The sequence below is a fragment of the Duganella sp. GW821-FHT07G03 genome, from assembly GCF_059418605.1.
On the sequence record NZ_JBWKQE010000030.1, the window covers coordinates 1 to 57671 of the forward strand.

At 61.8% G+C, this 57671-nt stretch carries 48 protein-coding genes, 1 tRNA gene and 1 pseudogene (1 of these 50 running past the window's edge); 35 read left to right on the plus strand and 15 right to left on the minus strand.

The annotated features are described in order from the left end of the window. Nucleotides 1-83: 83 nt before the first annotated feature. Nucleotides 84-752 (minus strand): DUF4136 domain-containing protein, encoded by a 669-nt coding sequence (locus AC07OK_RS27360; RefSeq protein ID WP_494693220.1) that lies wholly within the window; start codon nucleotides 750-752, stop codon nucleotides 84-86. Between the two features lie 209 nt (nucleotides 753-961). On the opposite strand from AC07OK_RS27360, the gene pepN reads away from it, so the two are divergent. The 5 genes from pepN to AC07OK_RS27385 all read left to right on the plus strand — a co-directional run bounded on the left by pepN (nucleotide 962) and on the right by AC07OK_RS27385 (nucleotide 6600). Further along, nucleotides 962-3661, plus strand: a complete 2700-nt coding sequence (gene pepN, locus AC07OK_RS27365; RefSeq protein ID WP_494693221.1) for an aminopeptidase N — start codon at nucleotides 962-964, stop codon at nucleotides 3659-3661. Between the two features lie 42 nt (nucleotides 3662-3703). Beyond that, nucleotides 3704-4705, plus strand: a complete 1002-nt coding sequence (locus AC07OK_RS27370; RefSeq protein ID WP_494693222.1) for a class 1 fructose-bisphosphatase — start codon at nucleotides 3704-3706, stop codon at nucleotides 4703-4705. A 106-nt stretch (nucleotides 4706-4811) separates the two neighbouring features. Further along, a tRNA-Thr gene (locus AC07OK_RS27375) sits at nucleotides 4812-4887 on the plus strand. A 179-nt stretch (nucleotides 4888-5066) separates the two neighbouring features. Continuing rightward, nucleotides 5067-5834 carry a tyrosine-type recombinase/integrase gene (locus AC07OK_RS27380; protein WP_494693223.1) on the plus strand — a complete coding sequence of 256 codons (768 nt, stop codon included), beginning with the start codon at nucleotides 5067-5069 and terminating at the stop codon, nucleotides 5832-5834. A gap of 418 nt (nucleotides 5835-6252) precedes the next feature. Then, a complete protein-coding gene (locus AC07OK_RS27385) occupies nucleotides 6253-6600 on the plus strand; it encodes a hypothetical protein (RefSeq protein WP_494693224.1) in 348 nt (115 codons plus the stop codon). Between the two features lie 2 nt (nucleotides 6601-6602). Here the strand turns inward: AC07OK_RS27385 and AC07OK_RS27390 are convergent, their stop codons facing one another. The 3 genes from AC07OK_RS27390 to AC07OK_RS27400 form a co-directional block, all read right to left on the minus strand. Next, complete coding sequence (locus AC07OK_RS27390) at nucleotides 6603-6824, minus strand: YegP family protein (protein ID WP_494693225.1); 222 nt, start codon at nucleotides 6822-6824, stop codon at nucleotides 6603-6605. 722 nt (nucleotides 6825-7546) lie between these two features. Further along, the gene (locus AC07OK_RS27395) at nucleotides 7547-7921 is read right to left on the minus strand and encodes a helix-turn-helix domain-containing protein (protein WP_494693226.1); all 375 of its coding nucleotides are present in this window, start codon (nucleotides 7919-7921) and stop codon (nucleotides 7547-7549) included. A gap of 579 nt (nucleotides 7922-8500) precedes the next feature. Then, nucleotides 8501-8878 carry a DUF5329 family protein gene (locus tag AC07OK_RS27400; protein ID WP_494693227.1) on the minus strand — a complete coding sequence of 126 codons (378 nt, stop codon included), beginning with the start codon at nucleotides 8876-8878 and terminating at the stop codon, nucleotides 8501-8503. Between the two features lie 76 nt (nucleotides 8879-8954). Here AC07OK_RS27400 and AC07OK_RS27405 point away from each other — a divergent pair, with 76 nt between their 5' ends. The 4 genes from AC07OK_RS27405 to AC07OK_RS27420 all read left to right on the plus strand — a co-directional run bounded on the left by AC07OK_RS27405 (nucleotide 8955) and on the right by AC07OK_RS27420 (nucleotide 11700). Continuing rightward, nucleotides 8955-9254, plus strand: a complete 300-nt coding sequence (locus tag AC07OK_RS27405) for a hypothetical protein (RefSeq protein ID WP_494693228.1) — start codon at nucleotides 8955-8957, stop codon at nucleotides 9252-9254. 146 nt (nucleotides 9255-9400) lie between these two features. Beyond that, the gene (locus AC07OK_RS27410) at nucleotides 9401-10105 is read left to right on the plus strand and encodes a glutathione S-transferase family protein (protein ID WP_494693229.1); all 705 of its coding nucleotides are present in this window, start codon (nucleotides 9401-9403) and stop codon (nucleotides 10103-10105) included. 12 nt (nucleotides 10106-10117) lie between these two features. Continuing rightward, on the plus strand, nucleotides 10118-10771 hold the full coding sequence (locus AC07OK_RS27415; RefSeq protein WP_494693230.1) for an energy transducer TonB: 654 nt from the start codon (nucleotides 10118-10120) through the stop codon (nucleotides 10769-10771). A gap of 116 nt (nucleotides 10772-10887) precedes the next feature. After that, nucleotides 10888-11700, plus strand: coding sequence for a substrate-binding periplasmic protein (locus AC07OK_RS27420; RefSeq protein ID WP_494693231.1), 813 nt, complete (start codon nucleotides 10888-10890; stop codon nucleotides 11698-11700). Between the two features lies 1 nt (nucleotide 11701). On the opposite strand, the gene AC07OK_RS27425 is transcribed toward AC07OK_RS27420, so the two are convergent. Beyond that, on the minus strand, nucleotides 11702-11890 hold the full coding sequence (locus AC07OK_RS27425) for a hypothetical protein (RefSeq protein WP_494693232.1): 189 nt from the start codon (nucleotides 11888-11890) through the stop codon (nucleotides 11702-11704). 133 nt (nucleotides 11891-12023) lie between these two features. Between AC07OK_RS27425 and msrA the strand changes: the two genes are divergently transcribed. From msrA to AC07OK_RS27460, 7 genes are all read left to right on the plus strand, one after another. Then, nucleotides 12024-12524 (plus strand): peptide-methionine (S)-S-oxide reductase MsrA, encoded by a 501-nt coding sequence (msrA, locus tag AC07OK_RS27430; RefSeq protein ID WP_494693233.1) that lies wholly within the window; start codon nucleotides 12024-12026, stop codon nucleotides 12522-12524. A gap of 120 nt (nucleotides 12525-12644) precedes the next feature. Next, nucleotides 12645-13052, plus strand: coding sequence for a DUF1842 domain-containing protein (locus AC07OK_RS27435; RefSeq protein ID WP_494693234.1), 408 nt, complete (start codon nucleotides 12645-12647; stop codon nucleotides 13050-13052). A 330-nt stretch (nucleotides 13053-13382) separates the two neighbouring features. Then, the gene (locus tag AC07OK_RS27440; RefSeq protein WP_494693235.1) at nucleotides 13383-15080 is read left to right on the plus strand and encodes a glycosyl hydrolase family 18 protein; all 1698 of its coding nucleotides are present in this window, start codon (nucleotides 13383-13385) and stop codon (nucleotides 15078-15080) included. Between the two features lie 3 nt (nucleotides 15081-15083). Continuing rightward, the gene (locus tag AC07OK_RS27445; protein WP_494693236.1) at nucleotides 15084-16100 is read left to right on the plus strand and encodes a cupin-like domain-containing protein; all 1017 of its coding nucleotides are present in this window, start codon (nucleotides 15084-15086) and stop codon (nucleotides 16098-16100) included. A 15-nt stretch (nucleotides 16101-16115) separates the two neighbouring features. Further along, nucleotides 16116-18428, plus strand: coding sequence for a chitinase C-terminal domain-containing protein (locus AC07OK_RS27450; protein WP_494693237.1), 2313 nt, complete (start codon nucleotides 16116-16118; stop codon nucleotides 18426-18428). A gap of 9 nt (nucleotides 18429-18437) precedes the next feature. Further along, on the plus strand, nucleotides 18438-19859 hold the full coding sequence (locus AC07OK_RS27455) for a glycoside hydrolase family 19 protein (RefSeq protein WP_494693238.1): 1422 nt from the start codon (nucleotides 18438-18440) through the stop codon (nucleotides 19857-19859). A 47-nt stretch (nucleotides 19860-19906) separates the two neighbouring features. Beyond that, nucleotides 19907-20650 (plus strand): YoaK family protein, encoded by a 744-nt coding sequence (locus AC07OK_RS27460; protein WP_494693239.1) that lies wholly within the window; start codon nucleotides 19907-19909, stop codon nucleotides 20648-20650. On the opposite strand, the gene AC07OK_RS27465 is transcribed toward AC07OK_RS27460, so the two are convergent. After that, nucleotides 20601-21056: a GNAT family N-acetyltransferase gene (locus AC07OK_RS27465; protein WP_494693240.1), complete on the minus strand. Its 456-nt coding sequence runs from the start codon at nucleotides 21054-21056 to the stop codon at nucleotides 20601-20603. The two genes, AC07OK_RS27460 and AC07OK_RS27465, sit on opposite strands and share 50 nt — an antisense overlap. 51 nt (nucleotides 21057-21107) lie before the next feature. Then, nucleotides 21108-22142: a porin gene (locus AC07OK_RS27470; RefSeq protein ID WP_494693241.1), complete on the minus strand. Its 1035-nt coding sequence runs from the start codon at nucleotides 22140-22142 to the stop codon at nucleotides 21108-21110. A gap of 229 nt (nucleotides 22143-22371) precedes the next feature. On the opposite strand from AC07OK_RS27470, the gene AC07OK_RS27475 reads away from it, so the two are divergent. The 8 genes from AC07OK_RS27475 to AC07OK_RS27510 all read left to right on the plus strand — a co-directional run bounded on the left by AC07OK_RS27475 (nucleotide 22372) and on the right by AC07OK_RS27510 (nucleotide 29916). After that, complete coding sequence (locus tag AC07OK_RS27475) at nucleotides 22372-23391, plus strand: putative 2-aminoethylphosphonate ABC transporter substrate-binding protein (protein ID WP_494693242.1); 1020 nt, start codon at nucleotides 22372-22374, stop codon at nucleotides 23389-23391. A 10-nt stretch (nucleotides 23392-23401) separates the two neighbouring features. Further along, nucleotides 23402-24511 carry a putative 2-aminoethylphosphonate ABC transporter ATP-binding protein gene (locus AC07OK_RS27480; RefSeq protein ID WP_494693243.1) on the plus strand — a complete coding sequence of 370 codons (1110 nt, stop codon included), beginning with the start codon at nucleotides 23402-23404 and terminating at the stop codon, nucleotides 24509-24511. Continuing rightward, nucleotides 24508-26211, plus strand: coding sequence for a putative 2-aminoethylphosphonate ABC transporter permease subunit (locus tag AC07OK_RS27485; protein WP_494693244.1), 1704 nt, complete (start codon nucleotides 24508-24510; stop codon nucleotides 26209-26211). The genes AC07OK_RS27480 and AC07OK_RS27485 overlap by 4 nt, the downstream gene beginning before the upstream one ends. Before the next feature lie 30 nt (nucleotides 26212-26241). Then, complete coding sequence (locus AC07OK_RS27490; RefSeq protein WP_494693245.1) at nucleotides 26242-27354, plus strand: 2-aminoethylphosphonate--pyruvate transaminase; 1113 nt, start codon at nucleotides 26242-26244, stop codon at nucleotides 27352-27354. Nucleotides 27355-27370: 16 nt separating this feature from the next. Then, the gene (gene phnX, locus AC07OK_RS27495) at nucleotides 27371-28216 is read left to right on the plus strand and encodes a phosphonoacetaldehyde hydrolase (RefSeq protein ID WP_494693246.1); all 846 of its coding nucleotides are present in this window, start codon (nucleotides 27371-27373) and stop codon (nucleotides 28214-28216) included. Nucleotides 28217-28294: 78 nt separating this feature from the next. Further along, on the plus strand, nucleotides 28295-29023 hold the full coding sequence (phnF, locus tag AC07OK_RS27500; protein ID WP_494693247.1) for a phosphonate metabolism transcriptional regulator PhnF: 729 nt from the start codon (nucleotides 28295-28297) through the stop codon (nucleotides 29021-29023). A gap of 3 nt (nucleotides 29024-29026) precedes the next feature. Beyond that, a complete protein-coding gene (locus tag AC07OK_RS27505) occupies nucleotides 29027-29425 on the plus strand; it encodes a GFA family protein (protein ID WP_494693248.1) in 399 nt (132 codons plus the stop codon). Nucleotides 29426-29430: 5 nt separating this feature from the next. Further along, nucleotides 29431-29916, plus strand: coding sequence for an arsinothricin resistance N-acetyltransferase ArsN1 family B (locus tag AC07OK_RS27510; protein WP_494693249.1), 486 nt, complete (start codon nucleotides 29431-29433; stop codon nucleotides 29914-29916). Here AC07OK_RS27510 and AC07OK_RS27515 read toward each other — a convergent pair. Beyond that, the gene (locus tag AC07OK_RS27515; protein WP_494693250.1) at nucleotides 29913-33005 is read right to left on the minus strand and encodes a two-component regulator propeller domain-containing protein; all 3093 of its coding nucleotides are present in this window, start codon (nucleotides 33003-33005) and stop codon (nucleotides 29913-29915) included. The genes AC07OK_RS27510 and AC07OK_RS27515 overlap by 4 nt on opposite strands. Before the next feature lie 127 nt (nucleotides 33006-33132). Between AC07OK_RS27515 and AC07OK_RS27520 the strand changes: the two genes are divergently transcribed. Further along, nucleotides 33133-36921, plus strand: a complete 3789-nt coding sequence (locus AC07OK_RS27520) for a response regulator (RefSeq protein WP_494693251.1) — start codon at nucleotides 33133-33135, stop codon at nucleotides 36919-36921. Here the strand turns inward: AC07OK_RS27520 and AC07OK_RS27525 are convergent. Further along, nucleotides 36915-38042: a branched-chain amino acid ABC transporter substrate-binding protein gene (locus AC07OK_RS27525; RefSeq protein ID WP_494693252.1), complete on the minus strand. Its 1128-nt coding sequence runs from the start codon at nucleotides 38040-38042 to the stop codon at nucleotides 36915-36917. The two genes, AC07OK_RS27520 and AC07OK_RS27525, sit on opposite strands and share 7 nt — an antisense overlap. A gap of 193 nt (nucleotides 38043-38235) precedes the next feature. Between AC07OK_RS27525 and AC07OK_RS27530 the strand changes: the two are divergent. From AC07OK_RS27530 to AC07OK_RS27555, 6 genes and pseudogenes are all read left to right on the plus strand, one after another. Then, nucleotides 38236-38387: pseudogene (locus tag AC07OK_RS27530) on the plus strand (IS481 family transposase); the annotation flags it as partial. Nucleotides 38388-38582: 195 nt separating this feature from the next. Next, entirely contained in the window at nucleotides 38583-40724 is a 2142-nt protein-coding gene (locus AC07OK_RS27535; RefSeq protein ID WP_494693286.1) for a peptidase domain-containing ABC transporter, read from the plus strand. Next, nucleotides 40721-42166: an HlyD family type I secretion periplasmic adaptor subunit gene (locus AC07OK_RS27540; RefSeq protein WP_494693253.1), complete on the plus strand. Its 1446-nt coding sequence runs from the start codon at nucleotides 40721-40723 to the stop codon at nucleotides 42164-42166. Before AC07OK_RS27535 ends, AC07OK_RS27540 begins: the two co-directional genes overlap by 4 nt. 105 nt (nucleotides 42167-42271) lie before the next feature. Then, on the plus strand, nucleotides 42272-42898 hold the full coding sequence (locus AC07OK_RS27545) for a hypothetical protein (protein ID WP_494693254.1): 627 nt from the start codon (nucleotides 42272-42274) through the stop codon (nucleotides 42896-42898). 111 nt (nucleotides 42899-43009) lie between these two features. Further along, complete coding sequence (locus AC07OK_RS27550) at nucleotides 43010-44845, plus strand: transglutaminase domain-containing protein (RefSeq protein ID WP_494693255.1); 1836 nt, start codon at nucleotides 43010-43012, stop codon at nucleotides 44843-44845. A gap of 133 nt (nucleotides 44846-44978) precedes the next feature. Beyond that, nucleotides 44979-45260, plus strand: coding sequence for a hypothetical protein (locus AC07OK_RS27555; RefSeq protein WP_494693256.1), 282 nt, complete (start codon nucleotides 44979-44981; stop codon nucleotides 45258-45260). Nucleotides 45261-45847: 587 nt separating this feature from the next. Here the strand turns inward: AC07OK_RS27555 and AC07OK_RS27560 are convergent. Both AC07OK_RS27560 and AC07OK_RS27565 read right to left on the minus strand, forming a co-directional pair. Then, nucleotides 45848-46642, minus strand: a complete 795-nt coding sequence (locus AC07OK_RS27560) for a substrate-binding periplasmic protein (RefSeq protein WP_494693257.1) — start codon at nucleotides 46640-46642, stop codon at nucleotides 45848-45850. A 60-nt stretch (nucleotides 46643-46702) separates the two neighbouring features. Continuing rightward, nucleotides 46703-47467, minus strand: coding sequence for a hypothetical protein (locus tag AC07OK_RS27565; protein ID WP_494693258.1), 765 nt, complete (start codon nucleotides 47465-47467; stop codon nucleotides 46703-46705). Between the two features lie 177 nt (nucleotides 47468-47644). Here AC07OK_RS27565 and AC07OK_RS27570 point away from each other — a divergent pair, with 177 nt between their 5' ends. The 4 genes from AC07OK_RS27570 to AC07OK_RS27585 all read left to right on the plus strand — a co-directional run bounded on the left by AC07OK_RS27570 (nucleotide 47645) and on the right by AC07OK_RS27585 (nucleotide 52419). Beyond that, entirely contained in the window at nucleotides 47645-48019 is a 375-nt protein-coding gene (locus tag AC07OK_RS27570; RefSeq protein WP_494693259.1) for a hypothetical protein, read from the plus strand. A gap of 145 nt (nucleotides 48020-48164) precedes the next feature. Beyond that, nucleotides 48165-49838 carry an MFS transporter gene (locus tag AC07OK_RS27575; protein ID WP_494693260.1) on the plus strand — a complete coding sequence of 558 codons (1674 nt, stop codon included), beginning with the start codon at nucleotides 48165-48167 and terminating at the stop codon, nucleotides 49836-49838. A 5-nt stretch (nucleotides 49839-49843) separates the two neighbouring features. Further along, the gene (locus AC07OK_RS27580) at nucleotides 49844-51043 is read left to right on the plus strand and encodes an HlyD family secretion protein (protein WP_494693261.1); all 1200 of its coding nucleotides are present in this window, start codon (nucleotides 49844-49846) and stop codon (nucleotides 51041-51043) included. Next, nucleotides 51040-52419 carry an efflux transporter outer membrane subunit gene (locus tag AC07OK_RS27585; protein ID WP_494693262.1) on the plus strand — a complete coding sequence of 460 codons (1380 nt, stop codon included), beginning with the start codon at nucleotides 51040-51042 and terminating at the stop codon, nucleotides 52417-52419. The genes AC07OK_RS27580 and AC07OK_RS27585 overlap by 4 nt, the downstream gene beginning before the upstream one ends. 184 nt (nucleotides 52420-52603) lie before the next feature. On the opposite strand, the gene AC07OK_RS27590 is transcribed toward AC07OK_RS27585, so the two are convergent. The 4 genes in view from AC07OK_RS27590 to AC07OK_RS27605 are tightly spaced (at most 15 nt apart) and all read right to left on the minus strand, a layout consistent with a single transcriptional unit that may run on beyond the window. Next, entirely contained in the window at nucleotides 52604-53062 is a 459-nt protein-coding gene (locus tag AC07OK_RS27590) for an AraC family transcriptional regulator (RefSeq protein ID WP_494693263.1), read from the minus strand. 15 nt (nucleotides 53063-53077) lie between these two features. Continuing rightward, nucleotides 53078-56212 carry an efflux RND transporter permease subunit gene (locus AC07OK_RS27595; RefSeq protein WP_494693264.1) on the minus strand — a complete coding sequence of 1045 codons (3135 nt, stop codon included), beginning with the start codon at nucleotides 56210-56212 and terminating at the stop codon, nucleotides 53078-53080. Nucleotides 56213-56221: 9 nt separating this feature from the next. Next, a complete protein-coding gene (locus AC07OK_RS27600; RefSeq protein WP_494693265.1) occupies nucleotides 56222-57379 on the minus strand; it encodes an efflux RND transporter periplasmic adaptor subunit in 1158 nt (385 codons plus the stop codon). 14 nt (nucleotides 57380-57393) lie between these two features. Further along, nucleotides 57394-57671: the end of an efflux transporter outer membrane subunit gene (locus AC07OK_RS27605; protein WP_494693287.1), read on the minus strand. Its footprint extends 1162 nt past the window's final position; 278 of the gene's 1440 nt are visible here — the last part of the coding sequence; its start codon lies off the right edge, out of view; its stop codon occupies nucleotides 57394-57396.

Consider the following 57671-nt stretch of genomic DNA (forward strand, 5'->3'; position numbering starts at 1 on the left):
AAGATAGAAAGTTAACAGCTTCCTCAAATGTTTACAAGAAATTTGAGGGGAAGGTTCAGGGTCAAGTCTGACATTCGACTGTTTTAGCCGGCCTTGGCCGGCGTGGCTTGCACGGTTTCCGTCTTCGGCTCGATCGTCAGGTCGACCCGGCGCGGCACGCCGCTCACGCCGGGGAAGCCGGTGAAAGCGCTCTGCACCAGCGCCGGCATCACATGCGGCGTGGCCTGCACCCGGCTGGTGTTCTGCACGGTGACGTCGTACAGCTTGCGGCCGTCGATGCTGTTGATGGTCACGCGCAGCTGGCGCTGGTATTCATGCTTGACGCGCTCTTCCACATACATCGGCCCGTAGCGGTAAGGGTCGTAGAAGAACGGACGGTAGCCCCAGCGCGAATAACCCCAGCCGTAACGGCCGTAGCCCGGACCCCAATACGGCCCCATGAACGGATCTTCCGCCTCCAGCACCCGCACCGGATGGTCGATGGTGTTGAATTTCATGCCAATGAGCAACTTTGGCTGCTGCTTGTCGACGACCTGGTGGAAGCCCAGCTTACCCAGTTCGTTGCTTACCAGCACTTGATAGCTGCGGTATTCCAGCGTGTCGTCCGCGCCCTGCGGGGCTTCGAACGCATAGGATTTGTCCTGGATGTCGGCCGGCCAGGCGTTGAAGGCCGTGACATCGCTGCGGATGGTGGTGGCGCAGCCGCTCAGCAGCATGACTGCGGCGGTCGCCAGCATGGCGAGATATTTCATGATAGTGCCCCTCTCTGTTCAGACGGTATTTTCCAGTACTAAGTCTACGACGGTCGCCCGCACCCTGCACGATTATTACAGAATGTTACGGCAAGGTGGAAACCAGCAACTTATATGCGCTCATCTGCGGCGCCCGCAGGCAATTCGCCCGTCCTCCTGCTGCTGGTATTGGTAAAATAGGCTTTTGCTTCCGTCACCAGAGTCCTCCAATGCGCACAGACAGCAGTCCTAAGACGATATTCCGCAAAGATTACACCGCCCCCGCCTACCTGGTTGATACCGTGGAACTGGGCTTCGACCTCGATCCCGACCGCACGGTGGTCGCCAACCGCATCACCATGCGGCAGAACCCGGCCGGCCGGGGACGTGCGAGCAACGATATCGTGCTGCACGGCGAGGAGATCGAACTGGTGGCGCTGCGCATGAACGGCAAGCCGCTGGCGCCGACGGAATACCATCAGGACGGCGGCATGCTGATCATCCGCAAGGCCCCGGCCAAGGTGGTGCTGGAAATCGAAACGCTGTGCGCGCCGGTGCAAAACACCAGCCTGTCCGGCCTGTACGTCTCGAACGGCAATTTCTTCACGCAGTGCGAGGCCGAAGGCTTCCGCCGCATCACCTACTTCCCGGACCGTCCGGACGTGATGGCCAAGTACACCGTGATGCTGCGCGCCGACAAGGCTGCCTATCCGGTGCTGCTGTCGAACGGCAACCTGATCGAGGAGGGCGACCTCGGCGACGGCCGCCACTACGCCAAGTGGGAAGACCCGTTCAAGAAGCCGTCCTACCTGTTCGCGCTGGTGGCGGCGCGCCTGGTCTGCCAGGAAGAACGCTACACGCTGCAGTCCGGCCGTGAGGTGCTGCTGCAAGTGTGGGTGGAAGAGGGCAACCTCGACAAGACCGACTATGCCATGCAGTCGCTGAAGAACTCGATCCGCTGGGACGAGCAACGCTTCGGCCTGGAGCTGGACCTGGACCGCTTCATGATCGTCGCCGTGGGCGACTTCAACATGGGCGCGATGGAGAACAAGGGCCTGAACATCTTCAACACCAAGTTCGTGCTGGCCAACCCGCGCGTGGCGACCGACGTCGACTATGCCGGCATCGAGGCGGTGGTCGGCCACGAATACTTCCACAACTGGACCGGCAACCGCGTGACCTGCCGCGACTGGTTCCAGCTGTCGCTGAAGGAAGGCCTGACCGTGTTCCGCGACCAGGAGTTTTCCGCCGACATGATCGGCACCGACAGCGGCCGCGCCGTCACCCGCATCGACCAGGTGCGCACCTTGCGCCAGTCCCAGTTCCCGGAGGACGCCGGCCCGATGTCGCACCCGGTGCGGCCCGACTCCTTCGTCGAGATCAACAACTTCTACACCGTCACCGTGTATGAAAAAGGCGCCGAAGTGGTGCGCATGTACCAGACCCTGGTGGGCCGCGACGGCTTCCGCAAGGGCATGGACCTGTACTTCAAGCGCCACGATGGCCAGGCCGTCGAATGCGACGACTTCCGCGCCGCCATGGCCGACGCCAACGGCCGCGACCTGCACCAGTTCGAACGCTGGTACTCGCAGGCCGGCACGCCCATCGTCACGGCGCGCACCCGCTACGACGCCGTCAAGCGCAACTTCGACATCATCCTCAGCCAGCGTGCTCCTGCGTCCTCGTCGGCCTCCGCCGGCCAGGCCGACAAGCTGCCCTTCCACATTCCGGTGGCGGTCGGCCTGCTGAGCGCCAGCGGCAAGGACCTGCCGTTGACGCTGGAAGGCGGCAAACACGCCAAGGGCGCCAAGGGTGACGTACATACGGTGGTGCTGGAATTGACCGAGCAGGAGCAGATCTTCCGCTTCCGCCACGTCGACGAACGGCCGACGCCATCGATCCTGCGTGACTTCTCGGCGCCGGTGATACTCGAATACGACTACACCGACGACGAGCTGCTACACCTGTTCAGCCATGACAGCGACCCGGTCAACCGCTGGGAAGCGGGCCAGCGTCTGGCGATGGAGCGCCTGCTGAAACTGACCGCGCAAGTGGCGCTGGCCGGCGGCAGCGACGCCGGCCTGAAACTGGACGCCACCTTCATCAACGCCCAGCGCGCCGTGCTGACCGACGAGACGCTCGACCCGGCCTTCCGCGAGCTGGCCTTGATACTGCCGTCGGAAATCATCATCGCCGAGCAGATGGACGTGGTCGATCCGCAGGCGATCCACGTGGCGCGCCAGTTCATGCGCCGCACCATCGGCGCGGCGCTGAAGCCCGAGCTGTTGGCGCAATACCACGCCAACCAGACGCCCGGCGCCTACAGCCCGGACGCACTGTCGGCCGGCAAGCGCGCGCTGAGGAATCTGTGCCTGTCCTACCTGATGGTGGCGCCGGACATGGCGGAACTGAAGCTCGCGCAGCAGCAGTTCGAAAAGGCCGGTAACATGACCGACCGTTCCGCCGCGCTGGTGTCGATGATCCACAGCGGCGCCGAAGCGGGCCCGTACCTGAAGGCGTTCTACCAGGACTTCGAAAACGAGGCGCTGGTGATCGACAAATGGTTCGCCATGCAGGCGGCCGCGCCGACCACCAACGTGGCCGCCGTGCGCAAGCTGATGCAGCATCCTGCCTTCACGCTGAAGAACCCGAACCGCGCGCGTAGTTTGATCTTCAGTTTCATCAGCGCCAACCCGTCGCAGTTCCATGCGGCGGACGGCAGCGCGTATGAATTCTGGGCGGAGTTCGTGATCAAGCTGGACGCGATCAACCCGCAGGTAGCGGCACGCCTGGCGCGCGGCATGGACCGCTGGCGCCGTTACGCGCCGGCGTTGCAGGCAAAGATGAAGCGCGCGCTGGAGAAAGTCGCCGGCCGCGCCAAGCTGTCGAACGACGTGCTGGAAGTGGTCACCAAAGCGCTCGCCGATTAAGCATAATAATTTATATCGTTTATTTTCACCTCAAGGGAAACCATGAAACGCATCAGCCTCACACAATATCTGGTGGAAGAACAGCGCCAGAACAACACGATCCCGGCCGAACTGCGCCTGCTGATCGAAGTGGTAGCACGCGCCTGCAAAACCATCAGCCACTCGGTGGGCAAAGGCGCGCTGGGTGAAGTGCTCGGCACCGCCGACACCGAAAACATCCAGGGCGAAGTGCAGAAGAAGCTGGACATCATCTCCAACGAAATCCTGCTGGAAGCGAACGAATGGGGCGGCCATCTGGCCGCTATGGCGTCGGAAGAGATGGAATCGATCCACCCGATCCCGAACCGCTATCCAAAAGGCGAATACATGCTGCTGTTCGACCCATTGGACGGCTCGTCGAACATCGACGTCAACGTCTCGATCGGCACCATCTTCTCGGTGCTGAAGGCGCCTGAAGGCATGGGCCAGCCGACCGAAGCGGACTTCATGCAGGCAGGTACCAAGCAAGTGGCAGCAGGCTACGCCGTGTACGGCCCACAGACCATGCTGGTGCTCACCACCGGCAATGGCGTCAACTGCTTCACCCTGGACCGTGAGATGGGTTCGTGGGTGCTCACGCAGCGCGACATGCAGATCCCGGCCAAGACCAAGGAATTCGCGATCAATATGTCGAACCAGCGCCACTGGCATGCTCCGGTGCAGCGCTACGTCAGCGAGCTGCTGGCTGGCGACACCGGCCCGCGCGGCACCAACTTCAACATGCGCTGGATCGCCTCGATGGTGGCCGACGTGCACCGCATCCTGAACCGCGGCGGCATCTTCATGTACCCGGCGGACACGCGCGACACGTCGATGCCAGGCAAGCTGCGTTTGATGTACGAGGCGAATCCGATGGCCTTCATCGTTGAACAGGCGGGCGGCGCGGCCACCGATGGACAGAACCGTATCATGGACATCCAGCCGCACAAACTGCACCAGCGCGTGCCGGTGTTCCTGGGTTCGCGCGACGAAGTGGCGGTGGTGACGGGTTACCACGCAGGCTGACAAGCTTTAAAATCGCACAAAGCAATGACATTTTTGCAGCATGGCCAAAATTTATCGTGTTGGGGCTAGCGTGTAGCAGGAAATATTTGTTAGAATGTGCGACTTCGCCGCTTTAGCTCAGTTGGTAGAGCAGTTCATTCGTAATGAAAAGGTCGCCAGTTCGATTCCGGCAAGCGGCACCAGAACTCAGCAGTAAGAAATACCAAGAAGTCTAAAAACCCGCTCTCCTCATGGGAGAAGCGGGTTTTTTGTTGTCCTTGAAAATCCGAGGGGTTAACATAAAACCAAGGACATATACCGACACTTTTGACGGTATCTCGTTGCTGAGTTCGATTTTGTATACCGACAGAGGGAGGCTCCCATGGCACTCACCGGCACCTTTGTTCGTTTCGCCAAGGCAAGCAAGCCGAGCGGCGATAAGCATTACGACGGCGGCGGACTCTACATTCACGTCAAACCGCAGGGCAAGTACTGGCGGCTCGACTACCGATACCTCAACAAGCGCAAGACGATGGCGCTGGGCACCTATCCCGAGGTCGCCCTCGTCAAGGACGATGTGTTTCCTCTTATCGGCAAGCGGCCGATTTCCATGATCAAGCCACGGGACGTATTGGCCGTGGCGCAGAAAGTGGAGGCTCGCGAAGCTTATGACTCTGCCCATCGCATCAAGCAGGAATGGGTGGAAATCGATCTGGATGGGGCAGGGTGGCGCATCCCGGCCGCGAGAATGAAAATGCATGTCGAGCACATCGTCCCGTTGGCGCGGCAGGCCGTGGCCATCTTGCGCAAGTTATATTCAGTAACGGGAGACGGTCGCTACGTCTTCCCAAGCCTGCGCACGCCGCGTGAGTGCATGAGCGAGAACACCGTCAATGCGGCGCTGCGCGGCCTTGGGTACAGCAAAGAGGAAATGACCGGCCACGGCTTCCGCGCGATGGCCCGCACGATGCTGGATGAAGTGCTAGGGGAGCGTGTCGATCTGATCGAGCACCAGCTGGCGCATGCCGTCAAAGACCCGAACGGGCGCGCCTACAACCGCACCAAGCATTTGCCGGCTCGGCGCGAAATGATGCAGCGCTGGGCGGACTACCTGGACAGGCTGCGTGATGATGGTGTTCGCTTGCAGTAGCTCACCCTAGATCGGACGAGGGAGAGTCGTAGCCGCCGGTTTCGGCCATGAATGCGCTTACGGCAAGTCAACAGGTTTTCATTTTCAAGGACGTACGGATGCGACCACGCGAAGAGCAAACAGAAGTACCAGTAACCCAAAATTCTGAAAACGAAGGCCGATATCGTCAGTGTGGCGACCTGGTGTTGCAGGTTCATGTATCGGAAGTAGTCAGCGAGCCTGTCGTGACCGTCTACATGGTCTTCGTGCGCTGATACAGAGCGATGAAGCAAGAGGAGGAGTGCAAGGCGCAGCGGAGACGTGGAAACCCATTTGATAAAAGTCAAATGAGCGCAACTTTTTCATCATCAATAGTTTCCCATTACAAATAACCACACTACTATTCTGGGCAGGAGACAACAAGACATAGAAAGAGACCATGATGATAAAACCAGACTGGCTTGCCTTTGGCTTCTTCTTTTCCGGCGCCTGCGCGCAAACCTCGTCTGCGCTCTATCTGGCGTGCTTTCAACGTGGAGCGTCGACACTCCATGCCGATCAAGTCGTTATTTCCGATGTCTCGAATCAGCATGAGCCCTTGCGTAAGGTGGCGTATGTCGTGGATCCTGAGTGGATTTCGGCATTGGAAGTAGTAGATCTTGAGAAATTATGCAGAATCGCAGTCGCCCAGTTCTTGAGCGAGAGCGCGATCCATAATTTCTCGACAGGCTTGCTGCCACTGGAATATTCGTCGATTCCTTGGGACGGCGGGGTGCAACTTGTTTAAGTTTAGGGCGCAAACTTCTTCTTGCCGATTGCTCCGACCGTTTTCCTGGTTTCCATCGGGGTTTTTTGCGAAATCTGCCGCAGGTCTTGGATCGCGCTGCGGCACTCTCCTTCATCGACATAACCTATTGTGCTCGCGGCGACGACCCGGTCCTGCTCTCTGAGTCGCCACCGCCACGGCTCCTTTGTGGTTTTACAGCTGTCCTTGTAGATTTCAAACCACATGGTCTGCTCCCCAATTGTAAATATTCAATATCTTACAATTTCGAAGCGCAGAACAACATTGAGACAAATCAATAAGCAATCACTGGATTCATGCCAATTTGCGGCAAGGCTTTCAGGCCAGACTTCGACGATGACCTCTATTGCAAAATGATAGTGGAGTAGCGTTGTAATAATGCAGCCCGCTATTCCGATCAATACACTGCCCGCGGCTGGGTAAACTTGCGTCCGTCCTATTTAGCCTGCCAGCATTCGGCCCCACTACGGCGATTACGGGATTGCCCCATAACGCGTTCGGCTACGCATGGATGGGCATACAAATGATGCATCGACATATGTTTTTTGTTATTTGCTTGGTTGTGCTTGATGCTCGAGCTGCCGAGCCATCCAAGGCAGTGATTCTTAGCTGCCTATCCGCGAGAGCCATTTCTTCGTCTGTTACATGGTGGGCTCTGCCGACACAAGAAATTAATTCGCAAGACGACTACTGGAATGGGTTCAACGCGACCTACTATCTTGTGGTGCAGGGAAAGGAGATCGGCTACGCGGAGAAGGGGGCGGTGAAGGGGATTATTTTTGATCACAAAGTCTATCCGGTGGATTCGGCTCTGGCGCTCCCCGGCTATGCAGAGCGACCCACTGAACTGAACCCATATGTGGCGGAGTGGGGAACGGTGGCGGATGTAAGCGGAAAATTCGTTTGTGTCAGTTTTCCTTTTGGGGCACTAGGGCAGAGTGGAAGCTTTCAAAAAAATAGAAGCGCCTATTTGATGTCGCTTACCGGGCCCAAAAATGCTCGACGCCTTTTTTCCGCGACAGGCAATATTGATTTGATCAGGACACGCAAGTAGCACTGCATCCACTTGGCATTCGTCGGCACTCTTGTCTGGGGCAATATCGGAGAGTTTGGTTTTCGGCATGCCGAGTAGTTCGGCAGCACGTTGCTGGGTCAAGCCCTGACTATCGAGACCCTGTGTGATCTCATGCGCGAGTCCCGCCTTCACCAGCATTTCGCCGGCATCCGGGTGGCCGAGATCGGCATAGGGATTGTCGCTGCCTGCTTCGATGGTAATGTTGTCGATGATTTCAGTCGTCTTCATGGTTAGCGATCACTTTTCAATCAGCCACGGCCTTCACAGGTCCTTTTTAGTAGATCCCACCCAGAGCAACGGCCGTATCGACAGCATGATTAGTTTATACCCAAATGTAGATATTCGCAGAGGGGCTGGAGCTTGCTGCTCTTGCTGTTGGGTGAATGAAATCGAGCACGCGGCATAAGAAAATCGTTCGCCGGAGAATCGAATTTAGCAAGTTGCGAAGTTGGAGCCGTTGATCTTTCGCAAGATTGACGCCATTGTTGTTCGCGAATGCGGTCACTCATACTTGATTTATAAAACGACATAAATAATATATATCGTTTAAGGCGAGCGTGGATTGCATGGTTGGGGCCGGAGGGTAATGTGAACATGCACGCTCATTTCCCTGTGCGGCTATCGCCATCACATTTGGAGTGCATATCATAGAGATACAGATTGGGAGTGATCCGCTTGGATTCCATGGACACTACGGGCCTGGGAATTCGGCCGGTCTATGGTCTATTTCAAGCGCTGCAGAAACCGTGTGCGCTAAATGCGTGGTTTTGTGCATGAGGTGAAAAAACAGCTGCGTCAGTGATGGGCCTATTTCGCTGACGCCTGTTTCGTGCGGATGGATTGCAGTTCGCTCTTGAACCACGTGCTGCTGGGTACGGGCTGCGCCGTACCACATTTCACCAGGTAAGCCTTGCCGGACATGCTGCTGGTGCTGGCCGCAAGGGCGATGAACTGTTCCGTTCCCTCAACCTTCTTCTTGTCGATCAGGTAGTCCAGCTTGCTTGCCAGATGCGCCTTGGCGTCGGTCGAGCTATACCAGCCGCCGTTGCGCTCGAACTGGCAGCCTGAACTTCCTAGCCGGTTTAGTAGCGCGTCGATTTCCGTGCGCGATGCGGCCGGCAACTCGGCGGCCATGCTCGACGACATCGCAAACACCAACAGTGGCACGGCGAAACGTAATTTCATGTCTACTCCTGAGCTTTACAAGATCCTCGATGGTACGCTGATAAAATACGGAATCAACTCCACTCCGCGAGCGACCATGAACGACTACATCATCCTCATGCTTGACGATACCGCGAACCCAGATGCCGCAAGCAGCGCGCTTTGGGAATTCTACATCACCAGCCTGCGCCAGAGCGGCCAGTTCGACGGCGGCAGTTCCATTGGCAAGGGCGCGCTGTATCGCAAAGGCGCGCCGGCCGATTCCGCCAGCCTGGACGTCACTGGCTACCTGCGTGTGCGCGCCGCCGACCTTGACGATGCCGCGCGCTTCCTGATCGGCAATCCGCATTACGAGGCCGGCGGCGGTGTGGAAATCCGCGAGCTGCCGCCGGATTAATTCGGCGGTTACATCGCGCTGGCGCTGGAAAAATGGTTCTCCGGACAGGGGGGGCGCGCAAACGCCTCCGATGTCGTTTTCGTTCAATATTCCAAGACAAGCTATCGCTACAGTCAAGGTTTCTGCTTACCTTGGGATGCAAGACGATGATGACGATTTATGGCTTTGGGCCGGCGTTCGGTCTTTCTGACGCAAGTCCGTTTGTGAGAAAGACCGAGATCCTGTTGAAACTGGCAAACCTGCCGTATCAAAAACAAACCGGCAAACTATGGCGGGCGCCCAAAGGCAAGCTGCCCTATATCGACGACCAGGGCGTGATCTTGTCGGACTCCACCTTCATCCGCTGGCACCTGGAAAAGAAATACGATATCGACCTCGACGCGGGGCTGTCGCACCGGCAGCGCGGCGTGGCATGGGCGGTGGAAAAACTGGTCGAAGACCATCTGTACTGGGCCTTGGTGCAACGGGTATGGCGCGATCCGGTGAATTACCCGAGAGTCTCCGCGGTTTTTTTTAAGAAATTGCCCTGGCCGCTGCGTCCGCTGGTGAGTTATCTTGCCAGTCGCAAGGCGGGCAGGAATCTTTGGGCGCAGGGGATGGGGCGGCACACGCCGGACGAACAACTGGCACTCGCGCGCAGTACGGTGGCCTCCATCGCGGCCATCCTCGGCGATCAACCGTTCATGCTGGGGGCGCAACCGAGCGCGGTGGACGCGGCGGTCTTTCCCTTCATGGAATCGATGACGTCCGATTATTTTGATGACGCCTATACCGCGATCATGCAGTCGCACCCGAATCTGCTCCGTTACGTCGCGGCCATGCGCGCGCGGTATTTCGCCGCCGCCGTCTGATATCATCGCCCGATGAACAAGAAACTGATCTTCGTCGGCGCCGTTGCTGGCCTGCTGGGTTTGCTCAACCTGATGAGCCACGCCGAGCAGCGCGGCCAGGTGCCGTTCAACGCGCTGCTTACCCCGGCCACCTGCGCTCAGCCGCAGTGGCCGAACGAGGCGCGGCGCTACGAAATCGAAGGCGTGACGACGATCCGTTTCCAGATCGGCGCCGACGGCAAGGTCGTGCATCCGGAAGTATCCCAGGGCAGCGGCTGGCAGATACTCGACGATGCCGCCATCCGCGGCATCTCCCGCTGCGTGTTCCAGCCCAACCTGGATGAGGCCAAAAACGGCGCCTCCTTCCCGATGCAATTTGTCTGGCAGTTCAGCGACGGTCCCGCCGCCCGTCCCTTGCTGGTGGCCGGCAGCTGCCCGCCGTCCGCGCGCTTCCAGACGTTCAAGGAATTCGACCGCAGCCCGAGCGGTAGCGACGGCATCCTGTTGCGCTTCCTGGTCAGCAGCGATGGCGCGCCGATCCGCGTGGTCGCCGAAGCCAACGGCCAGGCGCCGGAGCTGGTGCAACAGGCGGCCGACTACGTGCAGACTTGCCGCTTCGCGATCGATCCTCAACTGGCCGGCCAGCGCACCGACACCGCTTTCGGCCGCGTACTCCTCAAGCCCTGATTCGCACGTTTCCTTGGTTGCATGACAATACTCTGTGCTATTCTTGGCATATGAGGCAACTTAGCAATAAATGCAATTTTTCGGCGTGGGTGGTCGCCTGCGCGCTGGCGATGCTCATGGCGCTTGGCATACACGCCGAGCCCATGCGCGTTGCCTATCCGCAGCCGCAGATCGAGCTCGACCGGGGCTACTTCGTCAAGATGCTGGAACTGGTGATGCGCAAGTCCGGCGCCAAATACCAATTGCAGTCCTGGGACGTGAAGGCGATCAAAGGCCGCGCGGTGCAGGAGCTGGCGCACGGCAGCAACATCGACGTGATCTGGGCGATGACCACCCGCGAGCGTGAACAACTGCTGCTGCCGGTGCGCATTCCGCTCGACATGGGGCTGGCCGGCTGGCGCATCGGCGTGATCAACGCCCAGGACAGCGCCAAATTCGAGGCGGTGCGCACCCTCGATCAACTGCGGCAGCATAAGATTGGCCAAGGCTACGACTGGGCCGACACCGCCGTGCTCAAGGCGAGCGGCTTCGACGTGGTCACCGGCGCCACCGCCGACAATCTGCATGCGATGCTGGCCGTGAAGCGCTTCGATTTCTTCCCGCGTTCGATACGCCAGGTATGGGGCGAGGCGGAACAGCATGCGGCGCAAGGGGAGGTGGTGGAAATGACGCTGGCCTTGCACTATCCGGCCGCGGTGTACTTCTTCGTCAACAAGAACAACCCGGCGCTGGCCGAGGTGCTGGGAACGGGTTTGAAACGGGCGCGCAGGGACGGCTCGTTCGACCAGCTATTCCGCTCGTATAATGCAGATCTCATCCGGCGTACCAGGCTGAGCCAGCGCCTGGTGCTGGAGCTGCCCAATCCCGACCTGCCGGACGAAACGCCGTTGCAGAACAAAGAACTCTGGTACTCGCCGACGCGGTATTAGATCAGCGGATGTCTTCGGCGCGGCGCCGGTCCGGTTCCGACAGCACGCGGGCGATCACCGGCAAGGGCACGCCGGCATCTTCCAGGAACGTGGCGGCGGCTTCACGGCCGGCGGTTTCAAGCAGGGCCAGGCCGGCGTTGACGGCGATGGCTTTGGCCCGGTCCGGGCGTGAACGTCGTTCTACATGCATGGAGGACTCCCGTTTTTATAGGTGTACATCAACGCTCAAGCTTAGCACAACAGCAATTGTTGTGGAGCAGACCCACCTTGAAGAAATGGCGAACGTCACTAAATTAAACAGATACAGTCACCAAGGATAGAACATGACAACAACTGAAACCGCCATCCTGGCCGGCGGATGCTTCTGGGGCGTGCAGGACCTGGTGCGCAAACAGGCCGGCGTGCTGGCGACGCGGGTCGGCTACAGTGGCGGCGACGTGCCGAACGCCACCTACCGCAACCACGGCACCCATGCCGAGGCGCTGGAAATCGTCTTCGATCCGGCCGTCATCAGCTATCGAAAAATCCTGGAATTCTTCTTCCAGATCCACGACCCGAGCACCCGCAACCGTCAGGGCAACGACATCGGCACGAGTTATCGCTCCGCAATTTACTATACCAACGAGCAACAGAAGGCGACGGCCGAGGATACCATCGCCGACGTCAACGCATCGGGCTTGTGGCCGGGGAAAGTCGTCACCGAGGTGGCGCCGGCCGGCCCGTTTTGGGAGGCTGAACCGGAGCACCAGGACTATCTGGAGCGCATACCCAACGGCTACACCTGCCATTTCATCCGTCCGGACTGGCGGTTGCCCAAGCGTTGAGCTGAAATAAATATCCATTGTAATCAATGGCTTGTATTCCGGAAGGTATTCGGAAGGCAAGGTTTTCGCGTCGTCGCTACAGTTTGACTCATGTTTTACTTCTCTTCGTTAGGAAGCACCATGAGTCAATTATTTACAGCAGTGTATGAAGTCACCAGCGGCGCCGCAGGCTCGCCCACTTTGTGGTTGAACCTGGTCGTGAATGCGCAAAACGACAGCGTGATCGGTCACGCGCGGGTGGCGTTTGAGGGCGGCGAAAGCGCCGGCATTTCGGTGCGCGGACATCACACCCGGATCGAAGGCGAGCATCCGTTGGAGGCCGTGGTGCTGGCCGGCCTGCCGGCGATTTTCCCCACGGTGGAGGAAGCGCCGAGCGCGTTCCAGCTGCTGATGGTGTTGCCGACCGCTTCCAGGAATGGCCAGGTTTGCTACAAGATGAGTTTTGGCCATCCACAACAACCGCGCATCGTCGAGGTGCGTGACGGCAGTGCGCACGCGGTGCGGCCGGAACTGGCAACGAGCGCCTGATTTGGGATTTCAGCGGTTTCATGCCGCTGTCGTCGTCAGTACCACTTCCAAAGTGCACAAAATTGGTACTCACCGATTAACACGATGTTCAATTTGAGACATTCGAAAGTTGGGGCGCAATTGCGCCCCTTTTGCTTGCTGAAGTTGGTTGGTGGGTACTCACACTCCGTTTCAAGTTCCATATCGGTTCTTGCCGCAATAACTCTTCCTTGGTTGTAACTGGTATTTGATTGGATGCCATAAAATAAAACCACTTGACTACCACTTCTTTGCGTTCCATCCTGAAAAAATAATAAGAGCATAGATTTACCCACCCAAGGAGGAGAAAGCATGGAACGTGCAGTCAAGGGAAACGCGGCCGTACTCGGCCTGGTCGCCAGTATGTTGGCGGCTTGCGGCGGGGGCAGCGACAGCCCCGCCACCACCACACCACAAATGAAATTGCTGGGCGGCGTGCAAACCGCCGACACTGCCGCCGATTGTCCGGCATGGTCGTCCAGTGCGATCTACACGGTCGGCATGTGCGTGACCTATAACGGCTCCACCTACAAGGCCAAATGGTGGACGCAGAATAACGTGCCAGGCACAGAGGAGTGGGGGCCTTGGGCGCTGCAAGCCGTGACGCCTACCCCAACACCTACCCCGACGCCGACGCCAACGCCAACGCCTACGCCGACTCCAACACCTACCCCAACGCCAACGCCAACGCCAACTCCGACACCTACGCCGGTCGGCGGCCGTGAAATCGGCTCCTACTTCGCGCAGTGGGGCGTGTACGGCCGCGGCTACGAAGTGGCCGATATCCACACCACCAAGACCCCGGTCAATGGCGTGCAGACCAGCGTGGCCGACCAGCTCACGTTCATCAACTACGCCTTCGGTAACACCTACGCCAAGAACGGTGGCTACGAATGCGACATGGTGACCAGCGCCGAAGTGGGCAACGATACGCCGACCTCGCCGCAAGCCGGCACCGGCGGCGACGCCTACGCCGACTACCAACGCCAGCCCGCGCGCACCGTCGACGGCAAGACCGTCGCCTGGGACGCTCCGCTGACCGGCAACTTCCTGCAACTGAAGCTGCTCAAAGCCGCGCACCCGAACCTCAAAGTATTCATCTCGTTAGGTGGCTGGAGCTGGTCGAAAAACTTCTCGGCCGCCGCCAAGACCGACGCTCTGCGCAAGCAGCTGGCCAAGTCCTGCGTGAAGATGTTCATCGCCGGCGACCTGCCGGTGCAGGATGGACGCGGCGGCCCCGGCTCCGCCAAGGGCGTGTTTGACGGCATCGACATCGACTGGGAATATCCGGGCGGCGGCGGCCAGCCGTACAACACCTACGACGCGGTCAACGACAAGCATAACTTCACGCTGCTGATGGCCGAGTTCCGCGCGCAGCTGGACGCGCAAGGCGCCATCGACGGCAAGCGTTATGCGCTGACGGCCGCCATCGGCGCCGGCACCGAGAAGATCGCCCAGACCGAACCAACCCTGTATTCGCAGTACATGGACTGGGTCAACCTGATGAGCTACGACTTCCACGGCGCATGGGAAAGCACCACCAACTTCCACGCGCCGCTGTACCACGACCCTGCCGATCCAGCGACCGGCATCCTCGCCAAGTACAACACCAACGACGCCGTGACGGCGCTGGTGGCGGCCGGTATGCCGCGCAATAAGATCCTGCTCGGCGTGCCGTTCTACGGACGCGGATGGAAAGGCGTCGCCGCCGGCCCGAATGCCAACGGCCTGTATCAAACCACCACCGGCGGCGCGGCGGGCACCTACGAAACCGGCATCGACGACTACAAGGTCCTGGTCAACAAGGCCGGCACGCGCTGGTACCATCCGCAGACCAAGCAGCTGTTCCTGTACACCGGCACCGGCGAATGGTGGAGCTACGACGACCCGACTGTGATCGCGACCAAGATGCAGTACATGCGCGACCAGAGCCTGCGCGGCGCCTTCTCGTGGGAGCTGGACGGCGACGCCAGCGGCGCCCTGACCAGCGCCGTCTGGAAAGGACGCTAAGCCATGAAGCGCCATGCCGTCGTCCAAACCATCGGCGTCACCGACGCATGGCGCAGCTGGATCGCCGAGAACCTGATCCTCGGCATCCGGCCGGATACGCTGGTCGGCATCCTGACCCAGTCCGGTATCGGCGCCCGCGAAGCCAACACGGAGGTCGCCGCGGCGCTGCGCAGCCCTTACCTGCAGGGCGTATCGCGTTTGCACAACCGGCTGGCCAAGCGCGATTGGGTGCTCCGCATCCAGTCGCAATTGAACCGGCTGGCGCCGACCGAGGTGCCGCGCCGGGAGCGCCTTTCCGGTGCGGCCTTCCTCGAACAGCACTACCGCCGCAACCTGCCGGTGATCATCACCGGCATGCTGGACGACTGCGCCGCTCGCAGCAAGTGGACGCTGGAGTATCTCAGCGAGCAGCTGGGCGAACGCATGGTGGAAGTGCAGTTCGGCCGCAGCGCCGATCCCGACTACGAGATGAACAGCCAGTCGCACAAGCGGCGCATGCGCTTCGGCGAGTACGTGGAACTGGTGCGCGACAGCGGGCATACCAACGACTTCTACATGACGGCCAATAACGACGGCCAGAATCGCGAGTCGCTGCAGGAACTGATGGCCGACGCGCCGCCGCTGCCGGAATATCTGGACCCGGCAGGGCGCGGCTTTTTCTGGTTTGGTCCGGCCGGCACCATCACGCCATTCCATCACGACCTGACCAACAACTTCATGATCCAGATCGCGGGGCGCAAGCGCGTGCGGCTGATCGCTCCCTGCGATACGCCCAAGCTGTACAACCAGCGCCACTGCTTTACCCCGGTCGATGGACGCAACATCGACCTGCAGCGTTTTCCGATGATGGCAGACGTGCCGGTCATCGACTGCGTGCTGGAACCAGGCGAGATCCTGTTCCTGCCCGTCGGTTGGTGGCACTTCGTCGAAGCGCTCGATATCACCATCACCATCTCTGCCACCCACTTCAAGTGGGACAACGACTTCTACAGTCATTACCCGAACAATCACGATTTTTAAAATACGGGAGACAAAATGCGACATAACCTATTGATGCTGGCGCTGATCGGCAGCGCCGTCGCCGCCTGTGGCGGCGGCTCCGATCCTCAAAGCGCGACGCCTGGACCAAAACTGATGGGCGGAATACAAACCGCCGCGGCGGCGGCCGATTGCCCGGCATGGTCGTCCAGCGCGATCTACACCGTCGGCATGTGCGTGACCTACAACGGCGCGACCTACAAGGCCAAGTGGTGGACGCAAAATAATGTGCCGGGTACCGAAGAGTGGGGACCTTGGACGCTGGATTCCACGACGCCGACTCCAACGCCAACGCCGACACCGACACCGACACCTACGCCCACTCCGACACCAACGCCGGTCGCGTGCCGTCCCGACGGCCTGGCCTCGCCGGTGCCGAACGTGAACTACTGCGGCGTGTATGACGCCAACGGCCGCGAGAAGCTGGCCAATGGCCTGAACCGCCGCATCGTCGGCTACTTCACCAGCTGGCGCACGGGCGCGAACAACACGCCGTCCTACCTGGTCAACAACATCCCGTGGGACAAAATCACCCATGTGAACTACGCCTTCGCCTCGGTGGACGCCAACGCCAAAGTCCAACTGGGCAGCGGCGACAACAACCCGGACACCGGCATGACCTGGCCGACCATCCCCGCCGCCGCGATGGACCCATCGCTGCCGTACAAAGGCCACTTCAACCTGCTGGCCCAATACAAGAAGCGCTACCCCGGCGTGAAAGTCATGCTGTCGGTAGGCGGCTGGGCAGGCAGTGGCGGCTACTACACCGCCACCACCAATGCCGACGGCTCGCTCAACACCGCAGGCATCAACACGCTGGCCGATTCGATGGTTGCCGTGCTCCGTCAATACACCTTCTTCGACGGCATCGACATCGACTACGAGCACCCGACCACCAACAACGAAGCCGGCAACCCGCTCGACTTCACGCTCTCCAAACCACGCCTGGCGGGCCTGATGAAGAGCTACAACGTGCTGTTGAAAACCGTGCGTCAAAAGCTGGACACCGCAGCCGTCGCCGACAACAAGTACTACATGCTGACCATCGCCGGCTCGGCGTCGGGCTGGATACTGCGCGGCGAGGAAAACCTCTCCGGCCTGCAGTACCTCGACTACGCCAGCCTGATGTCCTACGACCTGCACGGCGGCTGGAACCAGTACGTCGGTCCCAACGCCGCGCTGTTCGACGATGGCAACGACGCCGAACTCAAAGCCGGCAACGCCTACTCCTACGGCGGCATCGGCTACCTGAACGTCGACTGGGCCTACCACTACTATCGCGGCGCATTGCAGGCCGGCCGCATCAACATCGGCGTGCCGTACTATACGCGCGGCTGGAAGGATGTCACCGGCGGCACCAACGGCCTGTGGGGAACCACGCCATTGGTGAACGACACCGTCGCCTGCGCCGGCGTCAAAACCTGCGGCACCGGCGCGGTCGGCATCGACAACGTCTGGTACGACCTCGATACCAACGGCAAGCCGGTTCCCGGCGGCGGCAATCCGCTGTGGCACGCGCTCAACCTGCAAAACGCCATCGTGCCGGACTACCTGGATGTCTACGGCGTGACCGAGAAAACCATCACCGGCACCTACACCGCCAACTACAGCGCCACGATGGCGGCGCCGTGGCTGTGGAACGCCACGCGCAAAGTCTTCATCTCCACCGAGACGGCGCAATCGATGGCCGCCAAGACCCAGTACGTGATCGACAACGCCATCGGCGGCATCATGATCTGGGAACTGGCCGGCGATTACGCCTGGGACGCCAGCAAGAACGGCGGCAAGGGCGAGTACTTCATGGGTTACACGCTGACCACCAACATCTACAACGCCTTCAAGACCGCCAGCCCATATGGCGCCACGCGGGCGGAATCGGCGATGCCGGCCAGCAGCGCCAAGGTGTCGATTTCGCTGGGTGGTTGGAAGCTAGGCGACAGCAACTACCCGATCAACCCGGTGATGACGGTGACGAACAACACCACCGTCGCCATCCCGGGCGGCACGGTGGTGGAATTCGACTATCCGGTGTCGGCGCCCGCCAACATGAGCGATCAATCGGGCTACGGTCTGGTGGTGACCAAGGCCGGCTACTCGGGGCCGAACAACATCGGCGGCTTCAAGGCCAGCTTCAACCACGCCAAGTTCACGATTCCGACGTGGCAGACGCTGGCGCCGGGCGCTTCGGTGTCGCTGACGCTGAACTATTCGCTGCCGATTTCGGGGCCATCGGCCTACGTGGTCACGGTGAACGGCGTGCGTTACGCCTTGAGCGATGAGTATCCCGGCCTGCCGGTCGCGCTGAAATAAGGGGACGCGATGAAATCAGTTCACAGCATCGCTGTGCTGAGCGCCTTGCTGCTTGCCGCCTGTGGCGGCGGCAGCGACGGCGGCCAGGCCGACAGCAGCGCTCCGCGCATACTCTCCGGCGGCATTTCCACCGCCGCCGCCACTGCATGTCCGGCATGGACCGCCACGGCGGTCTACACCGCCGGCATGTGCGCGATCTACCAGGGCAAGCAATACGAAGCCAAATGGTGGGTGCAGGGCACCGCGCCCAATCCCAACGATGCGTGGGGGCCGTGGAAGTACATCACCGACGCCACCGATCCGACGCCGCCCGATCCCGGCACGCCGCAACCGGGCGGCGTGCCGACCAAGGCGCAAGCCGAGGCGCGCGAGGCCCAGCTGACCGACAACGATTTCTTCCGCACCGTGAAGGCGTCGATCCGCACGTTGGACAACGCGGCGGTGGACGTCGTATCGCCCGGCGCGGCGGCCAACCCGGCCAACGTCAAGCGGGTGGAGCGTTTGCTGACGTCGGCCAAGTGGGACTACTACTTCGGCATCCGTGAGCCCAGCTATACGTATGGCCGCTTCCTGCAGGCGGTGGCCAAGTTCCCGGCGGTCTGCGGCGACTATACCGACGGCCGCGATGCGGACGCCATCTGCCGCCACTCGCTGGCGACGATGTTCGCCCACTTCGCGCAGGAGACGGGAGACCACAACGCCAGCCTGCCATTGCCACAATGGCGCCAGGGCCTGAAGTATCTGCGCGAGATGGGGTGCGACGAAACCGGCACCAACTGCGGCTACAACGTCGAATGCTCGGACCCGGTGTTCAACACCGTCTGGACCTGCGGTAAAAACGCCGATGGATCGTTCAAGAAGTACTACGGCCGCGGCGCCAAGCAGCTTTCGTATAACTACAACTACGGCCCGTTCTCGCAGGTGATGTACAACGGCGACCAGTCGGTGCTGCTGAAGAATCCCGACCTGGTGGCGTCGACCTGGTTGAACCTCGCCTCGGCGACGTTCTTCTTCGTCTACCCGCAACCACCCAAGCCGTCGATGCTGCATGTGCTGGATGGGACCTGGGTGCCGAATGCGGCGGACAAGGCGGCCGGCGCGGGCAACAACTTCGCCACCACCATCATGATCATCAACGCCGAATGCGGCACTGGCACCGAGAAGGCGGCGGCGCAGAACCGCATCGACTACTACAAGCAGTTCGCGGCGGACCTGGGCTGGAACATCGGCAGCGAACAGCTGTCATGCGCCACGATGCAGCGCTTCAGCGGATCCAGTTCGGCGGCCTACAACATCTACTGGGAGAAGAACTGGAGCAGCGGCGGTGACTACCAATGCCAATTGGTGAGCTATCAAACGCCGTACAGCGCCCTGATCGCCGGAAACTACACTAAATGCGTGGAGAAGAACTGGGGAGTTACGCTCAAGTGATCTGATGGCATACAATGGTCTGGCCAAGAGTAAGAGGGAGGCCAACCATGCCTATGCACTACCTGCGGGCTCTAACCAGCCCGCAACGCACCAACATCAGCAACCGCCGCCTTGGCCGTTCGCTGGCCTTTGTGGCTGGCGCGGTCAACGCCGGCGGTTTTTTCGCAGTGGGTCAGTACACATCGCACATGACCGGCATCGTCTCGTCCCTGGCGGATAACGCCGCGATGGGCGATGTGCGCGTGGTGTTGGCGGGCCTGGCGGCGTTGCTGGCGTTCTTGCTGGGCGCTGGCACTTCCGCGATCCTGATCAACTGGGGCGGGCGGCGCGGCGCGCAAAGCCAGTATGCATTGCCGTTGATACTGGAGGCGGCGATGCTGCTGTGCTTTGGCCTGATGGGCGCCAGCCTGGGCGCCTCCGGCCAGGTGCACGCCATCGTGGCCTTACTGTGCTTTGTGATGGGACTGCAAAACGCCATCATCACCAAGGTCTCGCGGGCCGAAATCCGCACCACCCACGTGACCGGGCTGGTGACCGACATCGGCATCGAACTGGGTAAACTGTTTTACTTGAACGACAAGGCGTCGCCGGTGAAGGTGGTGGCCGACCGCGACAAGCTGCGCTTATTGAGCTCCCTGCTGGCGATGTTCCTGCTCGGTGGGCTGGCCGGCGCGTTCGGCTTTAAATACCTGGGCTACATCTCCACATTGCCGTTGGCGGTGGCGCTGCTGTCGCTGGCCATTATTCCATTGGTCGACGATTTGCGCGCGCGCGTGCGAAGTACTCCTTGACGTAGCGCTTGGGGACTTCGGTAAATCCGTAGTGTTCATAGAACAGATGCGCCATCGGACGGCGCATGCTGCTTGAGAGTTCGGTGTGGCTGCAACCGCGCGCCATCGCCTGCTGCTCGGCGCAACGCATCAATGCCGTGCCCGCGCCGCTGCGGCGTATCGTGTCATCGACGACGAAGGCGGTCACCACCGCATACTCTGCAGTCGTGCTTAAGGGCAGCACATAGTTTTGCGTGACGACGCCCAGGATGGCGTCATCGTTCACGGCGACCCAGCAATCGGCGTCGCGGTTGTTGAATTCATCCCAGCGCTGTTCAAGATCGGCGACGCTGTTGGGATAGCCCAGCTGGTAAAACAGATCGGCAAGGCGGGGCAGGTCGGTGCTGACGGCTTTTCGAATAATCATGGTGGCTGAGTGTAGGCACGGGGACGGCGCCATCCCCGTGCAGGTCAAGAATCAGAAAGCGTGGCGCAGGCCGACGTTGAATTCACGCGTGCCGCCCACCGCGCCGAGTTGGCCCGCCGCCGGCAGCGTGGCGCTGTAGGTATGATACGCGGCGCCGTTCTTGTTGACCATGCGCGCGGCTGACATGTAGGCGATCGTACGCTTGGACATATCGTAGGTCCAGGTGACCGCGATCTGGTGCGCGTCCTTGTCGTCGCGGCTCTTGTCGTCCTTGCGGATGTAGCTGGCCAGGATGGTGCTGGCGCCGAACGGGATCGATGCGCCCAGCAGCAGATCGCGGTTGTCGGTGCTGCCGGCGCCCTTGTTGCTGCCGTAGATGACGATCGCTTTCAGCACCTGGAAATTGTAGCTGCCGCTGAGGACATAGTTGGTCGACTTGTCGCTGGCGGTGGCGTTGTTCAGCGAGTTGTAGCCGGCTTTGAGCAGCACCGGACCTTCCGCATACGTGACCGACGCGCCGATGTCGCGCGAAGCGGCGTTGTTGCCAGCCACTTCACCAAAACCATACAACACGTCGGCCGTGACGCCGCCCATGACCGGCGTGGTGTACTTGACCGTGTTGTTGAGTCGTTTGCCGTTGGTGGCGAACAGGTTGCTGCCGGCGCCGGCGAAGCCGTCGTCCATCGGCTCGACCAGCTTCCACGCCAGGTACTCGGGACCGTACTGGCGGCCCATCGTGATCGCACCCAGCGTATTGCTCTTGATGCCGACAAAGGCCTGGCGGCCGAACAGCAGGCCGCCCTGGTCCGAGGCGCCGGTGTCCACCAGTACACCCGATTCCAGCGTGAAGATGGCCGACAGCCCATTGCCCAAGTCTTCCGCGCCCTTGAAGCCGATACGGCTGCCCTGCAGGGTACCGCTTTGCATCTTGGTGTCGTTGCCGTTGAAGCCTGAGCTGCCGGCGGTGGCGCCGGAGACGGTGGCGACGCCCACGTCAAGCACGCCGTAGACGCTGACATTCGATTGTGCCAGTGCGGTGCCGGCGCAGCCCGCGCACAGAGCGGCGGCCAGGAGTTGTTTGTTCATTCCGTTGATTCCCGATGAAGAGTAGAAGAGGTGCCCATGCCAGGCCCGATGCCTGAGCGCCGAAGCTTAATCGTCGATTATTACAAGATCGTGACGTCTAGACGACTAAATATCGAGATGCTTATAAAAATACAGACATCTAGATGTCATAGCCTTGTCATAAAGGCTGGATAAGATGGCGTCGCTGGCTGGTATGCCTGCGCCCTCGTTCAACTTTCTGGAGCTGTAGATGCCCGTCCCATATATCCGCAAATCGCTTGCCGCCTTCTTTTCCCTGGCGGCGCTGGCCGCGCACGCCGACACCACGCTGACCGTGTACACCGCCCTGGAGGCGGACCAGCTGAAAGCCTATCAAGCGAAATTCGAAGCCGACAATCCGGACATCAAGCTCAAATGGGTGCGCGACTCGACCGGCATCATCACCGCCAAGCTGCTGGCCGAAAAAGCCACGCCGCAGGCTGACGTGGTGATGGGCGTCGCCGCCACCTCGCTGCTGTTGCTGGACAAGGAAGGCATGCTGCAAGCGTATGCGCCCAAGGATGTCGACAAGCTGTCCAAGCGCTACGTCGACAGCGCCGTGCCGCCGACCTGGGTGGGGATGGATGTGTGGGGCGCGGCGATCTGCTTCAACACCGTGGAAGCGGCCAAGCAGGGCCTGAAGAAACCGGAATCGTGGAAGGACCTGCTCAAGCCTGAATACAAGGGCAAGATCGTCATGCCGCATCCGGCCTCCAGCGGCACCGGCTACTTCGACGTGACGGCGTGGCTGTCGCTGTTCGGTGAAAAAGAAGGTTGGGCCTTCATGGACAAGCTGCACGAGAACATCGCCCAGTACACGCACTCCGGTTCCAAGCCGTGCAAGCAGGCGGCGGCCGGCGAGTTTCCGATCGGGATCGCGTTCGAATACCGTGCCGCCAAGCTGAAGGAAGGCGGCGCGCCGCTGGACGTGGTGCTGCCGAAGGAGGGCCTGGGCTGGGACGTCGAAGCGACCGCCATCCTCAAGGGCAGCAAGAACCAGGAAGCCGCGCGCAAGCTGGCCGATTGGTCGGCATCGCGCGCGGCCAATGAGCTGTTCGCGAAGAACTTCGCCATCGTCGCTTATCCCGGCGTGACCAAGCCTCATCCCGCCATTCCCGCCAACTATGAAACGCTTTTGATCAAGCAGGATTTGAAATGGTCGTCGCGCGAGCGTGACCGCATCCTGACCGAGTGGAACAAGCGCTACGACGGCAAGGCCGAGCCGAAATAAGGGCAGCAGAATGAAGCAGACCGATTTCCCCTTGTCCGCGCAGGACCTCGCATCGCCCCAGGCGGACTGGTTGCGCATTGAAGGCGTCAGCAAGCGCTTCGGCGCGGCGCTGGTGCTGGACCAGATCAACCTGACGGTGCGGCGCGGCGAGTTCCTTTGCCTGCTCGGTCCTTCCGGCTGCGGCAAGACGACGCTGTTACGCGTGATCGCCGGACTGGAGGCGCAGGATGGCGGGGTAGTCATCATGGGGGGGCGCGACATCGGCGTCCTGCCGCCGGCCAAGCGCGACTACGGCATCGTGTTCCAGTCGTATGCGCTGTTCCCCAACCTGACGGTGGCGGAGAACGTGTCGTATGCGTTGCGTCTGCCGCGCAAGGAGCGCGCCGCCCGCGTGGCGCAGCTGTTGCAGATGGTGGAGCTGGACGGCAAGCAGGAACACTATCCGGCGCAGCTGTCCGGCGGCCAGCAGCAGAGGGTGGCGCTGGCGCGCGCGTTGGCGACCTCGCCTAGTTTGCTGTTGCTGGACGAACCCTTGTCCGCGCTGGACGCGCGGGTGCGCGACAACCTGCGGCAGGAACTGCGCGCCTTGCAACAGCGGCTGGGCATCACCGCCATCATGGTGACGCATGACCAGGAGGAAGCGCTGGCGATCGCCGACACCATCGCCGTGATGGCGCATGGCCGCATCGAGCAGACCGGCACGCCGGAGCAGATCTACCGCGAACCGGCCACGCGTTTTGTCGCTGATTTTGTCGGCTGCGCCAACTGGCTGCCGGTGAGGCAGAACGACGCTGGGGTGGTCACGGCGGGCGATCTGTCGTTCGGATTCAGCCTGCCGGTGGGGGCGCGCGCGGCCACGGCGTTTTGCCGCCCGGAGGATATCTGCGTCGAGCCGCATTGGTCGGCCGGCGGCAAGATGACGATGGCCATCGTCGAACGCGTGGACTTTCTCGGTGGCGTGCGTCGCGCCGTGCTGTCGCTGGCGGCGGAGCGCCATGTCGAGTTGACGGTGGACGTGGCGCGCAATGAACCGGGCTATGAACTGCTGATACCGGGACAGCGCGTGCCGGTTTCCATCGCGCCGCACAAGGTGCGCTATTTCGTGGATGGTGCGGCATGAGCGGATTGACGATGCCGCGCTTGATGCGCACGGACAGCGGCATACATGGCGTCGACGATAAGGTCGCGATGCTGCTGCAATGGCTATGCGTCGTCGCGCTGACGGTATTTATCGCGCTGCCGCTGGCGGCCATCTTCATCAAGGCGGGGCAGGATGGCAGCGGCGCGTTTGTCGGCCTGTCGCAGGTCACGCAGGTCATCGCCGAGCCGCGCATCCAGTCCGCCGCATGGAATAGCATGAAACTGGCGGTGATGACGCTGATGCTGGTGCTGCCGGCCGCCTTTGTATTCGCCTTCGCGTTGACGCGCTCCCGCGTCGCCGGCAAGCCTTGGCTGCGGCTGATCGCCTTGTCGCCGTTGTTGGCGCCGTCGTTGATGCCGGCGATTTCGCTGGTCTACCTGTTCGGCAACCAGGGACTGCTCAAGGGCTGGCTGGGCGGCGCCACGATCTACGGTCCGCTCGGCATCGTGCTGGGCGAAGCGTTCTACACGTTCCCGCACGCCTTGCTGATCCTGACTGCCGCGCTGTCGGTGGCCGATGCGCGCTTGTACGAGGCGGCGCTCGCGCTGGGTGCGGGGCCGGTGCGGCGCTTCTTCACTATCACGCTGCCTAATGCCCGCTACGGATTGGTGTCCGCCGCCACGCTGGTGCTGACGATGGTGGTGACGGACTTCGGCGTGCCCAAGGTGATCGGCGGCCAGACCAATGTGCTGGCGCTGGAAGCCTACAAGCAGGTGCTGGGACAACAGAACTTCAATCGAGGCGCCGTCATCGGTCTGCTGTTGCTGTTGCCGGCGTTGGCCAGCTTTGTCATCGAGCGCCGCGTGGCAAGGCGCGCGCAGGGCTCGATGACGGGGCGTTCGGTACAGTACCACGCCAAGCGGAACGCCTGGCGCGACACGGCGCTATCGGTGGGCTGCTGCGCGATTGCCGTATTCCTGGTCGCGTTGATCGGCGTCGCGGTGGCCGCTGCTTTCATCAAGCTGTGGCCCTATAACATGGGCTTCACGCTGGATCATTTTGATTTCGACCAGCAGGACGGCGGTGGCTGGCGCTCCTTCAGCAACAGCATCGTGCTGTCCAGTGTCAGCGCGCTGGCGGGCACGCTGCTGGTGTTCCTGAACGCCTACCTGATGGAGAAGATGCCGCTGGCGCGTGTCGGCGTGCTGCTCTCTCGCGCCATCGCCATTATCCCGATGGCGGTTCCGGGCATGGTGCTGGGACTGGGCTACGTGCTGTTCTTCAGCGCACCCGCCAATCCGCTGCATGGACTCTACGGCGGCATGACGGTGCTGGTGGCTTCCTGCATCAGCCACTTCTACACCACCGCGCATCTGACGCTGACGACATCGCTGCGCCAGATCGACGGCGAGATCGAAGCCGCCTCGCGCAGCCTTGGACGCCATTGGTGGGTGAGCTGCCTGCGCGTCACGCTGCCGATCGTGCTGCCGTCGATGCTGAACGTTTTCCGCTACCTGTTCGTCTCCTGTATGACGACGGTGAGCTGTGTGATCTTCCTCTACAGCCCGAACACTGAACTGGCGTCGCTGGCAGTGTTGAACATGGACGATGCGGGCGATACCGCCGCAGCCGCCGCCATGGCCACGCTGATCGTCGGCAGCTCCTGCCTGGTTTCGCTGGCGCTCAATGCGCTGGGCTGGTGGTGTGAACGCCGCCTGCAACGCTGGCGCGCGGCTTGAGTCCCTACCTTCTTTTTCACCTCACTTGATATGACATCCATGCAAGCACCACTGCTGTTAACTCCCGGTCCCTTGACCACCACCGCCCGCACCAAGAACGCCATGCAGTACGACTGGGGCTCCTGGGACGGCGATTTCAATGCGCTGACTGCGCGCTTGGGCCGCCGTCTGCTGTCCATCATTGACGGCGGGGACGATTATTCCTGCGTGCCGTTGCAGGGCTCTGGCACCTTCGCCGTGGAGGCAGCCATCGGTAGCCTGATGCCACGCGACGGCAAGCTGCTGGTGCTGGCAAACGGCGCTTACGGCAAGCGCATGGCGCAGCTCACCGACATGATGGGGCGTCTCGTCGACATCGTCGATTTCGGCGAGACCGCTCCGGTCGATCCGGCAGTGGTGCGCGAGCGACTGGCCGCCGATCCGGAGATCACCCACGTCGGCGTCATCTACTGCGAGACCAGCACCGGCATCCTCAATCCGCTGGCCGCCATCGCCCAGGAGGTCGCCGCCGCCGGTCGCAAGCTGGTGATCGACGCCATGAGCGCTTTCGGGGCTTTACCTTTGTCGTGCCGCGATCTGGCCTTCGAAGCGGTGATCGGTTCCAGCAACAAGTGCCTTGAGGGCGTGCCGGGCATGGGCTTCGTGCTGGCCCGCACCAGCGCGCTGGAACAGGCGGAAGGCCGCTCGCATTCGCTGTCGCTGGATTTGCACGATCAATGGCGCTACATGAACAAGACCGGCCAATGGCGCTACACGCCGCCTACCCATGTGGTGGCGGCTTTCGACTGCGCGCTGGACCAGTATGAAGAGCAGGGCGGCCAGCCGGCGCGGCTGGCGCGCTACGAGGGCAACTGCAAAACGCTGATCGAAGGCCTGGCCGCCATCGGCCTGAGTTCCTTCCTGCCGGCGGCGATACAGGCGCCGATCATCGTCACAGTGCACGCGCCGGATCATCCAAACTGGAATTTCACCGAGTTTTATCGCCGCGTGAAGGAGCATGGCGTGATCCTCTACCCCGGCAAGCTGACGGCGGTGGAGACCTTCCGTGTCGGCTGCATCGGAGCGATCGATTCGGGCGACATGGAACGCGGCATATCCGCCATCGCCGCCGTGCTGGCGGACATGGGCATGCAGCCCAACTAACACAAGGAAGACAACTATGAATATCATCACCAACACTCATTGCGCTCCAGCCTACACTGGCGGCGTGCAAGCCGTGATCTTCGACTGGGCCGGCACGATGGTCGATTTCGGATCGTTCGCGCCGACGCAGGTATTGATCGACGCCTTCGCCGGTTTCGGTGTGCGCGTTTCGCTGGAAGAGGCGCGTGTGCCGATGGGACTGGCCAAGTGGGACCACATCCAGGCGCTGGGCCGGCAGGAAGGCGTCGCCCAGCGCTGGCAGGCGCGCTTTGGTGCGCCGATGGCGGACAAGGATGTCGATGAGCTGTACCACGTGTTCCTGCCATTACAGGTGGAGCGTGTCGGCCAGTATTCCGCGCCGATTCGTGGTGCGGTGGAGGTGCTGTCCGCGCTGCGCGCGCGCGGCATCAAGATCGGCTCGTGCTCCGGCTATCCGCGCGTGGTGATGGATAAGCTGCTGACCAAGGCCGTCGCCGACGGCCTGGTGGTCGATCACGCCGTCGCCACGGACGACCTGCCGCCCGGCGGCCGTCCTGGCCCGTGGATGGCGCTGGAGAACGTGATCGCGCTGGGCGTGCAGGATTTGCCGGCTTGCGTCAAGATCGACGATACCACTCCCGGCATCGCCGAAGGACTAGCTGCTGGCATGTGGACGGTGGGTGTGGTCATGTCCGGCAATGAAGTCGGCCTGACGGAACAGGAGCTGGCCGCGCTGCCGGAAGCGGAACGCCAGCGCCTCGGCGCCGCAGCGGCGGATAAATTGCTGTCCGCAGGCGCCCACTACGTCATCGGCAGCATCGTCGAATTGCCTGCGGTGCTGGCGCTGATCGAGACGCGGCTGGGCAAGGGAGAGCGGCCATAAAGCCTATGCGTACCACTTCCACAGCAAATATGCGACAATCGGCGCGGTTTCCTTTACTGCCCGATGGAGTGCTGCTGAATGTCTGAAAATATGATCGTCCGCCAGGCCGGTACCACCGTCTGGAAGCAGATCCAGGAGTCGCTGGGCAATGAGATTCTGGGCGGCCGGCTGCAAGGGCGCCTGCCCAACGAAACGGAGCTGGCGGAGCGCTACGCCGTCAACCGGCATACGGTGCGGCAGGCGGTCAAGGCATTGGTCGAGCAGGGCATGGTGGAAGTGGTGCATGGCCGCGGCACCTTCGTGCGCGAAGATTTCATCGACTACCAGATCGGCCGCCGCACGCGGCTCGCGCACAGCGTGGTCAAGGCGCGCCGCGTCGGCAAGAGTGAAATCCTCGATTGGGAAAACGTGCGGCCGTCGGCGGAGATTGCCGGCCTGCTGGAGCTGTCCTCGCGGGCGAAGACGCTGGCCGTCAATTCGCTCGACGTGGTGGATGGCAAAGTAATCGGCGTCTGCACCCAGTACTTTCCGCTGCCTCGCTTCGAGGGTTTCGGCGAGGCCTATTCGAAGGTGGGCAAGACGCATCTGGCGCTGGCGCAGTTCGGCGTCGAGCAGTTCCAGCGTAAGCTAAGCCGCATCACGGCGCGCCTGCCGACCAACGAGGTGGCGCAGCAGCTAGGCCAGCCTACCTCGCTGCCGATCCTGTATGTGGAAACCGTCTACGTCGACCAGGACGACAAGCCGTTCGAGTACGGCATCTCCAATTTCAGCAGCGCCGCCGTGCAGCTGGTAATCGAACCGGACTAAATCATGAAAACCTACCACGGTAGTTGTCATTGCGGCGCGGTGCGCTTTGAGGCGGACCTCGATTTGAGCCAGGGCAGCCTGCGCTGCAATTGCTCGTTCTGTTTGAAGATACGCTGCTGGGCCGTGATGGCCAAGCCGCAAGCCTTCCGCCTGCTGGCCGGCGAGGCCGAGATGAACGTCTACCAGTTCGGCGCCAAGAACGAGCATCACTACTTTTGCAAGCATTGCGGCGTGCGTCCCTACGGCATCGGCAACTCGCCGCGCTACGGTGTATTCTATGGCGTCAATGTCGCCAGCCTCGATGGCGTCAGCGACGAGGACCTGGCCGGCACGCCCATCACCTACGTCGACGGCCGCGCCGACAACTGGATATCGCCACCCACTGAAACCCGTTATCTTTGAATCCGATGATCAGATCCGCTACGCCAGACGATGCTGCAGCCATCGTCGCCATCTACAACCACTACATCGCCACCACCACCATCAGCTTCGAGGAGCATGCGGTCACGCCGGAGGATATGGCTGGCCGCATCCGCGACGTCACCGCCGGGCTGCCATGGCTGGTGCATGAGCAGGACGGCGAAGTGCTCGGTTACGCCTACGCGACCAAGTGGCGCGCCCGCAGCGCCTACCGCTTTGCCGCCGAGACCAGCGTCTACGTGGCGTTCGGACAGGGCGGCAAGGGCATCGGATCGGCGCTGTACAAGGCGCTGTTGGAAGATCTGCGCGCCCGAGAAATCCATATGGCGATAGGCGGCATCGCCCAACCCAACGAAGCCAGCGTGGCGCTGCACGAAAGCCTGGGCTTCGAGAAGGTCGCCCACTTCAAGCAGGTCGGCCGCAAGTTCGATCGCTGGATCGATGTCGGCTACTGGGAGTTGCAGCTGTCCTAAGCCGTCTGCGCCGCGTTGTCCTGCGGCGCCAGCACGCTGCGCTTGCCGCCTTCGGAGCGGGCGCGGTACAGCGCCTGGTCGGCCGCCAGCACCAGGTCCTCGGCATTGTCGTCTTGCGCCGCCGGCAGCGCGGCCACGCCGATGCTGGCGCTGACGCCGCCCGACGGTGCTTTCACATTCGGCAGGTTCAACGCGCTGATGGCCGCTTCCATGCGGCGCGCGATCAGCATCGCTTCGTCGCCATTGGTGCCTGGGGCCAGGAAGGAAAATTGGTCGGCGCCGTAGCGCGCCACCAGGTCGCCGGCCCGCTGCACCGCGCCGCTCAGCGCATTGGCCGCCCGCCGCAGCACGTCGTCGGCGGCCTGCTGGCCGTAGTGGTCGCGATAGGCGCCCAGTTGGTCTATCTCCACCAGCCCAATTGCCACCAGCTTTCCTTCACGCGCCGCGCGGCGCCATTCGCGCTCCAGCTGGTCGTCGTAGCAGCGGCGGTTGGCGATGCCGGTCAGGCTGTCGGTGGCCGACAGGTTGGCCAGCTTGTGCTGCGCAAGCCGCAGCGCCTCGGTGCGTTCCAGCAGTAGTTTCTCAAGCTCGCGGGCGCGCGCGCCCAGGCGCCGCGCCGTCCAGCGGAACAGCAGCACCAGCAGCCCCACCACCAGCGCCGCCACGGCGCTGCGCGCCCACCACGTTTCCCACACCGGCGGCGTGATCGTGATCGGCAGGATGATCTCGTCGCGGCTGGAGACGCCCTTGTTGTTGCTGCCCTGCAGATGGAAGTGGTATTTTCCGGGCGCCAGATTGGTGTAGGTCGCCACCGGATGTCCGGCATCGGCTTGCACCGGTTGCTTGTCGAAGCCTTCCAGCCAGTAGGAATAAGCGTTCCTGCGCGGTTCGGCGAAATGCAGCGCGGCGAATTCGATCGAGATGGTGTTGGCGATCCACGGCAGGCTCAATGAACGGGGCTGCGTCAGGCTGCCTTCCAGTACCACGTCCTCCGGCGGGTTCTTGCCGCCCAGTGAACGGTTCAACACGCGGATATCGGTGATCGCCAGCTGCGGCGGGCGTGAGGCGCTGCTGTGGATGGTCGGGTTGACGGCGGTGACGCCGCTGCTGCTGCCGAAGTACAGGAAGCCGTTGCTGCTGTTGGCGGCGGAGTCCATGTAGAAGCCTTCGGTCAGGCCGTCCTCCACCGAGTATTCGGTGACGGCGCCGGAGACTGGATCGATCTTGCTCAGTCCCGCCGCGGTGGTCACCCAGATCATGCTGTTTTTATCCGAACGTATCGCTTCGATCAGGCGCGTACCCAGCTCGCCTTTTTCCTGGATGCGGGTGATGGTGAATGCGCCGTTCTTGCCGGCCACCAGATGGTTCAAGCCCTTGGATGTGCCGACCCACATGCTGCCGTCGGTATCCAGGTGCAGGCTGCTGACACGGTCGCTGCTCAGGCTCGCTGGATTGTTGGGATCGAGCCGGAAGTGGCGGAATTTTCCCGTGGCCGGATCGAGCATATCGAGTCCGCCGCCGCGATAGAACTCGCCGCTCCATACGCGGCCGGCGTTGTCTTCCACCACGGTGGTGGCGCCGTTGACGCTGCGGCTGTCCGGGTTCTTGTCGTCGTGGGCGTAGCTTTCGACCGCGCCGCTGGCCGGATCGTAGCGCAGCATGGCGGTGCCGGTCCCCAGCCACAGCACGCCGCCGCGTCCCGGTGCGATGGTGTTGATGAAGTCCGTGGTCTTGCTGCCGAAGTGGATCACCTTGAACGGTGCATCCGGCGTGTCCAGCCGGTTCAGGCCCTCCGATGTGCCGATCCACAGCACGCCGTCCGGCGCCTGGTAGGTGCTGTAGATGACGTTGGAGCTCAGCGCGCCAGGCCGCTTGGGCGTGGCGCTCCAGGTGCGCACCATCTCGCGCTTGGCCGGGTCGAACAGCGCCAGGCCGTCGTCCAGCGCGAGCCACAGCTGGTTGTTGGCGGCAGCGCCGACGCTGCGCACGAAATTGCTGGACTTGACGAAGTCGGGGGCGATGTCGCGCGGGACGAAACGTTCGAAGCCGTGATAGCCAAGGTTGGCGCGGCTGACGCCATCGGTCAGCGAGCCTACCCACAGCGTGCCGCTGCGGTCGCGCATGGTGGTGTTGATGGCATCGCTGTTGAGGCTATGCGCATCCTCGGCGCGATGGCGGTAGCTCTGGAACTGGCGCAGCTCGCGGTCCCAGCGCAGCAGGCCGCTGGTGCGGGTGCTGATCCACAGGTCGCCGGCGCGGTCCTCGTCGATGTCGGTCACGCGCTTGGCCTGCACCGGCAGCGTCTCGCGCTTGTCCCAGGGCTGGCCGGTCTTCCATGTCACCAGGCCGTCGGCGGAGCCTATCCACAGCGTGGCGGCGCTGTCGAAGTACAGCGCGCGCACGTCGTTGGCCTTGGGGTTGGGATGCTCCGGGTCGTCGACGCGGAAGTGCTGGAAGCCGGTGGCGCCGGGCGCCAGGTAATCCAGGCCGCCGGGCCAGGTGGCGGCCCACACGCCGCCCAGGTGGTCGACGGCGATGGCGTTGACGTCGTTGTAGAGCAGGCTGTCCGGCTTGGCGTCGTCGTGGCGGTAGATGACGAAGCTGCCGTTGCGTGGGTCGAAGTGCTGCAGGCCGCCCCATGTCGCCACCCACATGTCGCCCTTGTTGTCGGCGATGATGCGGCGCACGATGCGCGCATTGTTCGGGCCTCCGGCAGGCACGTGGCGGGTGAAGTTGTTGGCCACCGGGTCGAAGCGCGCCAGGCCTTCGTCGGTGCCGATCCACAGCTTGCCGGTTTCGTCCTCGTACAGCGCGGTGACGCGGCCGCCCGGCAGGCTATGCGGGTCGGACGGGTCGTTCATGTAGCGCACCTGCTTATGGCCGTCGTGGCGGAACAAGCCGCCCTCGATGGTGCCGATCCAGACGAAGCCCTGCCGGTCCTGGAGGATGGTGAGGATGGCGCGGCTGTCGGCGCCCAGCGAATCGACTGCGGTGAAGGCCAGCGGGCGTGGCGCCGCCTGCAGGGGCGCGGCGTGCAGGCAGGCCAGTGCGCCGCACAGCAGCAGGCGTAGGACGGGGCGGAAGGGCATGCGCGGCATTCGGGACCTTGGTATTTTGGCTAGCCAAGTAAAGCACAGAATCGGCCGCCGGGGAAGCGGTGGAGCAACACTTTTCCGCTATAATCCATTGACAAATCCCTATGCTTCGCAAGGCGACATGAACGGATCTTCCGACGGAGTACCCCTGCAGACGGCGCCGCTGTCGCCCAAGCCGCCCAAGCCACCCTTGCGCACCTGGCGCGCAGCGTGGGACCAGTTGCGCCGGCGCGGCCTGCCGGGCCGCCAGGCCATGCGCTGGGCCACGCTGGCGCTGCTGCTGGCCGTCGGCGCGGTGCTGATCCAGCGCCAGGTGGTGTTCCAGCAGCACAGCCGCGACCTGAAAGCCGCGGCGGACGATATCGCGCGCCAGATCCAGATCGACTCCACCGACGGCCGCGTGATGGGCGGCGCCATTCTCATGGGACTGGTGGAAGACAGCGTCAAGCTGCTGCTGTCCGGCGAGCTGGCCGCCGACGCCTATCGGCTGCACGTCGACTTCGCCGCCGTCATCGATCAATACAGCGCCGACACCGTGTTTGTGCTGAACGGCGAGGGCACCATCGTCGCTTACCTCAACAAAGAGGGCAAGGCCATCGGCGTCGGCCGCAGTCTGCGTTATCGCCCTTACGTGCGGCGCGCGCTGGCCGGCGAAGCCAATGTCTATGCCGCCATTGGCAGCAATTCGCATGAGCGCGGGCTGTATTTCGCGGCGCCGGTCTACAGCGGCAATTCGCGCGACACGCCCATCGCCGGCGTCTACACCATCAAGATGCCGGCCGCCGAAATCGACCGTATCCTCGCGCGCAGCAAGGACCCGGTGCTGCTGCTGTCGCCGGACGGCGTGGTGTTCGCCACCAACCGCAACGAATGGCTGTTCACGCAGTCCCGCAAGGTCGCACCGGCGCGCCTGGCCCAGTTGGAAAAGGAAAAGCAGTTCGGCGAGCTGTTCGCCGGCGACGGTCCTTTGCCGCTGCCGTTTGAACCAGTCGGCAAGCAGGCCAGCATCCAGGGCCGGACCCACGCGCTGGCCGGCACCGATTTGAACTGGCCGGACGACGGCGGCGCCTGGCGCGTGGTGATCATGCAGGACAAGGGCGAGTGGCTGCCGCTGTGGAACCAGTTGATGCTGGCTGCGGCCTGCATCGGCGCCGTCTGGCTGTGCGGGATGGTGGTGACGGGCCGCACCCGCGCCGCCGAAAGCGCGCGCCGCCTGCGCTTCGAGAACGAGCGCCGCATGCGCGAGATCACCAACAACCTGCCGGTGGCGGTGTACCAGTTCCAGATGGACGCGGCGGGCCAGCCGCGCTTCCGCTTCATGAGCCCCGCCATCACCGCCATCACCGGCCTGCAGGCCAGCGACGTGCTGGAGGACGGCGCCATGCTGTTCGCGCTGCTCGATCCCGACGGCCGCGCGGGCCTGCTGGAGCAGATCGCCGACAGCGCGCGCCAGCACTGGTCGATCCACCGCCGCCTGGAGTTCGGCGCGCAGGGCATGGTGGCGGCGCGCTGGGTCGACATCCATTGCACCTGCGTGCACCAGCAGGCGGACGAGGAAGTATGGAACGGCTACCTGGCCGATGTGACGGCCGAGCACACGGCGGCGCAGACGCTGAGCGCCGCCAAGCAGACCGCCGAAGACGCGACGCGCAGCAAGTCGCTGTTCCTGGCGAATATGAGCCACGAGATCCGCACGCCGATGAACGCCATCATCGGCATGAGCCACCTGGCGCTGAAGACCGGCCTGACGCCGCGCCAGCACGACTACGTGCAGAAGATCCAGCGCGCCGGCCAGCACCTGCTGGGTATCATCAACGACATCCTGGACTTCTCCAAGATCGAGGCCGACAAGCTGCAAGTGGAGAACCAGCCGTTCGAGCTGGATCAGCTGCTGGAAAACCTGGCCACGCTGATCGGCGACAAGGTCAACGCCAAGGGCCTGGAGCTGGTATTCGACGTCGCCCCCGACGTGCCGACCGCGCTGGTGGGCGACGCGCTGCGGTTGGGCCAGATCCTGATCAACTACGCCAACAACGCCGTCAAATTCACCGAGCGGGGCGAGGTGGCGGTGACGGTGCGCGTGCGCAGCCAGGACGAGCGCCGCGTGCTGCTGCACTTCGCCGTGCGCGACACCGGCATAGGCCTGAGCGAGGAGCAGATGCGTCAATTGTTCCAGAGCTTCCAGCAGGCCGACGCCTCCACCACCCGCAAGTACGGCGGCACCGGCCTGGGACTGGCGATCTCGAAGAAACTGGCGCAGCTGATGGGCGGCGAGGTTGGCGTCGAGAGCGAATTGGGGCACGGATCGACCTTCTGGTTCACCGCCCACCTGGAGATCGGCCGGAACGAACGGGTTTCGCTGCTGCCGTCGCTGGACCTGCGCGGCAGCCGCCTGCTGGTGGTGGACGACAACGACAGCGCGCGCAGCGTGATCGCCGAGCTGCTGCGCGGCATGCGCTTCAACGTGCAGGTGGCGGCGTCCGGCGCCGAAGCGGTGGCCATCGTGCGCGATGCCGCCGCTGCCGGCGAGCCGCTGGCCGTGGTGCTGCTGGACTGGCAGATGCCGGGCATGAGCGGCATCGAGACCGCCGCCGCCATCAGGGCGCTGGGCCTGCAGGAAACGCCGCGCCTGATGATGGTCACGGCCTACGGACGCGAGGAAGTGCAGCAGCAGGCGCAAGGCGCCGGCATCGACGATGTGCTGATCAAGCCGGTCAACGCCTCGGTGCTGCTCAACACCCTGATCCGCCTGCTGGGCGGTGAGGTGGACGACAGCGCGCTGGCGCGTCCGGCCCCGGTCAGCACGCGCGCCGCGCTGGCGACCCTGCGCGGCGCGCGCGTGCTGCTGGCCGAGGACAATGAGTTGAACCAGCAGGTGGCGTCCGAGCTGCTGGCCGATGCCGGCCTGCTGGTGGACATCGCCAACAACGGCGTCGAGGCGGTGGCGATGGCGCAGCGCGAGCAATACGATATCGTGCTGATGGACATGCAGATGCCGGAGATGGACGGCGTCGAAGCCACCCGCGCCTTGCGGGCCTTGCCGCAGCTGGACGGCTTGCCGGTGGTGGCGATGACGGCCAACGCCATGCAGGCCGACCGCGACCTGTGCACGCAGGCGGGCATGGTGGACTTTGTGATCAAGCCGATCGAACCGGACGACCTGTGGCGCGCGCTGCTGCGCTGGATACCGCCGCGCCACGCGCTGCCGGCGCACGAGCTGGCGCACGAACCGGGCCCCGAACCGAGCCCCGAACCGCAAGCCGCGCCGGAAGACGACTTCCCGCACGAGATTCCGGGCCTGGACATGGTGGCCGGCCTGCGCCGCGTGCTGGGCAAGCGGCCGCGCTACCTGGCCATGCTGCGCGGCTTCGTGGCCAACCAGGCCGGCGCCGTGCGGCAGATGTCGGCGCTGATCGCGGCCGGTGACCGCGCCGGCGCCGAGCGCGGCGCGCACACGCTCAAAGGATTGGCCGGCAATATCGGCGCCAGCGCCTTGCAGGTGCTGGCCGGCGAAGCCGAACATGCGCTGTCGCCTGCGGCGGAGGGGGAGGCCGGCGCCGCCGCGCTGTCGGCGCGCCTGGCGCCGCAGCTGGCGCAGCTGGAATCCGTGCTGGCCGGCCAGGTGGCGGCGATCGTCGCATGCCTGCCGGCGGAAGCGGAACTGGAAAAGGTGGAAGTCGATCCCGAACAGCGCGACGCCGTGGTGCGCGAACTGGGCGCGCTGCTGGCGGACGATGACGCCCGCTCCGAACGGCTGCTGGTGGAATATGGCGCGCTGCTGGCCGCCGCCTTCCCCCAGCACTACCGCAAGCTGGAACAGGCGGTTGGCGATTTCGACATGGAACAGGCGCTGGAGATCTTGAACGGCGCCATCGCCGCCTTGCAGGACGACGGCGCGCTACATCAGTAGGTGGTCAGCGGAACCGGCTGGCCGCCCTTGAAGTTGAAGATGGTGACTGGCGACTGCTTCATGTCGCCATGCTCGTCGAACGAGTAGGTGCCCGCCACGCCCTTGTACGAACCGGCGCTGATGGCGGCGCCCACTTTTTGCGGATCGATCGAGTTCACCTTCACCATCGTCTGCGCGTACATCATGGCCGCATCGTAGTAGGCTGCGGCGTAGACGTCGGGCTCCTGCTTGAAGCGCGCCTTGTACTTGGCCTTGAAGGCCGGACCGCTGGCAAACTTGTCGAGGATGGCGCCGCCCTGCGAGCACAGGACGTTTTCGCCGACGGCGTCGCCACCGAGCTTGCCCATCTCCGCGGTGCAGATGGTGTCGCCGCCCAGCAGCTTGGCGTTGATGCCCAGCTGTTTCATCTGGCGCGCCATCGGTGCGCCCTGCGGCGCGTAGCCGCCGAAGAAGATCGCTTCGACCTTCTTGGTTTTGAGCTTGGTCAGGATGGCGGTGAAGTCGAACGCCTTGTCGGTGGTGAACTCGTGGCCGGCCACGGTCATGCCGGCGGCCTTGGCCTGCTTCTTGAATTCCTCGGCCACGCCTTGGCCGAAGGCGGTGCGGTCGTCGATCACGGCCACGGTCTTGAGCTTGAGCTCATTGGCCGCGTACAGCGCCATCTTGGTGCCCAGTTGGGAGTCGCTGGCGTTCACGCGGAACAGGCCCTTGTAGCCTTGTTGCGTGATCTTGGGATTGGTGGCGACGGTGGCGATCAACACGCCGGCGTCGTTGTAGGCGCGCGAGGCGGGAATGGCCACGCCCGAGTTGTACGGGCCGACCACGTACTTGACGCCCTGGTCGATCAGTTTCTGGGCCGCGGCCACGCCGGCTTTCGGGTCGCCCTGGTCGTCTTCCGATTGCAGTTCGAACTTGAGCTTCTTGCCGGCCACGGTGATCGGCTTGGCGTTCAGTTCCTCGACCGCCAGGCGCGCGCCGTTCTCATTGTCCTTGCCCGAAAACGCCTGGGCGCCGGACAGCGGGCCGCTGTGGCCGATCTTGACCACGGTGTCCTGCGCCTGGGCGCCGGCAGCGCCCAGCAGGGCGAGGCTAAGGGCGGCTGCAATATGCTTCAATTTCATGCGATCTCCTGATGTTGTGTTGTGAGGTGATGGCAAGATTATCGCCAAAAACGCAAAATATTATCGCGTGACTTGGGCTTTCGATTGGCCTGTTTTGCGCTGCATCGCCTTTCAAAGGGGCGCAGTTCAAAATTTAATTCGGCACTCGCTTGTTTTGCGTTTTCTTTTCACGCGCCGGGGGCTGTATCTCTAAGGTAGCATGGGTGAGCGCAGCAGCGTCGATTTCCTGCGCCAACTCACGCTAGCCTCGCCGATCAAAGTCAGCAAGATCCTGACCGACAACAGCTCGCAGCTCACGACCGTTTCACCGGCAAGGAAAAGAAACCCGGTGGCCGGCACGCCTTCTATTACCAAATGGTAATGCAGTGCATTGTCAATTGTGACATTTTGTGAGAATTTCGTTAAATAAATTAACTAAAATCCGGCCACGACAAAATGCACATCATTTATGGGTATTTGTGCCGTCATATCGCTATTGGTTAAAAATAACATAGTGAATTGAATTGTTATTTTTAAAGCAATGGAATAGTAGTGGAAAATATGCCTTATCCGAACATGCCAGAAATTGATAGACTGAAAACGGGTCTGTCTAGTTTATGTGTGGTTGCCGGAAACTACGAAATCAGCACCACGCTGGACCAACTCATGCATGAGTTGGGACTCACCGATGTCCGCGATAGCGTGCGGGATCTTCTGCGAGCAACAAAAATCTTGGGCTTGAAGGCGCGAGAAACGACATTGGATTGGTCGCGGTTGTCGAAGATAAATTTACCCGCAATAGCCCAACTCAAAAATGGGCAATTCCTGGTTGTATTGCAAGCAAATAATAAAAGTGTCGTCTTCTTCGATCCAATTCGTCCCCACTCATCACTGGTATGCCAAAAAGATGAGTTTGAGACAGCGTGGGCGGGAAGCATAATTCTCGTAAAGAAGCCCCTAGAATACGGTGCCCGCGGTGTATTTGGCTTGAAATGGTTTGTTTCCGAAGTACTGAAATATCGGATGATTTTTTCCGAAATATTCATTGCAGCGTTTGTCGTGCAGATATTCGGATTGGCATCGCCATTGTTCAGCCAAGTAATAATTGACAAAGTAGTTGTTCACCGAAATATATCGACACTGCATGTGCTTGGCATAGGCATGGGTTTCCTACTGGCATTTGAGGCAATTTTATCCATCTTGCAATCCTATCTGATGGCCCATACGGCAAGCCGAGTGGATGTCGTGCTAGGCAGCAAGGTGGTGCGACACCTCTTACGCCTGCCTTTACAGTTTTTTGAATCGAGAAGAATTGGAACGATTGTAGCCCACGTCCGTGAACTAGAGACAGTACGTCAGTTCATTACTGGCGCGTCGATCGGATCCATACTTGATTTACTTTCGATATTTATACTTGTTCCTTTGATGTTCTTTTACAGCACCCGGCTCGCTTGGCTGGTGTTGGCGGTATTGCCATTTTTTGTGCTGAATTCCTCGATTATTATCCCGCTGATGCGCGCACGGCTGGCGGAAAAATTCCGCCTGGGCGCGGAAAATCAGTCATATCTGGTGGAAAGTGTCAGTGGCATTCATACTATTAAAGCGCTGGCCGTCGAGCCGATTATGGAGAGAAAATGGAACGCAATTCTATCCCGATATATCACCGCTTCCTATCGCGCGACCTTGCTAGGTAATATCGGCGGTGTCGCGGGCCAATTGATTCAAAAAATTGTCACCCTTGCGATTTTATGGATGGGCACGGAAGCTGTGCTGGCGGGCGAGATGAGCGTAGGCCAGCTTATCGCATTCCAGATGCTGTCCGCGCGAATTATTCAGCCTATCGTGCGCATTGCGCAGTTGTGGCAAGAGTTCCAGCAGGTGGCGCTGTCGGTTGCGCGAATTGGCGACATTATGAATACGGCTCCGGAACCGCGCTACCTTGGAAAATTTTCAGGGGGAAACAAGATCAATGGCGACGTTCGCTTGGAGCACGTGAATTTTCGATATGAGGAGCACGGCGTATCCATATTATCTGATCTGTCGTTTTCCATACCAGCTGGGAAAACGGTGGGCGTGGTGGGGCGCAGCGGTTCAGGAAAGAGCACGCTTACAAAGTTGCTTCAGCGTTTGTATCTGCCAAACTCCGGCAAGATTTTTATAGACGGAAACGATATTCAATTTATTGATCCTGCACAATTGCGCAGTCAGATTGGCATTGTCCTTCAAGAGAACTTCCTTTTCAACGGCACTATTGCCAGCAACATCGCTATTAATCAACCCAGTGCCTCCATGGCCAGCATTATGCGTTCCGCGTCTACCGCAGGAGCGCACGAATTCATCACCGCGCTTCCTGATGGTTACGATACGCCCGTCGGCGAACGAGGTGTCAGCTTATCTGGAGGACAACGACAACGGATCGCAATTGCCCGTGCGCTGCTGGGTAATCCCAGTATCTTGATCTTTGACGAAGCCACCAGCGCCCTGGACTATGAGTCGGAGCGTTATATTCAGGAAAACATGGAGCAGATGTGCAAAGGACGTACCGTTTTTATAATTGCCCATCGGCTTTCTACCGTATGCCAGGCTGACTCAATTATTGTGATGGATAAGGGGACCGTGGCCGAGCAGGGAAGCCATAGCGAATTGCTGGCTAAAAGTGGATTATATGCACACCTGTTTTCGCAACAACTGGAGACGGTATGACGGGACTCGACAAAGTAAGCGCTTTATCAGTGCCCAGAAGAATGCGTTTGTTTGTGAGTGGCTACATCCAGGATAATGCAAAATTTTCGCGCTTAGAACTTGAATTCTCACCCGAAGCGATCGAGCTCGAGCATACAACGCCATCTTTAGGTGCGCGAACTCTTGTCTGGATCATTATTGCTATCTGTGCGGTCACCGTGCTGTGGTCATATTTCGGAAAAATAGACGTAATCTCTACTTCGCAAGGAAAAATTGTTCCTAACGGGAAGTTGAAGGTTGTTCAATCAGTTGACCGAGGCAAGGTTTTATCCATATTTGTTAAAGAAGGCGATTTGGTCAAGGCGGGAGACGTGCTGATCGAACTAGATTCGGATCTTGATCGCAGCGACTTGGATAGCTCGTCTGAACGCCAACTCTATCTTCAAGCAGAAAAAATCCGCCTCACCGCTGAACTGGACGGTACTCGCCCAAAGTTCGAGAGCGCGGGAGTTCCACCCAATATCGCTTTGCTGCAAGAGTCCTTGATGCTTTCCCGGAATAGCGGATTTTTAGCGAAAATTACCGAAGCGGGCAATATGCAGCATTCAAAAGAGCTAAATATACCTGTGCAACTTGATGTGCTGAACAAACTGCAGGCGAGCCTGAAAATCGCAGAGGAAAAAGAGGCAAGGGTACGGCCGTACGTTGGAACGGTGATGCCTCGCTTTGAGTACCTGAAGCTGAAGGACGACGTGGGCCAATTGGAGAGCGGCGTTGCATCCCAAAAAAATCAACTGAAGGTCGCTGAGCAGGAAGCGAGAGCAGCGGGGCAACAAGTCATGCAGATTCGGCAGGAACACCACAGTCAACTTCTGTCCGAGTTAGATAGTTGCAACACCCGATTGGCGGGGCTGAACGGCGATGTCACCCGGGCTGGGACCTTGGTGGGAAGAAAGAGAATCTATACGCCGGTTAGCGGAAAAATACAGATGATCTCGGTGAATTCAATCGGCGAGGTCGTCGCCCAAGGGCAATCGGTGGTCACCGTCGTGCCCGAAGGGGTTGCCACTACGATTGAAGCCTACCTATCAAATGAGGATATTGGTTTCGTTCGGACCGGACAAATTGCCGACATTAAAATTGACGCTTTTCCATTCGAACATTATGGCTCGCTACGCGGAGTGGTGGCCGATATCAGCCCCGATGCGGAGGATAAACAGCTTAGTAGCGCCGAAGCGGCGGCCCAAGCGCAAGGGGAAATATATCTGCCGACTAAAGCTGGCCTGAAATATAAGCTGAAGATCAAGATAACCGGGGTTGGTCCGGGGTCAGGTGAGGAAATTCTTAAAACCAGGGCTGGAATGACGGTTCAAGTGGATATTAAGACGGATCGTCGCCGCATTATTGAGTTCTTTTTAGAACCAATGAAAAAACATGTGCAAAATAGTATGACGTCAAGATAGGGGCAATGCTCCATCTGACCGCTGCAGAATCCACGTATAGCGCAGGCTATGTGTTGACCGGTTAAGCCGACCGGAAATCGGCTAATTTATTATTGAGAGATTTATATGGATGAAGAAGGATTCTCTGACAAAGCATCAGGGCATGAAGTTTTGGACTCTATGCCGTCAGGCGATGAGTTGGGTAGCGGCGGCTATGGCGACGGAACGGTCGGTAACCAAAACGCATACACCCTGGATTGCTCAAACCCGGATGCAAGCAATAGTACCAAGACGGGTGGAACCTATACCACTGTTGGGGTTACCGCACCGACTTTCGGTGCAACCGGAATTGGTGTTGCTGGGACCTTGACATCCAACGGCGACGTGCTGGTTTCTGGTGTTGCTGGCACAGCCGGCGCTAGTGCCACCTTTGGCTATATCCCGGCGGATCAGACCGGTTCCGCATACCTGAGTGGGCCCGCAGTTAGCGCCAATATACCTTTACCAGGCTCACCGGTCACTCCAGGTATTGTCGTGGCTTCGCCCAACACCTATACCATAGGCACCCCCGGCGTCAGCGGTAGTTACACTGTTCCGCTCGGAACAGCTATTTGTGCTCCGGTGAACGTGTTTAATGCAGGTGTCAACGCGGTTGGTGCGGGCATAAACGCAGGTGTTAACGCGGTTGGAAATATTTACAATCAGGCCGCTTCCTACGGGCATGATGCGATTTTTGGAACCGGGCACCGTTGATTGATTGGTATCTGTTGCCTAAAATTCGTTAGGTAAACCGCAGGAAGTTTCGAAGGGAAGGAGGACGCTCTTTTCCTTTGGCCGTATTTATTGATTTCGAAAGAATATTTCATGAAATTTCTGCTTGTTAAAATGATTTTCTTGTTTTGGTGCGGTATTGTGTACGCGCAACAGCCAATCAATGACGAAATTCGGAATCAGCAACTACATGTCGAGCTAATTTTAAAAAATGACGGAACCTATGTCGAATTGGTTGACCGTGTCGGTTTGGTTGACAGTGAACCGGCGTTGCGAAAATGGAAAGATCTGGTTGTGCCGTTTCGTGCTGATGTATTGAATATGAAAATGACCCATGTCGAGGTTAGGAAAAATAATGGTAGTAAGTACATAGTACCTATAGCTGAGGATAATAATCTAGCAGCGCAAACCGCTGCGGCCAAGTCGTATTTGCATATCGCCATTCCTTCATTGGAAATCGGCGATTCAATTGCATATAAATTGGAAATACGACACGATGCGAAATTGATGGATGGAAAGTTTTCTATTAATTATTATTTTAAGCCATATGTTATTATCGGTGACGGTCAACTTAAAGCAAGAATTCCGGTATCTATGGGTTTGCATACGAAGGCGATGGGGTTTGACTCGCAATCAGAGTCGATCACGCAAAATGAGCGGATTGTGACCCTGACATATAAACACTTCCAGGCATCTCCCCGTACAGCCGAACGCATTGATGAAATGACATCTTCTCCGTATTTAATGATCAGTTCGTTCAATAACTATGCTGAAATAGGACGGGGAATGGGACGTGAGTTTGAGGTGGCCATTGCGGCTAATGTAGGGTTGAAAAAATTCTTCGAGACTGCGTTTGATCGTAATAAGGATAAGCGCCTTGTTGCTAAGAATATCTATAACTGGGTTTCCAGTAATATATCTTATGATGACGATGATATATTTGCCAATGGGTTAACTCCTCGAAATGCTTCAGAAGTCCTCTCCAGGCGTAAGGGGGACTGTAAAGATCATGTAGTGCTGTTGGCGGCCCTGCTGCGGGCGGCTGGTATCAATAGCACTCCTTTGCTGATTAGTACGGATAATAATTTCAATCTGCCCGATATAGCGGTCGAGCAAGTATTCAATCATGTGATACTATTCGTTCCAACACTCAAGGTGTATCTCGATTCCACCCATGGTTCGTTGCCATTCGGAACGCTCGCCGAGAATGAACTTGGAAAACCTGTTTTGTCGCTGAACCAAGAGGGCAGACTTGGAACTGCGCCATTGGGTACAATGGCCAACGCCAGTATTACAACGAGTACTCTTGTGTTTAGTGCCAAGGGGAATGTGCATGGCGATGTGGTTGCTGAAGCGCGTGGCTCGCTGGTTGGCGATATGCGTAGATTGGCGAAATCGCTATCGCCATCACAAGTCGCCGACGCGGTGAAGGGTAATCTTGCAAGGGGCGGCCTGAAATCATCGGGTGGAACATTGGAATTTTCTGATGATAAGGATAGGGATACAATTGAATCTCACTTTCAATTCCAAGGCGAAGGTGCCCTCAAGCTATCGGAGCCTGGCATAGTCTTCCTGGATATACCGTTCAGGAATCAATACTCCTTGGCTTATCTTGCGATGAAATTCTCTGCACCAAATAGTGTGGCGCCATTTCTATGTGGTGCGAAGCTTATTGAAGAGAAATTCTTGGTGGAATTCCCTCCTAATGTAGATGTGGTATTCATTCCGCAGGGGCTTCAATATCACGGAAAAAACATCGACTATGAATCAACTTACGAAGAAAAAAACGGAAAGATCAAGGTCGTTAGACGTTTGCGGGATCGCACGGCGCGGGCCGTCTGTTTCAGTGAGGACTACGATGATTATCGGAAATTTTCCTCGATGATGTCGACGGAGTTAGGCCTCGGTATTCGTTATCGTATGCGCTAGTAAGAATGTTCAGCGGCGGTTGGAGAGAAAATGCTGGCCCCTTCCAGGCAATGGTTGTTATCCGATATCCAATCGGTGATATTTTCCTGGTAATGTAATTATTTTAACTTCTGAAAATATTTATTTGTGGTATATGACAAGTAAGCAATTTGAAAAACTCAGGACATTTGCCGGAAATATCACCTTCCTTAATTTCATGGCGGCGATTTGTGGTATGGCCTATTTTGGCGGTGATGCCCTTAATGGACGAGAGGAGAATGGACATTTTTTTCTTTTCTACCATGGTAAACTGACCGAAGTCAGCGAGAATGTCTTTATCTATAGTAAATACCATTGCGCTTCCATATTTGTCTCAATTGCTATCGTCCTGATACTGCATTTGATAAGTAAATCGGATGCAAAAAAAGGTGGTTGAGCTTGACTTCCACCCGCTTTGATCGGGTTACTAAATCGCCAGGAACTTGCCGAACATGAACGCGCAGGCCGGCGTACAAAGGTCGGCACCCCGCTGATCGGCTTGACCAAACATGCGGAATTCGCGGCGCTGGTCGGCGGCATCGACGCCACCGCAGCGAGGCCATCGCAGGCCAAGGGCGGTCGTCCTCCGTATCCGACTGTGTTGATAGCCCAAGCTGGAGTGGGGCAACCATATATTCGAGCAAGTCCAATAGCAATTACAACAGCATGGCTGCATGGGGCGTTGTGGCCAGATTGTTGATGCCTCGCTGGTTCAAGCGCCGGGTGTGGACAAGCGCTACATGGGTATCGCCCGTGTCACCTTCGTCTTGCAGCTCAAGGCGGCAAGCTGCAACTTGAAGCGGCTGGTGTTCCTGCGAGAAGGTGGATTGGCACCGTTCTGAACTGAACCGCCCCTGGATCGCCCAGTTTGTTCCTTGCCTCGCCATTTCCTGACATTGCCAGCTCGGCCGTTGCGACGCCGAAGTTCGGCAATCGGTCCGCGCGCCGCCTCACGTCGTCAAAACCGGGTTATTAGAGCGGGCCTTAATTTGGTCCACGCAGGCGCCTGGCGTCCTCCTCGCGCTTGTGGATGCGCGCCAGCGCGGCGTTGATGCGGTCGATGATGCCGTCGTCCCTGGCGCGGGCGATGGCGAAAAACTGGCCGCTATCGGTGCTCAAGGGCCTGGGCAGCACGCTGAAGCCGGTGTTGGCGGCGGCGCCGATGGCAGTCAGGCGCGGGGCCATGAAGCTGCGGATGCTGTCCTCCAGGTCTTTCGCCGTCAGGCCGTCGGGCTGGAACAGCAGCACCACGTCCACGCGCTTGAGCATCAGCCGCGTGAGGCGCGTGCCGCGCGAGGAAATGTCTTCGTCGGTGCGAAACAGCTTGCCGCGCGCCGTGTCGAATTCCAGGCCGTAGCTGTAGCCGCGCACCGTGCCGACGGTCTTGCCGCGCAGGTCGTCGAGACGATTGAAGGGGAAGGTGGCGTCGCTGCGGGTGACCAGCCACAGGCTGTTGTGGCTGGCGGTGTCGGAGTAGTGCAGGGCGCGCAGGCGGTCGGCGGTTTTCGGCAGGCCGTACACCAGGCCGACGCCTTCGATGGCGTAGCGCTCGGCGCGTGCCCACGGATAGGTGCGCGGCTCGAACGTGACGCCCAGTTCCTGGGCCACCGCATCGAGCACCTTGCGTTTGACTGCCGGCATGGGGCGCGGCCTGCCTTGTTCGTCGAGGGTGTCGCCGATCAGCAGCGGCACCACCGGCAGCGCCGGCGCGCCATGCGCGAGCGGCATGCAGGACAGCGCGGCGGCGAGCAGTAGACCCGGTATCGGCAATCGTTTCATCGGCAGTTGAGCAGTGGCTATCGGCCGATTATTGCATGCTTCCGGGTGCCGCCCCAGGGTTTATGGCGCGTTGTCCAGCGTGCGGGTGCGGGCAGTCGGTTCCACCGCCGGTACGCGCGGTATCGCGCCGGCTGCCGTTTGGGTGGCCGGGCCGTGGGCGCCGGCGAGCTCGGTGTCGTTGATATGGTAGGCGGCGATGGCGGCGGCCAGCGCCGGATTGGCGCGCAGCGGGTCGTTCAGCTGGCGGTTGGCTTGCAGCGCGGCGGCGCTCAGTTGCTGGACAAAGCTGGTCGCCAGTTCGTTGAAATTGTCCAGCGTGGTTTGCAAGGTCTGGGTGGTCGCCTGCTGGTTGCTGTCGAAGGCCGCCTGCAACACGCCATTGTCGAGCGCCAGGCCGACGGGCGTCTGCAAGCTGAGGCCGATCGGGGTCAGATCCGGCGCCGCCGGCTGTTGCAGGCTTTGCACCAGGTTGGCGAGCAGCGACGGCTCCTGCGGCAGGGTTTGGTTTAAGTCGACCGTCGGCAGCTGGTTGAAGGCGTTCACCACGTTTTGCGTGGCGTTGTTCAGGGTGGTGGCGCTGTCGGGCGGCGCCGCGTTCCGGGCGATGGCTGCTTGCAGTTGAGCCAGCTGTTCCCGGGATTGCGACACCGTCAGCAGGAAGTTGGCCACCGGCGACAAGTCGACGGTGACGGAGGCGGCCGGCGCCTCGGTGGCCGAGCCGGCGGCGGCGATCTGGCCGGCCGGCGGGCCTGTCACCGCGGCGCTTTCGGCCAGCGGGGTGACGCCGCCTGGCGTCGTTTGCGCTGCGGATGAGATGGGGAACATGCCGCCCTCCTGAGCTGAGTGTATCTGCCAGCATGCTCCGTTCAGGCGCCGTCGTCCGTGTGCCAGTTCACATAGTGGGGTGTTTACTTTTCTGTTAGCTTCCGCACGGTTAAGTCCCGGCAATGCGCCTATCGTTGCCCTTGCAGTTCCAACGTCCACCCGAAAAAGGAAAGCATCATGGAAAACAGCATCGACAGCAAAATCAATACCGCCCGCGACGGCGTCACCCAGATCGGCAACAACCTGCGCGCCGATGCGCACGCGGCCATCGACAAGGTCGCCGACAAGGTCCCGCCCACCACCGACCGCCTGGCCAACAGCGCCCACAACGGCGTCGACAAGGTGGCCGATGGCGTCAACAAAGTGGCAGACACGGTGGAAAGCACCTCCGGCCGCCTGGTCGCGCGCGGCAAGCAAGTCGGCGAGAGCTACAAGGCCTTGGCCGAATCCGGCCGTGGCCGGGTGCGCGCCCATCCCGCCATGTCGGTCCTGCTGGCCGCCGCCGCCGGCTATGGCCTGTCCAAGCTGCTGAGCTCGCGCGGCGCCAAGTAACACGGGGCCGGCGCCGGCCGGCTCTTCCCCATCCAGCCTATCCCTTTTGGCCAAGCTGTAAAATTCGCAACAATGGCGTGCATAGTGATATGCTCGTCATTACGCAGTTTACGCCCCGCAAAAATAGAATCAGGATCAGCTGAGCATGGACGTGTACGCTCCACAAGTATGGCTTCCGCATGAGCGTCCCACCTTGCCGGGATCGCCGTCGACGCCGCTGCACACGGCCGAGCGCCGGCTGGCCTTCCTGGTGATCGGCTTCATCGTCGCCGTCACCGGTGGCCTGGGCAATGCGCTGGTGTCGGTCAACCTGCCTTACCTGCAAGGTTCGCTGGGCGTGTACTCGGCCGAGATCCAGTGGCTGCCGGCCGCCTACGTGATGGCCAACGTGTCGATGAACCTGCTGCTGGTCAAATTCCGCCAGCAGTACGGCCTGCGTCTGTTTACCGAATTATTCCTGGTGCTGTACGCGCTGGCCACCGTGGCCCACCTGTTCGTGCACGGCCTGGCCTCGGCCATCGCGGTGCGGGCGGCGCACGGCATGAGCGGCGCGGCGCTGACCACCCTCGGCCTGTATTACACCTTGCAGGCCTTCCCGGCGCAGCACCGGCTCAAGGCGGTGGTGTTCGGCATCGGCTTCTCGCAACTGGCGCTGCCGATGGCGCGGTTGTTTTCGTCGGAGCTGATGGAGTTCGGCGAATGGCGCGGCCTGTACTTCTTCGAGCTGGGACTGGCCCTGCTGTCGCTGGGCTGCGTGCTGGCGCTCAAGCTGCCGCCGGGCGACCGCGTCAAGGCTTTCGAGAAAATGGACTTCCTCACCTTCGGCCTGTTCGCGCCCGGCGTGGCCTTGCTGTCGGCGGTGCTGGCGCTGGGCCGCACGGTGTGGTGGTTCGAATCGCGCTGGCTGGGCCTATGCCTGGCCGGCGCCATCGTGCTGATCGCCGCCGCGCTGCTGGTCGAGCATAACCGCGCGCGCCCGCTGATCAACACGCGCTGGCTCAGCACCGGCAATATCGCGCGGCTGGCCTTGTCGGTGCTGTTGATCCGCGTGGTGCAGTCGGAGGCCAGCGGCACCGTGGGCTTCCTGCAGGCGCTGGGCCTGAACAACGACCAGATGCAGATGCTGTGGATCGTCGTCATGGTCGGCACCGTGGCCGGGCTGGTGGCCAGCGCGCTGACCATCACGCCGGCGCGCATCCCGCTGCAGCTGATGTTCTCGCTGGCGGTGATGGCGGCCGGCGCCTACATGGATTCCGACGCCACCAACCTGACCCGGCCCGCCGACCTGTATGTCAGCCAGTTCCTGCTGGCCTTCGGCGGCGCCTTCTTCATCGGGCCGACGTTCGTCTCGGGCTTCGGCGCCGTGATCGCGGCGCCGAATAACCTGGTCAGCTTCTCGGTCATGTTCAGCATCACGCAGACCTTGGGCAGCCTGCTGGGTTCTGCGGTGGTGGGCACGTTCCAGGTGGTGCGCGAGAAATTCCACTCCAGCATACTGGTCGAGCATCTGACCCTGCTCGATCCGCTGGTGGCGGCGCGCATCCAGAGCGGCGGCGCCAGCGTGGGCGCGGCGCTGGCCGATCCCGCCGCCCGCAGCGCCACCGGCGTGGCGGCGCTGGGCGCGGCGGCCACGCGCGAGGCCAACATCCTCGCCTACAACGATGTCTTCCTGATGATCACCCTGGTGGCGCTGCTGACACTGGCCTGGATGTTGGGCCGCCATCTGTGGTCGGTGTGCGTGGTTTGCCCGGGCAGCCCGGCGCACAACGCGCAGACCGGCCTGGCCAATGTCTCTCTCAATAATTCCGGATCGCGCTGACCTCTATGGCTAACACTACTCCCGACAATTCCTCTTCCTCCGAGACCCGCGTCGCGGCGGTGGCGGCGGCAGCTGCAGCGGCCGCCGTTGCCGCCGCCGCGCCCACCGCGCCGGTGCCGGACCGGCGCGCGCAGATCATTTCGGCGATCGCGTTTTCGTTCGTGGCGCTGGTCGGCGTGCTGATCGTGCTGTACGCGTGGCGGCTGCCGCCGTTCAGCACCGCCATCGTCGCCACCGAGAACGCGCTGGTGCGCGGCCAGGTCACGCTGATCGGCACCCAGCTGCCCGGTTACGTGGTCGACGTGCGGGTGCAGGATTTCCAGCAGGTGAAGCAGGGCGACTTGCTGGTGCTGATCGACGACCGCATCTACCAGCAGCGCTACGAGCAGGCGCAGGCGCAGCTGGCGGCGCAGAAGGCGGCGCTGGCCAACTGGGAGCAGGCGCGCCGCACGGCGGAAGCCGGCGTGGCGCTGAACCTTGCCACGGTCGCCAACGCGGAGGCGCAGGCCGCCAAGGCGGTGGCGGATCTGAGCCGGGTGAATTCGCTGGCGGCCGACGGCTCGCTGTCCTTGCGCGAGCAGGATTCCTCCAAGGCCGCCAAGGTGCAGACCACGGCGGCGGTGGCGCAGGCGCGCGCCAGCCTGGAGATCGCGAAACAGCAGGTGCAGACGGTGGTGGTGAACAAGCTGTCGCTGGAGGCGGCGGTGGCGAATGCGTCGGCGGCGCTGAAGGCGGCCAAGGTGGACCTGGACAACACCCGCATCACTGCGCCGGAAGACGGCCAGCTGGGCCAAGTCACGGTGCGCAAGGGCGCCTACGTCAACACCGGCGCGCAGTTGATGGGATTGGTGCCGCGCCAGCTGTGGGTGATCGCCAACCTGAAGGAGACGCAGATGAACGGCGTGCAGGTCGGCCAGAGCGCCACCTTCAAGGTCGATGCGCTGGACGGCGCGCTGTTGACGGGCCAGGTGGAGCGGATTTCGCCGGCCACCGGGTCGGAGTTCAGCGTGCTGCCGGCCGATAACGCGACCGGCAATTACGTCAAGATCGCGCAGCGCATACCGGTGCGCATCCGCATCGATCCGGGCCAGGCCAAGGCGCGCCGGCTGGCGCCGGGGATGTCGGTGGTGGTCAGCATCGACACCTCGGCGGAGCTCAACGATTCGAACGCGGCGCCGGCCAAGACCGCCGGAGTCAAGCCATGAAAGTGCGCGTGCTGACGTCGGCGTGCTTGCTGGCGCTGGCCGGCTGCGCGGCCAAGGCGCCGCCGGCGCCCGCGTCTTCCTTGCAGACGCCGGCCGCCTGGCGCACCGCCGCCGGGACTGCGCAGGGCGCGGCGGTCGAAGCGCAATGGTGGCAAGCCTTCGGCGATCCGGCCCTGAGCGCGCTGGTGGCCGCTGCGCTGGAACACAACGGCGACCTGCGCATCGCGCGCGCCCGCGTGGCGCAGTACCGCGCGCTGGTGGGCGTGGCCGCCGCCGGGCAGAAGGCCAACGTCTTTGTCGACAGCGCGCCGACCCGCACGCGCCAGTTGGCCTACAACGGCGTGCCGTATGTCACCAACGTTTACCAGGCCGAGTTCCAGGCCAGTTATGAAGTCGACGTGTGGGGCCGCCTGGCCGCGCTGACCGACGCCGCCTCCGCCACCTATCAGGCGGAGCAGGCCAACGCCGATGCCGCAGCGCTGTCGATCGCCGCCACCGTGGCGTCGGGCTACTTGAACTTGCGCGGACTGGACGCGCAACTGGCGCTGACCGAAGCCACGCTGAAGCTGCGCGAGGAATCGCGCGACCTGGCCAAGCGCCAGTTCGACGTCGGCTACAGCTCGCGGCTGGAGTGGCTGCAGGCGCAGGCCGAATACCAGACCACCGCCGAGCAGGTTCCGCAGCTCAAGCGCTCCATCTTCGAACAGGAAAACGCGCTGTCCATTCTGACCGGCGGCAATCCCGGCCCGGTCGCGCGCGGGCTGGAGCTGGTGCAGCTGTCGGCGCCGGCGGTGCCGGCGGGGCTGCCGTCCGAACTGCTGCGGCGGCGGCCGGACATCGCCCGCGCCGAATTCAATCTGGTGGCGGTCAACGCCAACCTGGCCGCCACGCGCGACCAGCTGCTGCCGTCGTTCAAGCTGACGATGGTGGGCGGGGTGCAGAATTTGAAGTGGCACGATTTCATCAACGCGCCAACCGCGCTGTGGCGACTGACGGGCGCTGTCGCCGCGCCGGTGTTCGAGGGCGACCGCGTGCAGCACCAGACCGACGCCGTGGCGGCGCAGCGCGATCAATCGGTCTATGCGTATGAAAATGCGGTGCGCACCGCCTTTGCCGAAACCGACAACAGCCTCGGTGCGCTGGCGCGCCTGAAGGAACAGGCGGTGCAGAACGACGCGCGGCGCGCCACGGCGGCAGAAACGCTGCGCATTGCGCACAACCGCTATCGCAACGGCTACGCCTCGTATCTGGAGGAGCTGGACGCCCAGCGCACGCTGTACAACGCCGACGTCGGCCGCCTGCAGCTAAAGACGCGCATGCTGGTGGCGTCGGTGGACTTGTACCGCGCCATGGGCGGCGGCTGGATGGCACCCTAGCACCTGCACGGTGATTGTGGTATTCATTCGATTTTCTCCTCTATTTTCTTCGGCTTTCCCAGATTTAGACCGGCAAATTCGGAAATAGTTCAATGCTTGGAAAAATCGGGGAAAATCGAAGAGAAAATCGGGGTTTTGCCACAAGGAGCGGGGTGGCGCACCCCATGTACATACCCTCAAGCGTTTACTTGACCTGGATGCACAGCTCCGCTTCGAACACGCCGGTGGCCGGGTCCATCGCATAGTCGGCCGGATAGCGCTCGAAGCACGGGCCGGCATCGACCTTGCCCTCGGCCTGCAGCTGGCCGAAGAACTCGCCCCAGGCCGCAGGCACCTGGTCGCCGCTGCCCTTGAACTTGGCGACGGCATAACGGCCTGCTGGGATGGTCGCCTCCTTGGCCGGCTCCTTGACCGGATAGTCGGCCGACACTTCGACGCAGGCGTCGTAGCGGCACTGCTCCGGCGGCGTGGTGCTGGGATCGTCCTGCGCCACGCCGTAGGTGACTTTGTTCACCAGCCCGAAGGCCTTCTGCCACGGCGTGAACACTTCCTTCCAGAACTCGCCGATCGGCGCGCCGAACGGGCCCTTGTAGCGCAGGTAGGCGACGCGCACCGCCGGTAATTCCTTGATTTCGTATTCCATGATGATCTCCTCTTGCTAGTGGCCGCCGCCGGCGATCTTGCGCAGTGGCGGCGCGGTTTCTTCGGGGGCAGGCGCCGGCGTGCGGCGTACTTTGCCCATCAGGCGTTGCAGCAGGTGTTCCAGGTCGTCGATGTAGGTGAACACGGCCGGCACCACCAGCAGGCTCAGTAACGTCGACGTGATCAGGCCACCGATCACCGTGATCGCCATCGGCGAACGGAAGCTCGGATCGGCACCCCAGCCCAGCGCCAGCGGCATCATGCCGGCGCCCATCGCGATGGTGGTCATCAGAATCGGGCGGCTACGCTTGTGGCAAGCGTCGACCAGCGCATCGAAACGGCTCATGCCTTCCTGACGCGCCAGAATAGCATAATCAACCAACAAGATTGAGTTCTTCGTAACGATCCCCATCAGCATGATCAGGCCTATCATCGACGGCATCGACAGCGCGCGGCCGGTGACCAGCAGCGCCACGAAGGCGCCGCCGATCGACAGCGGCAGCGCCGCCAGGATCGTCATCGGCTGCATGAAGTCCTTGAACAGCAGCACCAGCACGCAGTAGATGCACAACACGCCGATCAGCATGGCGATGCCGAAGCTGGCGAACAGCGAGGCCATCTCCTGGGTGTCGCCCAGTTCCGCGATCTTCACCGACGGCGGCAGGTTCATCATGGTCGGCAGCGCGCGCGCTTCGGTGTTCACTTCGCCCAGCGAGCGCTTGCCCAGCTCCACTTCCAGCGTGACGTTGCGGCTGCGGTTGAGGCGATTGATCTGCGCCGGGCCGCTTTCCATCGTGATGGTGGCGACGGTGGCCAGCAAGACCGGGCCGTTTTTGCCCGGCACCGTCAGGCGGCCGATGGCTTCCAGGTCGGCGCGCACGGCGTCCGGCAGCTTGACGCGGATCGGCACCTGGCGTTCCGGCAGGTTCATCTTGGTCAGGTCGGTGTCGTAGTCGCCGGCGGTGGCCACGCGCACGGTCTGGCCGATGGACGCGGCGGTCACGCCCAGGTCGGCGGCCTTGGCGAAGTCCGGCGTGACGATGATCTCCGGACGCACCAGCGAGGCGCTGGAGCGCACGTTGCCGACGCCTTTGAGCGTGCGCATTTCGCGCTCCACTTTTTGCGCCGTCTCTTTCAGCGCCACCGGGTCTTCGCTGCGCAGCACCAGCTGCATCTTGACGCCGTTGTCCGGCGGGCCGACTTTGAAGCGGGCGCCGGGAATGGCGTTGAGCTTCTGGCGGATCTCGCCTTCCAGGTCGGCCATCGATTCCTTGCGGTCGTTGCGGTGCGCGGTGGTCAGCGTCAGCACGGCGTTGCGCGCTTCGGCCGCGGTGCCGGGCGCGAAGGCGTCGCCGCTGGAGCCGCCGCCGATGGAGCTGAAGACCGCCTTGATGCCTTTGACCTCCATCGCGGCCTTGCGGGCGCGTTCGGCGACCACGCCGGTTTCGGCCAGCGTGGAGCCGGGCGGCAGTTCCAGGTTGATCTGGGTTTGCGCGCGGTCGGCGGCCGGCACGAAGCCGGTCGGCAGCAGGCCCACCAGCATGATCGAGCCGGCGAAGAAGGCGGCCGAGGCGAGCCCCGTCACCAGGCGGTGCGTCAGGCACCAGCGCATCACGCGGATATAGCGCGTCATGATCCAGCCATCTTTTTCTTCCGCGTGCGCGACCGGCTTGAGGATGTAGGCTGCCATCATCGGCGTCAGCAGACGGGCCACCACCAGCGACGCCAGCACCGCCACCACGGCGGTCCAGCCGAACTGCTTGAAGAACAGGCCGGGCACGCCGCCCATGAAGGCGGTCGGCAGGAACACGGCGACCAGCGCGAAGGTGGTGGCGATCACCGCCATGCCGATTTCGTCGGCCGCTTCCATCGCCGCTTCCATCGGGGTTTTACCCATGCGCAGGTGGCGCGCGATGTTTTCGATTTCCACGATGGCGTCGTCCACCAGCACGCCCACCACCAGCGCCATCGACAGCAGCGTGACGGTGTTGAGCGTGTAGCCGAACAGGTACAGGCCGAGGAAGGCCGGCATCACCGACAGCGGCAGCGCGGCGGCGGCCACCAAGGTGGCGCGCCAGTCGCGCAGGAACCACCACACCACCAGCACGGCCAGGATGGCGCCTTCGTACAGCAGCTCCATCGAGCCGGTGAAGTTTTCTTCGACCGGGAAGGCGTTGTCGATCACCGCTTTCAGTTCGACGCGCGGATTGTTCTTGGCCAGTTCCGCGACGGCGGCGCGCGCTCCCTTGGCGACGGCCAGTTCGCTGGCGCCCTTGGTGCGGAAGATTTCAAAGCCGATCACCGGCACGCCGTCCTGCAGGGCGATGGCGCGCGGTTCGGAGACGGTGTCGGTCACGGTGGCCACCTGGTCGAGGCGCACGCGGCGGCCGTCGGTCAGCGGCAGTTCGATGGCGGCCAGCGCGGCCGCGCTTTGCACGGTGGCGATGGTGCGCACCGATTGCTCGGCGCCGCTGACATCACCGCGTCCGCCCGGCGCTTCCTTCTGCACCAGGCGCAGTTGGCGCGAGACGTCCAGCGCGGAGACGCGCAGGGCGGCCATGCGGGCATCGTCCAGTTCCACGCGGATCTCGCGCTTGACGCCGCCCACGCGCTTGACCGCGCCCACGCCGGGCACCGCCAGCAGACGCTTGGAGACGGTGTTGTCGACGAACCAGCTCAGTTCCTGCTTGTCCATCTTCTCGCCGGACGTTTTGGCTGCGGCGGCGGTGAAGGTCATGATCACGCGGCCGGCGGTGGAGGCCTTGGTCACGGTCGGATCGCGCAGCTCGGCCGGCATGTCGGCCTTGACGCGGGCCACCGCGTCGCGCACCTCGTTGACGGCGTCGGCGATCGGCTTTTCAAGAATGAATTCGACGGTGGTGGTGGAGACGCCGTCCAGCACCGTGGTGTAGATGTTCTTGATGCCCTGCAGCGTGGCGACCGAGTCCTCGATCTTGCGCGCCACTTCGGTTTCCAGCTGGGCCGGCGCGCTGCCGTCCAAGGTGGCGGTGACGGTCACGATGGGCAGTTCGATGTCCGGGAAATCCTGTACCGGATTGGCCTTGAAGGCCATCATGCCGGCCAGCGTCAGCAATGCGAACAGCATGATCGCGGGGATCGGGTTCTTGATCGATAGGGAGGAAAAATTCATGGCGTGTCCTTACTTCGCGGCCAGCTTGGCGGCCGGCGCGGTCTCGGCGACGTTGTGTACCAGGTCGCCGTCGTTCAGGAAGCCGGCGCCGCGCACCACCACCTGCGTGTCGGCGGTCAGGCCGCCCAGCACTTCGATGCGGTCGCCCAGGCGGCGGCCCGGCTGCACCTTGATCTGGCTGACATGCTGGTCGGCGTTGAGGCGGAACACGAAGCTGAAACCGTCGCGCACGACGATCGCTTGCTGCGGCACCGTTATCGCGTCCGAGGTGCCCAGTTCGAACTGGCCGTTGGCGAACATGCCGGCCTTGAACGGCGCGTCCTTGGAGGCGGCGCTGGACGGCAGGTCGACGTAGACCAGCGCGGAGCGAGTCTGCGCATCGACGGTCGGCGCGATCATGCGCACCTTGCCGGTCACTTCGCTGCCGTTGGCGGCGCGGACGACGGCGCCGGTGCCGGTCTTCAGGTTGCGCAGGTCGGATGCCACCACTTCGGCGCGCCATTCCAGGCGGCCCTGGCGGATCATGCGGAACAGTTCCGTGCCGGGGCCGGAGACCGCGCCCACGGTGGCAGTGCGTGCGGAGATCACTCCGCTGTCCGGCGCCACCACCCTGGTGTATTTGAGGCGCAGCTGCTGGCTGGCCAGCGCCGCCTTGGCCGAGGCGATGCGGGCGTTGGCGGTTTGTTCGGCCGTGGTGTACTGGCTGATCTGCTGCGCGCTCAGGGCGCCGGTGTTTTGCAGCGTGCGCGCGCGGGCCGCGTTGGCGACGGCGTCGGCGGCGTTGGCTTCGGCTTCCTGCACGGCGGCCTTGGCCTGCGCCACGTCGGCGTTGACGGTATCGGCCGAGAACACGGCCAGCACGTCGCCGGCCTTGACCACGTCGCCGACGTTGACGCGCACTTCGGTCAGGCGCAAGCCGTTCGATTCGCTGCTGACGCTCGCTTCCTGCCAGGCGGCGACGTTGCCGTTGGCGGCCAGCTTGATCGGCAGGCGCGCGGCCGACGGTTTGGTGGTGGTGACGGTCAGCGCCGGCTTGGCGGTTTCCGCTTTCTTGTCGTCGGCGGCCTGGGTGGCGGACGGGTAGAACGCCATGCCGGCGCCGCCGATGACGAATACGGCCAGCAGTGCGTAGGCGACAGGCTTCAGATTGGTTTTCAGGTTTTTCATGATCGGTCCTGTTGTTAGTTGGCGCTGGCGCTGGCGACGGCGGGGGCACCGTCGGTCGGGGCGGTCCAGCCGCCGCCGGCGGCGCGGTACAGCGCTACCCAGGCGGCGCTGCGCTCGCGCTGCAGGTTGATGACGGTTTGTTCGGCGGCCAGGCGGGTGCGGCGCGCGTCTTCCAGTTCGAACAGGCTGGCCAGCCCGTTCTTGTAGCGGTCTTCCACGGCGGTGAAGTTGACGCGGTAGCCTTGCAGCGCGGCCTGCGCGTCGGCGGCGCGTTCGCCGGTGGCGTCCAGGT

Coding starts and splice junctions, on each gene's coding strand:
- AC07OK_RS27535 (WP_494693286.1), top strand. CDS start 38,583: ATGCCTTATCCGAACATGCCAGAAATTGATAGACTGAAAACGGGTCTG.
- AC07OK_RS27465 (WP_494693240.1), bottom strand. CDS start 21,056: ATGATTATTCGAAAAGCCGTCAGCACCGACCTGCCCCGCCTTGCCGAT.
- AC07OK_RS27425 (WP_494693232.1), bottom strand. CDS start 11,890: ATGCATGTAGAACGACGTTCACGCCCGGACCGGGCCAAAGCCATCGCC.
- AC07OK_RS27565 (WP_494693258.1), bottom strand. CDS start 47,467: ATGTTCCCCATCTCATCCGCAGCGCAAACGACGCCAGGCGGCGTCACC.
- AC07OK_RS27455 (WP_494693238.1), top strand. CDS start 18,438: ATGAAATCAGTTCACAGCATCGCTGTGCTGAGCGCCTTGCTGCTTGCC.
- AC07OK_RS27505 (WP_494693248.1), top strand. CDS start 29,027: ATGAAAACCTACCACGGTAGTTGTCATTGCGGCGCGGTGCGCTTTGAG.
- AC07OK_RS27545 (WP_494693254.1), top strand. CDS start 42,272: ATGGATGAAGAAGGATTCTCTGACAAAGCATCAGGGCATGAAGTTTTG.
- AC07OK_RS27475 (WP_494693242.1), top strand. CDS start 22,372: ATGCCCGTCCCATATATCCGCAAATCGCTTGCCGCCTTCTTTTCCCTG.
- AC07OK_RS27520 (WP_494693251.1), top strand. CDS start 33,133: ATGAACGGATCTTCCGACGGAGTACCCCTGCAGACGGCGCCGCTGTCG.
- AC07OK_RS27400 (WP_494693227.1), bottom strand. CDS start 8,878: ATGAAATTACGTTTCGCCGTGCCACTGTTGGTGTTTGCGATGTCGTCG.
- AC07OK_RS27485 (WP_494693244.1), top strand. CDS start 24,508: ATGAGCGGATTGACGATGCCGCGCTTGATGCGCACGGACAGCGGCATA.
- AC07OK_RS27370 (WP_494693222.1), top strand. CDS start 3,704: ATGAAACGCATCAGCCTCACACAATATCTGGTGGAAGAACAGCGCCAG.
- AC07OK_RS27600 (WP_494693265.1), bottom strand. CDS start 57,379: ATGAAAAACCTGAAAACCAATCTGAAGCCTGTCGCCTACGCACTGCTG.
- pepN (WP_494693221.1), top strand. CDS start 962: ATGCGCACAGACAGCAGTCCTAAGACGATATTCCGCAAAGATTACACC.
- AC07OK_RS27450 (WP_494693237.1), top strand. CDS start 16,116: ATGCGACATAACCTATTGATGCTGGCGCTGATCGGCAGCGCCGTCGCC.
- AC07OK_RS27460 (WP_494693239.1), top strand. CDS start 19,907: ATGCCTATGCACTACCTGCGGGCTCTAACCAGCCCGCAACGCACCAAC.
- AC07OK_RS27595 (WP_494693264.1), bottom strand. CDS start 56,212: ATGAATTTTTCCTCCCTATCGATCAAGAACCCGATCCCCGCGATCATG.
- AC07OK_RS27415 (WP_494693230.1), top strand. CDS start 10,118: ATGAACAAGAAACTGATCTTCGTCGGCGCCGTTGCTGGCCTGCTGGGT.
- AC07OK_RS27540 (WP_494693253.1), top strand. CDS start 40,721: ATGACGGGACTCGACAAAGTAAGCGCTTTATCAGTGCCCAGAAGAATG.
- AC07OK_RS27480 (WP_494693243.1), top strand. CDS start 23,402: ATGAAGCAGACCGATTTCCCCTTGTCCGCGCAGGACCTCGCATCGCCC.
- AC07OK_RS27380 (WP_494693223.1), top strand. CDS start 5,067: ATGGCACTCACCGGCACCTTTGTTCGTTTCGCCAAGGCAAGCAAGCCG.
- AC07OK_RS27590 (WP_494693263.1), bottom strand. CDS start 53,062: ATGGAATACGAAATCAAGGAATTACCGGCGGTGCGCGTCGCCTACCTG.
- AC07OK_RS27440 (WP_494693235.1), top strand. CDS start 13,383: ATGGAACGTGCAGTCAAGGGAAACGCGGCCGTACTCGGCCTGGTCGCC.
- AC07OK_RS27570 (WP_494693259.1), top strand. CDS start 47,645: ATGGAAAACAGCATCGACAGCAAAATCAATACCGCCCGCGACGGCGTC.
- AC07OK_RS27385 (WP_494693224.1), top strand. CDS start 6,253: ATGATGATAAAACCAGACTGGCTTGCCTTTGGCTTCTTCTTTTCCGGC.
- phnF (WP_494693247.1), top strand. CDS start 28,295: ATGTCTGAAAATATGATCGTCCGCCAGGCCGGTACCACCGTCTGGAAG.
- AC07OK_RS27525 (WP_494693252.1), bottom strand. CDS start 38,042: ATGAAATTGAAGCATATTGCAGCCGCCCTTAGCCTCGCCCTGCTGGGC.
- AC07OK_RS27445 (WP_494693236.1), top strand. CDS start 15,084: ATGAAGCGCCATGCCGTCGTCCAAACCATCGGCGTCACCGACGCATGG.
- AC07OK_RS27470 (WP_494693241.1), bottom strand. CDS start 22,142: ATGAACAAACAACTCCTGGCCGCCGCTCTGTGCGCGGGCTGCGCCGGC.
- AC07OK_RS27410 (WP_494693229.1), top strand. CDS start 9,401: ATGATGACGATTTATGGCTTTGGGCCGGCGTTCGGTCTTTCTGACGCA.
- msrA (WP_494693233.1), top strand. CDS start 12,024: ATGACAACAACTGAAACCGCCATCCTGGCCGGCGGATGCTTCTGGGGC.
- AC07OK_RS27490 (WP_494693245.1), top strand. CDS start 26,242: ATGACATCCATGCAAGCACCACTGCTGTTAACTCCCGGTCCCTTGACC.
- AC07OK_RS27550 (WP_494693255.1), top strand. CDS start 43,010: ATGAAATTTCTGCTTGTTAAAATGATTTTCTTGTTTTGGTGCGGTATT.
- AC07OK_RS27435 (WP_494693234.1), top strand. CDS start 12,645: ATGAGTCAATTATTTACAGCAGTGTATGAAGTCACCAGCGGCGCCGCA.
- AC07OK_RS27580 (WP_494693261.1), top strand. CDS start 49,844: ATGGCTAACACTACTCCCGACAATTCCTCTTCCTCCGAGACCCGCGTC.
- AC07OK_RS27555 (WP_494693256.1), top strand. CDS start 44,979: ATGACAAGTAAGCAATTTGAAAAACTCAGGACATTTGCCGGAAATATC.
- AC07OK_RS27390 (WP_494693225.1), bottom strand. CDS start 6,824: ATGTGGTTTGAAATCTACAAGGACAGCTGTAAAACCACAAAGGAGCCG.
- phnX (WP_494693246.1), top strand. CDS start 27,371: ATGAATATCATCACCAACACTCATTGCGCTCCAGCCTACACTGGCGGC.
- AC07OK_RS27510 (WP_494693249.1), top strand. CDS start 29,431: ATGATCAGATCCGCTACGCCAGACGATGCTGCAGCCATCGTCGCCATC.
- AC07OK_RS27575 (WP_494693260.1), top strand. CDS start 48,165: ATGGACGTGTACGCTCCACAAGTATGGCTTCCGCATGAGCGTCCCACC.
- AC07OK_RS27420 (WP_494693231.1), top strand. CDS start 10,888: ATGGCGCTTGGCATACACGCCGAGCCCATGCGCGTTGCCTATCCGCAG.
- AC07OK_RS27395 (WP_494693226.1), bottom strand. CDS start 7,921: ATGAAGACGACTGAAATCATCGACAACATTACCATCGAAGCAGGCAGC.
- AC07OK_RS27405 (WP_494693228.1), top strand. CDS start 8,955: ATGAACGACTACATCATCCTCATGCTTGACGATACCGCGAACCCAGAT.
- AC07OK_RS27585 (WP_494693262.1), top strand. CDS start 51,040: ATGAAAGTGCGCGTGCTGACGTCGGCGTGCTTGCTGGCGCTGGCCGGC.
- AC07OK_RS27515 (WP_494693250.1), bottom strand. CDS start 33,005: ATGCCCTTCCGCCCCGTCCTACGCCTGCTGCTGTGCGGCGCACTGGCC.
- AC07OK_RS27560 (WP_494693257.1), bottom strand. CDS start 46,642: ATGAAACGATTGCCGATACCGGGTCTACTGCTCGCCGCCGCGCTGTCC.
- AC07OK_RS27360 (WP_494693220.1), bottom strand. CDS start 752: ATGAAATATCTCGCCATGCTGGCGACCGCCGCAGTCATGCTGCTGAGC.